The following is a 55,948-nucleotide window of genomic DNA, read 5'->3' as shown; positions in this document are numbered from 1 at the left end:
CTCGGCTTCGAAACGCAGCGCGTCGTACAAGCCGCTGATTTCAGGCAGCAGCGCCAGCCGATGGTTTTCGAACAGCAATTGCAGCAGGCCGTCGAAGTTCTGCGGCGCCGACTCCGGCACGAGCAGGCTGACGGCGGCCTCCGCGGTCAGCCGAGGGTCACCCAGCAGCACGCCAACCTGCGGGTCGGCGGCGACGCGGGCGGCGAACGCCAGGGCCTGGGACCACGCCGGCAGCGCGGACTGCTCGCGTGCCACCGCAAAGGCGGCGCGGGCGTAGGGGCGGGCGAGGGTTGCCTGGGTCATCGACCGGCCCTCAGAGCTGGGTCGCCAGCTCGTCGATCAGTTCCTTGTGATCGGCGGCATTGATTTCGCGACGCAGCAATTTCTCCGCGCCCGACACGGCCAGCGCCGACACCTGCCGGCGCAGTTCCTCGCGGGCCCGGTTGGCGGTGGCTTCGATCTCGGCGTCGGCCTGGGCCTTCTGGCGGTTGCCTTCGGCGATCGCCTCGAGCTTGGCGGCTTCGATCAGCTGGCTGGCACGGGCACTGGCCTGGTCGATGATCTCGTTGGCCTTCACGCGGGCGGCCTTGAGCTCTTCGCCGGCCTTGTCCTGCGCCTGCGCGAGGTCCTTGCGGGCGTTGTCGGCCGCCGCCAGACCTTCGGCAATCTTCTGCTGGCGCTCTTCGATCGCGCGGATGATGTGCGGCCAGCCGAACTTCATCACCAGCCAAGCCACCGCGAAGAACGCGATGCCCTGAACGATGAGGGTGAGGTTGGGTAGCATGGGTTGCTCCTGCATCCGGCGACCGCTGCCGCCGGGATTTGCCTAAACCGATTCGTTTCGCGTGACCGCAGATCAGCCGGGCAGCGAACCCAGCAGCGGGTTGGCGAACAGCAGCAGCAGCGCGATCGCCACGCCGATCATCGGCACGGCGTCGAGCAAGCCGGCGACGATGAACATCTTCACCTGCAGCATCGGGGTCAGCTCCGGCTGGCGCGCCGCGCCTTCCAGGAACTTGCCGCCGAGGATGGCAAAACCAATGGCGGTGCCGAGGGCGCCGAGGCCGATCAGCAGGCCGGCCGCGATGACGGTGAACTTGAGAACTTCGGCGACGAGGGTTGCGTGGTCCATGGTGTACTCCGGTTGACTCTTTTCGTGGTGGTCAGGGGTGGAAGGAAACTCTGCAGGCGCGTCCGCCGGCTCAGTGGCTTTCGGCGGCCATGCTGAGGTAGACGATGGTCAGCACCATGAAGATGAAGGCCTGCAGGGTGATGATCAGGATATGGAAGGTCGTCCAGGCGAAGCCGGCAATGAACTGGGCAGCACCCAGCGCATAGGTGCTCACGTGCGCCAGCGAGGCGTTGAGGGTCATCAGCGCGATCAGGATGAAGATCAGCTCGCCGGCGTACATGTTGCCGAACAGTCGCAAGCTCAGGCTGAGCGGGCGCACGCCTTCTTCGATCACCCGGAGGATGAAGTTGGGAATCGCCAGCAGAACCTTGCCGACCGGCCCCTCGGCGTGGAACGGCGCGCTGAAGATTTCCTTGGTGAAACCGCCCATGCCCTTGTGGCTGATGCCGAAATACTGGATCAGCAGGAAGACCGCGATCGACAGGCCGAAGGTGGTATTGAGATCGGCGGTCGGCACCGCGCGCAGGTAGGCGTGCGCGGGGTCCTCGCCCACCATTTCGTGGCCGCTGGCCCAGGCCCAGGGCAGCAGGTCGATGGGCAGCATGTCCATGAAGTTCATCAGGAACACGAGCAGGAAAATGGTGATCGACAGCGGCGCGATCAGCTTGCTGTTGCCGTGGAAGGTTTCGCGTACCAGCCCGTCGACGAACTCGACGATCATCTCGACCACGGTCTGGAACTTGCCGGGCACGCCGGACGTGGCGCGCCGCGCGGTCAGCAGGAACACGCCGACGAACAGCACCGACAGAACCAGGGTGAAGAACAGGGTGTCGATGTTCAGGGTCATGAAAGACCCTTCACCGACCTTCATCTGCAGGAATTGCAGATGGTGGTTGATGTACTCGGTCGAACCGCCGCTCGCAGGGTCGCTCGCAGGTTCCATTGCGCTGAAGATTTCGGTCGCGTTCAACACAGCCGTCTCGTGCCCTTTAGTCCTGCAATCGTCCGTTCCACAAACCCAGCGCCAGCAGATAGACCACTTCCGCGGCCAGCAACCCCACCAGCATCGGCAACGCGGGCAGTTTCAGCACCGCCAGCGCAACCGCCACAACCGCTACCACCAACAGCCACTTGCCCGCGGTGCCCAGCACCAATCTTGCGAAGGCCGCGCGCGCCGGCATGATCCCGCCACGCAGGGCAACCATGACCGCGGCCAGATTCCCGACCAGCATCGCCACGGCACCCGCCGCCACCGCCCCCGCCGACTCCAGCCCCGCAAGCGCAAGCGCCGCCAGTGCCGCAACCGCCGCCACGAGGGCGGAAACGACGACCGCGCGCATCGCGCCGCGTCGCCCCGTGGCGATGGGATCGTGCATGCGCAGGTCGTTGTTCGTGGAGTTGGGCCAAGCAGCCGAAAATCGACCGCCTAGCCCGAGGATTCTAGCAGCGAACACGCCAATGCGGCAACTGCGCCGACGCGCCGGGACGGAAAAGTGAATGGGGACGCCCGCGCTTGCGGAACCTTTTCCGAAATCGTCGGTCAACCCGAGTTGGGGCCGCTTCATTCCTCGTCAGCTCCGCGGTGGCCCCAGCAAGCCCCGGCCTTGATCGGCCGGGGCTTTCTTGGCTGGGTCGAACCCGGCGGCCCGCACAGCCGATCCGCAGCCCTGCCGTCGGGCCCCGCCGCGAGCAAGCGCAGGGCATGGTGAGACGCGGACCGGGCCGTTCAGTCATTGTTGCAAACACGAATCATTCGCGTTTATAATCGCGCATGGCCAAGACTTTGAGCTTTGCGGCGCTGCACTTCTCGGTGGCGTTCTCGCTGGGCTGGCTGCTGACCGGCAGTTGGCTGGTGGGTGGCGCCTTGGCCGTGATCGAGCCGGCCTGCAATACCGTGGTTTTCCACTTCCATGAAAAGATGTGGAAGCGGATCGAGGCGCGTCGACAAACCCTGGCCCTGCCAGCGCGCCCGCAGAAGCGCACGGCCTGACCGCATCCGCCTCAACCGCGCCACGCGCGACCGCGAGCCGCCATTGCATTCGGCGCCCGCGGGGCATTCACGGGCTGAAACGCAGCGTGCTCAGCGCTTCTTGGGGATATACAGGTCGGTGATCGAGCCGTCGTAGACCTCGGCCGCCATCCCCACCGACTCGCCCAGGGTCGGGTGCGGGTGGATGGTATGGCCGATGTCATGGACTTCGCAGCCCATTTCGATGGCCAGCGCGACTTCCGAGATCAACTCGCCGGCGTGGACACCTACAATCCCGCCACCGATCACGCGATGACTGTCTTCATCGAAGATGAGTTTGGTGAAACCTTCGGTGCGCGCCAACCCAATCGCACGCCCTGACGCCGCCCACGGGAACTTGCCCACGCCGACCTTCAGTCCCTTGGCCTTGGCTTCGGTTTCCGTCACGCCGACCCAGGCGATTTCCGGGTCGGTATAGGCCACGGACGGGATGACCCGCGCCACCCATTCCTTCTTTTCGCCAGCCGCCACTTCCGCCGCCAGCTTGCCTTCGTGGGTGGCCTTGTGCGCCAGCATCGGCTGGCCGACCAAATCACCAATCGCGAAGATATGCGGCACATTGGTGCGCATCTGCGCATCCACCGGGATCAGGCCGCGCTCGCCCACCGCGACACCGGCCTTGTCGGCATCCAGCTTGCCGCCGTTGGCGCTGCGCCCCACCGAGACCAGCACCCGGTCGTAAATCTTGCCGTCTGGAATCGATTCGCCTTCAAACGAACAGGCAATGCCGTTTTTCTGCGCCTTGGCATCGACCACCTTGGTCTTCAGATGCACCGCCACGCCCTGCTTCTTCAAGCGGTCGGCCAGCGGCTTGACCAGATCAGCATCGGCACCCGGCATCAGCTGCGGCATGAACTCGACCACGGTGACATCGCTACCCAGCGCGCGGTACACCGTCGCCATTTCCAGCCCGATGATGCCGCCGCCGACCACCAGCAGTTTCTTCGGCACCTCGGCCAGATTCAGCGCATCGGTGGAATCCATGATGCGCGGGTCGTCCCACGGGAACGCCGGCAATTTCACCGGCTGGCTGCCCGCCGCGATGATGCAATGGGCAAAGCGCAGCAGCTGGGTCTTGCCGTCGCTGCCGGTGATTTCGAGCTCATTCGCTGAAATGAATTTCGCCACGCCCTGCACCGTGCGCACCTTGCGCTGCTTGGCCATGCCGGCCAGGCCCTTGGTCAGCTGGCCGACCACGCCGTCCTTGTAGCCGCGCAGTTTGTCGATGCTGATTTTTGGCTTGCCGAAATCGACGCCATAGTCGCCTGCATGCGCCGCCTGCTCGATCACGTCCGCCGCATGCAGCAGCGCCTTGGACGGGATGCAGCCGACGTTCAAGCAGACCCCGCCCAGGGTGGCGTAGCGCTCGATCAGCACGGTATCGAGGCCGAGGTCGGCACTGCGGAAGGCGGCGGTATAGCCGCCGGGGCCGGCGCCGATCACTACCATGCCGCATTCGATATCGGCCTTGCGTCCGCTGCCGGCAGCCGCCTGCGGCGCGGTGGTTTCACTCCCTCTCCCTCCGGGAGAGGGTTGGGGTGAGGGCTGGGTTGGGCGTGAAGACTCGGCCGCGCCCTCACCCCCGGCCACTCTCCCGGAGGGAGAGGGGAGAACAGCTTCGGTCGCCACTTGCCCGGAGGGAGAGGGGAGCACGGCATCGATCACCGCGATCACGCTGCCTTCCGACACGCTATCGCCCAGCTTGACCTTCAGCGCCTTGATCACGCCATCAGCCACCGCCGGCACTTCCATGGTGGCCTTGTCTGATTCCAGTGTCACCAAACCTTGATCTTTCTTGACCGTATCGCCCACCGCGACCAATAGCTCGATCACCGGCACATTGTCGTGTCCGCCGATGTCCGGGACCTTGCTTTCGATGTCTGCCATTTCTGGACCCTCATTCGTAGGCTTTCATGTGGCCGTCCATGGCGCAGCCATGCCGGCTTCGGATCGTCCTGCCCGGCCATCCGTGGCCGGGCGCTCACCGGAGCTGCGCGGCAGTGCCGCGCAACGCACGCTCCGGTTCGCCCTTACAGCATGGCCCGACGCAGGTCGGCCAGCAGTTGCCCCAGGTAGGTGGTGAAGCGCGCCGCCGCGGCGCCGTCGATCACGCGGTGGTCGTAGGACAGTGACAACGGCAGCAGCAGGCGGGGCTTGAATTTCTCGCCGTTCCAGACGGGTTTGATCTCGGATTTGGACACGCCGAGGATCGCCACTTCCGGCGCATTGATAATCGGGGTGAACTTGGTGCCGCCGATCCCGCCCAGCGAGCTGATGGTGAAGCAGCCGCCCTGCATTTGCTCGGGCTTGAGCTTGCCGTCGCGCGCCAGCGCCGCCAGCTCGCCCATTTCGCGTGCAATCTGCGCCACGCCCTTCCGGTCGGCATCGCGCAGCACCGGCACCACCAGCCCGTTCGGGGTGTCGGCAGCGAAGCCGATATGGAAGTACTGCTTGAGGACCAGGTTGTCGCCGTCGAGCGAGGCATTGAAGGTCGGGAATTTCTGCAACGCCGCGACGCTGGCCTTGATCAGGAACGCCAGCATCGTCAGCTTGCCGGCCTTGCCCGCGGCGATGGCTTTCGCGTTCTCCTCGTTCACCGCCACGCGCAAGTCTTCCAGCGCGGTGATGTCGGCTTCGTCGAACTGGGTGACGTGCGGGATCATCGCCCAGTTGCGCGCCAGGTTGGCCCCGGAAATTTTCTGGATCCGCGACAGCGGCTTGCTTTCGACCGCACCGAATTTGGCGAAATCCACCTTTGGCCAAGGCAGCAGGTTGAGCCCGCCCACGCCACCGCCCGTCGCCTGAACCGGAGCGCCGCCACCGGCCAGCGCCGTCTTGACGAAAATTTGGACGTCTTCCTTGCTGATGCGACCGCCGCGGGCACTGCCCTTGACCTGGGCCAGATCCACGCCCAGCTCGCGGGCGAACAGGCGCACCGCCGGGCTGGCGTAAGGCACCTTGGCCGGCAGCACGGCATCGGCTTCAAACCGCATCGGCGGGATGCCGGGCTGGCCGGGCTCGGCCACCGGTGCCAGCGCCGGTACCGGGGCACCACTTTCCACCATCACCACCGGTGGAACCGGAGCGGCAGGCGTCGGGGCCGGCGCTGCGACTGCCGCGGGCGCGAGAGCCGGAGCCGCCACCGGCGCTGCGGCAGCGGCTGCTTCGGTCACTTCGATGATCGCCACCAGGGTCCCTTCGGAAACGGTGTCGTCCACCTTGACCTTGAGTTCCTTGACCACGCCGTCGAACGGCGCCGGCACTTCCATCGTCGCCTTGTCGGACTCCATGGTGACCAGACCCTGATCCTTGGAGACCGCATCACCCGGTTTCACCAACAGTTCGATGATCGGCACATCGCCATGTCCGCCAATGTCGGGGACGCGCACTTCTTTCAGTTCAGCCATGAGGAGCTCCTCGAAGTCATCCGCGCCATTGTCTCGCCGACCGGGAGCAGGCACAAACTGCAACGCAACAATTCCAATAATTCATCCGGGTAAATCAATAAACAACTCAATCATTGTCGAAAAACAATGGATATCACGCTTGTGAAGGTGGTTTTATCCCCGGCAAAACAGGACATCGCAGAAAAACTCCATGATGCGATTTCGATTCGGCTTGCGCGACATCGCCGCGCCCAAGCGCAGCTGACGACTTCACCACCACATGAATTTTGCAAACTCTGTCACAATTACGGCGCAGACCGGACGATCGGGGAATGATTCGACCCGGGCCTGCCCTCCCCCGCGACGCCATGCCATTCCTTCCAATCAACCCATCCGTGAGGTTGCGTCATGCGTCTTGCCTGTTTTTCCTTGCTTGCCGTGCTCGGCCTGGTCACCGCCAGTCCCGCGCGTGCCGATGTGTTCATCAACGAATTCCATTACGACAACGCCGGCAGTGATGCCTCCGAGAAGATCGAGGTCATGGCGCCCGCGGGCACCAATCTTTCCGGCTGGAGCGTCGTGCTCTACAACGGCACGGATGGCAAACGCTACGCAACGCTGCCGCTGTCCGGCACCGTCGCCAACCAATGCAACGGTTACGGCACGGTGGCAGTGGCGGCGACCGGGATCCAGAACGGCGCGCCTGATGGCTTCGCCCTGGTCGATGCCAGCGGCGCCTTGGTCCAGCTGTTGAGCTATGAAGGCATCTTCACCGCCACCGATGGTCCGGCCAGCGGCCACGCCAGCACCGCGATCCCGCAGTCGGAAACTTCGTCCACCGCCTCGGGCACCTCGCTGCAGCTGGCCGGCAGCGGCAGCCGCTATGCGGACTTCACCTGGCAGGCGTCGCGCGCCAGTTCCTTCGGCGCCTGCAACAGCGGGCAAACGCCCACCGGCGGCGGCAGCGGTGGCGGCGGCGGCGGGGGTGGCAACGTGCTGCAGAACGGCGTGCCGGTCACCGGCCTGTCTGCGGCCACCGGCAAGAGCCTGACCTGGACCCTGGCCGTCCCCGCCGGCGCCAGCAACCTGAACTTCACCAGCAGCGGCGGCAGCGGTGATGCCGACCTGTACGTGCGTTTCGGCAGCGCCCCGACCACCAGCAGCTACGACTGCCGTCCCTACAAGACCGGCAACAACGAGAGTTGCAGCTTTGCCACGCCGCAGGCCGGCACCTGGTACGTCATGCTGCGCGCCTATGCCGCATTCTCCGGCACCAGCCTGACCGGCAGCTTCACCGCGCCCAGCGGCGGTGGCGGTGGCGGCGGAACGGGTGGTGGCAGCGGTGGCACGTATTACAACGGCATCGACAGCTCCAGCGCCGCATCGCTGCGTTCCGGCCTGCACGCCCTGATCGCCCACAGCACCAAGATCCCGTATTCGGCCAGCACCACCGACACCTGGAACGCCTTGGATTTTGCCGACGAGGACCCGCTCGATTCCAGCAGGATTCTCGACGTCTACAAGAACACGGCCTATCCGAAGGCCGGCGGCGGCAACAATTACTACAACCGCGAACACACCTGGCCGAACTCCTACGGCTTCTCGGTCGATGGCCCCAGCAACTTCGCCTACACCGACCTGCACATGCTGATGGCCTCCGACATCGGCTACAACAGCGCCCGCGGCAACAAGCCGTACGGCAACTGCAACGCCAGCTGCGTCGAGTATCCGACCGCCGCCCACAACGGCCGCGGTGGCGGCAGCGGCGTGTTCCCGGGCAATTCCAACTGGACCAACAATTCGATCTGGCAAACCTGGAAGGGGATGAAGGGCAACGTGGCGCGCGCCGTGCTGTACATGGACATCCGCTACGAAGGCGGCACCAATGCCGATACCGGCTACGCCGAACCCGACCTGCGGCTGACCGACAACGCCTCGCTGATCGTCAACACCAACGGCAACGCCTCGGTGGCCTACATGGGCCTGCTGTCGGTGCTGCTGCAGTGGAGCCAGGAAGACCCGGTGGATGACTACGAGCGGATGCGCAATGACGCCGTGCAGACCTATCAGGGCAACCGCAATCCGTTCGTCGATCATCCGGAATGGATCGCCTGCATCTACCAGAACGTCTGCCCGCAGGGGGTCGCCCCGGCCCTGCGCAGCGTTCGCGCAGCGGGCAGAGCCGCGCCGCGTCGGCCAGGCAGGTAATCGTTCCGCATGCTTCGGGCCCGGCCAAACACCGGACCCGAAGCCCATTTCGAACCCGGGATTCCGCGCCCGCCACTGCCTTCCGATCAGGAACCGCAGGGCCGGCGCGGGTATCCTGAGCACCGACCCAATTTTCCAGGTGCTGCGCCATGCCTTCCTTCGACATCGTTTCCGAAGTGGATATCCACGAGCTGACCAATGCCGTGGATCAGGCCAGCCGCGAGCTGACCACGCGCTTTGATTTCAAGGGCGTGGACGCGAAGTTCGTGCGCGAGGACAACCTCATCACCCAGTCCGCGCCCAGCGATTTCCAGCTGCAGCAGATGACCGAGATCCTGCGCGCGCGCCTGATCGCACGGAAAATCGACGTGCGCTGCCTGGAGTTCGGCGACATCGAGACCAACCTCGCCGGTGCGCGCCAGAAGATCACCGTCAAGCAGGGCATCGAACGCGAGCTGGCGAAGAAGATCCAGGCCGCGATCAAGGACGCAAAGCTGAAGGTGGATTCCCAGATCAACGGCGACAAGCTGCGCGTCACCGGCAAGAAACGCGATGACCTGCAAGCGGTGATGGCGCTGCTGCGCGGGCAAACCTTCGAACTGCCGTTGCAGTTCGACAACTTCAGGGATTGAGCACCGCGTCCGTCGCAAGCAGCCTTGCGCGTGCCGCGGCGTCCAGCGCGAGCCACTGCCCTTGCGGCAGATCATCCAGCGCCAGCCCGCCGATCCGCTCCCGATGCAGCTCCGCCACATGGTTGCCGAGCGCCGCGAACATCCGCCGCACCTGGTGGTAGCGGCCTTCGTGCAAGGTCAGACGCGCGCGGCATGGTGCCATCACCTCAAGCTCCGCCGGCAGCAGCGGCGTCTTTTCGCCATCCAGCAGCAGCGTGCCGCTGGCGAACACGGCCGCCTCATCGCCGCGCAGGTTCTGCGCCAGCGTGGCCAGGTAGACCTTCGGCAGCTTCGACTTCGGCGCGATGATCCTGTGCAGCAACTGGCCGTCATCGGTCAGCAGCAACAGGCCGGAGGTGTCGCGGTCCAGGCGTCCCACCGTCGACAGCTGCGGCTCCCGCAGGCGGTAGCGCGGCGGCAACAAGTCGAACACCACGCGCCCCTGGTCCTTGGTCGAACAGGTGTAGCCGGTGGGCTTGTGCAGCATCAGCAGCAGTCCGGGCGGCGGATCCAGCGGCTCGCCATCGATGCGGATGTCGGCGTGCTCGGCTTTGTCGTCGGCATACAGCACCTCGCCGGCGGCGTCGGTGATGCGGCCTTCGCGAAACAGCCATTGCACCTGCTTGCGGCTGCCGTAGCCGAGATTGGCGATGTGCTTGACCAGCCTCATGCCTTCAGCGCCTGCACGATCTTGAAGCCACCCTGCTGCTGCACGGCCCGCACGCTGGCAAACCCGTTCGCCAACGCCTCTTCGTAGGGCAGATGTCGATTGGCGACCAGCCACAGGCTGCCGCCGGGATTCAGTGCCGCGGCGGCGGCGGCGATGAAGGCGCGACCGATGTCCGGCCGTTCGCCGCGACCCAGAGCATGGAAGGGCGGATTGCAGACGATGGTATCGAAACGCGCATCGACGCCGGCGGCGACGTCCTGCCAATGCGCATGCACCGGCACCCTGGCGGTGGCGAGATTGCGCTGCGCCAGCGCCAATGCCCGCGCATCGGCTTCGTACATATCCAGCGACTGCACCTGCGGGCAACGCGCCAGCACCTGCAAGGACAGATAGCCCCAGCCCGCGCCGAAATCGGCGACACGGCCGCGCAGCGTGTCCGGCAAGGCGGCCGCGAGCAAGGCGGAGGCCGGATCGATGCGATCCCAGGCGAAGATGCCGGGGCGACTGAGGAAACCTCCGCCCGGCACGTCTTGCGTCAGGATCTTGCGCGGCGCATCCAGCAATCGCCATTGTTCCAACAGCGCCGCATTGAACGTACTGTCAGACGACGTCCAGAAGACTCGGCAATGGTGCTTGCCCAGCGTGGCGACGCTGCCGACCAGCTGTTCCAGATCGGCCTCGCGCGACTTCGCCCCTTCGTCATTGGCGACGGCAGCGACGACGCGACCACCCGGCGCGACCGCCGCGCAGGCCTTGGCCAGCAGCGCCCGCGCCTCCTCGCGCTGACGCGGCGGCAACACCAGCACCAACGGGAAGGTAGCCTCCGGCAAGGCATCCTCATCGAGCAGTTCGATTCCCGCCCGCTGCAAACTCTCCGCCTCGGGCCGGAACGGCTGGCTGGCGACGAAGCCGCGCCCATGCCCGGCCACCCCGGCGCGCGCGCGCAGGAGCAAGGCCTGCGACGACCACGGCAACAGGCCGTTGGCGAAGGGATGCAGCAGGGCGGCAAGGACGGGATCGTGCGTGGGCGTAGGCATCGGCACAGTCTAGTCGGCACAAGCGGGTATCCTGTCAACCTTGTTCCCACGTCAGCACGCTCCGATGACCGACAGCCACGCCACCCCGCCCGACCGCCTTTCCAACGATCCGCGCAGCAAGTTCCACGACGAAGCCCTGCTGGAGCGCGGCATCGGCATCCGCTTCAACGGCAGCGAACGCACCAATGTCGAGGAATACTGCATCAGCGAAGGCTGGATCCGGGTGCAAGCCGGGCGTTCGCTGGACCGCCACGGCATGCCGATGACGCTGAAGGTGAAGGGCAAGGTCGAGGCCTGGTTCAAGGACGAAGCCGGGGAAGACGAAACCGCAGCTGACTGAGCCGCGCGGCGTTCAGCATGCAGCGCGTGATGCTGCGGCAGACTGGCCGCAGTTCTGGACAGAGCACACCCATGTCCCCGCGCATCGCTTCCCTGTTCCTCGCTCTGACCCTCGCTTCCGGCGCGGCGTTCGCCGCCGGCGGCGACATGCTCGCCAAAGATGCTCCGCGCGCCTTGCCGGTCTCCGGCCCGGTCTCGGTCGCCTGGTCGGATCCGGCCAAATTCAGCGAGATTACTTCCAGCGGCAATCGCAACGCCGCCGCACGCGGCGATTGGCTGGTCCAGCTGGCAACCTACCTGCGCAAGCGTGCCGACCAGCGGATCGCGCCCGGCAACCGCCTCGAACTGACCATCCTCGACATCCAGCGCGCCGGCCGCTACGAACCTTGGCGCGGACTGTCCAGTCAGGACACGCGGGTGATCCGCAGCAACTATGCGCCATTCATGGTGGTGAAATTCCGCGAGCTGGATGCCAGCGGGAGCGTGGTGGCCGAAGGCGAACGCAGGATCACCGACCCGGCTTTCCTGGTCGGCTCCGGCACGCTCAACAACGGTGACCCGCTGCGCTACGAAAAGCGCATGATCGACAGCTGGCTGCGTCGGGAATTCCCGGAGACCGTCGCGGCACGTTGAACCCGCCGTTTGCCGTATGGATGAAGCCGCATGCGGGCGGCTTCGTTGTCTTGCTGGCCCGAACGCCAACCCGCAGCCGCCGCCTGTCGCGGAACTTGTTCGAGATGGTCCTCACGAGCGTGAACCGAACTCACGCTCCGCGCAGAAGTCGAACCTGATTGCGACCCTGCGCCTTGGCAACATACAAGGCGCGGTCGGCTTCGGCCAACAGCTGCTCCGGCGCCTGCATCGGATCCGGAATCCGGCTGGCAACGCCAACGCTGACGGTCAGGTGCGGCCCGACCGGAGATGCGGGGTGCGGACGCGCCAATTGTTCGACGGCAGCCCGCAAGCCTTCCGCAGAAGCAAGCGCCGCCTGCACACCTTTCCCCGGCAGCAGCAGCACCAATTCCTCACCGCCGAAACGGGCCGCCAAGCCGCGGGCTTCGGCATGCCGTTGGCAGAGGCTGGCCAACTCGCGCAGGCATTCATCGCCGTACAAATGGCCGCAGGCATCGTTCAGGGCCTTGAACGCATCGACGTCGATCATCAGCAAGGCCAGCGGCTGTCGTGCTTTCCCCAGCTGCTGCCATTGCCGCTGCAACTCCGCGTCGAAGTGGCGGCGATTGGCAATGCCAGTCAATCCATCGATCATCGACAACTGCTCCAGCTTGCCGTTGGCGACCTGCAAGGCATCGGCCAGGCGCGCGAAGTGGATCGCCCCGGCCACCAGATCGGCGACGGCATCGAACACCCGGCAGACCTCGGCGTCGAAGAAATCATGCTGGGTCGATTCGAGGTTGAGCACGCCGTGCATGCGCTGGCGATGGCGGATCGGCACCAGATATTCGCTGCGCACCTCGGCATTCCCCGCCACGTAATCAGGATCACGATCGACATCATCGATCAACTGAACAGCACCAGTGCGCGCGCAGCGGCCGGCACAGCCGCGCGACACCGGCCAGGCGCCCTCCGAAGGCAGCGGCGACAGGGTGAACTCGCCGGCATAGACCTCGTTGACGAAGTGGGTACCGGCGTCATCCAGCAGGATCACGCTGGCGATCGCCACCGGCAGCTCGGCCACCAGGCATTCGCAGATCCCGCGCATCAGCGCGTCGAGGTTGTCGCCCTGCAAGGCCTCGCGGGCGATACGCACGAGGATGCGATTGAGGACGGCGCTGCGCGTGATCGCGTCCCGTCCTTCCCACGGGACGGGAGCGCTCTCTCCGGCCTGCTTGTCTGCCGCACCCTGGCCCATGCGTCGTCCCCTCCGCCGCAGTCTACCCCCGGCCGGGCCGCCTTCGTCGCCGCCGGCGCCGGTTCCGTCGCAATCCCCTTTCACCCTGCGCCAGCATGACTATGCTCGCAACCATCTTCCCAGCGACACTGCCCGCATGTTCAAGCGCCTGTTCTTCCTCCTGCGCATCACCATCACCTGGGGCTTGGCGGTCTCGCTGGTCGTTGGCATGTATTCCAGCCTGCCGCTGATCGGCAATTTCGAACTGCCGGCGGTGCTGTTCGGCTTCGGCACCATGGGCCTGGTGATCGCCGGCGCGTTCTCGCATCTGCATCGCGTCAAGTTGGTAGCCGGCCGGATCGACAACGAGACGCTCGACAACCGCCAGAAGCGGCTGATCGAAATCCCGCTGGAAGCCGGTGAGGCCTTCGATCTGGTCGATGCCGCGATCCGCGAACTGCCGGGCGTGTCGGACGTGCGCAGCGCCCGCGACAGCCTGCAAGTGCGCGCCAAGGTGGCGCGCCCGCAGCTGTACGGCGAGCCGCCGCTGCGGCGCTGGAACCCGTTGCTGTGGTTCGCGCCGGAGCACAACCAGTTGCAGGCCACCGTGCTGCCCGCTGGCGACAGTGGCCGCGTGACCCTGATCTGCGAACCGGAAAGCCCGGCCTGGCGCGACTGGTTCCTGGTCGATGACGGCATCAATTACGAGAACGCCGAAGCCATCTCGCGCGCCATCACCCGCCGCATCGGCGAGCGCCGCCGCAGCGAACAGGCCAGCGCCACGCAGACCGCCACCGAGAAGGAACTCAGCGAGGCCAGGCTGCACCTGCTGCACGCGCAGGTCGAGCCGCACTTCCTCTACAACACCCTCGCCAGCGCGCAACTGCTGACCCGCAGCGATCCGGCCCGCGCCGAGGCCATGCTCGGCCATCTGATCCAGTACCTGCGCCGCTCGCTGCCCAATGCCGAGGACGAGATGTCCACCCTCGGCACCGAGTTGGAGCGCGCGCTGGCCTACCTCGAAATCCTGAAGATCCGCATGGGCGAGCGCCTCAATGTGCAGACCGACATCCCCGACGAGCTGCGCGCGACGCCGCTGCCGGCGATGATGCTGCAAACCCTGGTGGAGAATGCGATCAAGCACGGCCTGGAACCGCGCACCGGCGGCGGTACGGTGTGGCTGCGCGCCCGCCGCGACGATGCCGGGGTGGCGGTGACGGTGGCCGACGATGGCGATGGTTTCAACAGCAAGACCAGTGGCACCGGGATCGGCCTGAAGAACGTGCGCGAACGCCTGCGCCTGCGCTACAACGGCGCGGCCAATCTGTCGGTCGCCGCCAATTTCCCGCGCGGCGTTGCCGCCACCCTCACGGTTCCCGCTTCCGGAGCAGCCTCCCATGCATGACGCCCCCAGCTGCATCGTGGCCGAAGACGAAGCCTTGCTGCGCCAAGCGCTGGTGAGCGAACTGGCGCGCGCCTGGCCGGCCCTGCGCATCCTCGCCGAATGCGAAGACGGTGCCAGCGCGATCGACGCACTGGCCGAACACCAGCCCGACGTCGCCTTCCTCGACATCCGCATGCCCGGCCTGACCGGCCTGGAAGTTGCCGCCGCCGCCGCCGAAGCCAGCCCGCGCACGCGCATCGTCTTCGTCACCGCCTACGACCAGTACGCCATCGATGCCTTCGACCGCGGCGCGATTGATTACCTGCTCAAGCCGGTCAAACCGGAACGGCTGGACGCCACCGTCGCCCGCCTGCAAGCGCAGGACAGCTTGCCCGACGCGGCGGCATTGGCTGCGCTGCTGGACAAGCTGGGCGCGCTGTCGAAGCCGGCCGAGGCGACGGAACCGCTGACCTGGTTGACCGCCAGCGCCGGCCGCGAAACCCGCCTGATCCTGATCGACGACGTCGCCTATTTCCGCGCTGACCAGAAATACACCACCGTGGTCACCGCCGAAGGCGAGTCCCTGCTGCGCACCTCCCTGCGCGAATTGCTGCCCCGACTGGACGGCAACATCTTCAAACAGATCCATCGCTCCACGATCGTCAATCTCAAGGCCATTGCCGGCATCACCCGCGACGACACCGGCCGCGGCACGGTGCGGCTCAAGCAACGGCCCGAGACCCTAACCGTCAGCCAACCCTTCATGACCCTGTTCAAGCACATGTGAGGCAGCCCGTGATCGACCTCGGCATGACCAAGCTCATCGCTCTCCTGCAGTTCCTGCTCGCACTCGGCGGCTGTTCGCTGGGCGCCACCCAGTACAGCAGCCACATCTCCAACGGCCTGCGTGACGTGCTGATCAGCAAGGCCCAGGTGCAGGACGGCGTGGCCCGCTTTGACTGCAAGGCCAGCGACAGCGGCTGGTGCCACTACACCGTCTACCCCGAGGCCTGCGGCGGCGGCAGGGACTGCGCACTGGCACCGCTGCAACGTTTTGCCGTCGCGCGCGGCGAGAGCCGTCAGATCGCCGGCCTGCGCGACTTCAAGCTCTGCGTGAGCCTCGACGACACCGCGCTGGGGCCGGACTGCCAGCCGATGGTTGCACGGGAGCCGGCGCGCTGAGCAGATCAAGTGAGCGCGATAAGCGCATCACCGGCACTACAAACAGCAAGGCCCGCAGCGATGCGGGCCTTGGGCGTTATGGGCGGTCAGGATGCGAATCAATTCGGTAAGCCGAACGGGAAAGGAATGGACACAGGATCAATGACTCTGACCCCATCGATTACAGTGACCCCATGAACTACCTCGCCCACGCATGGCTGGCGCGGCATTCGGATGACGCCATCCTCGGGCAGCTGCTCGGGGATTTCGTGCACGGGCAGCAAGCGTTGCTGGATTGGCCGCTGCCGGTGCGCAGCGAGATCGTGCGCCATCGCTGGATTGATCGATTTACCGATGCCCATCCGGCCGTGGTCGAAGCGCGCTCGCGTTTCGGGCCACTGCGCCGGTATGCCGGGATTGCGCTCGACGTGTATTTCGACCACTGCCTCGCGCGCGATTGGGAACGCTGGAACGCGTCGCCGCTGGACGCCTTCACTGCGCGGGTCTATCGCGTGCTGGCGGCACGGCAAGCCGAGCTGCCACCACGCCTGGCGGCGATGGCGCCGCGCATGGCCGCGCAGGATTGGCTGGGCTCCTATCGCCAGCGCCACAGCGTCGATCGCGCGGTGCGGGGCATCGCCACCCGGCTGTCGCGCAATGGCGATCGGCTGGTGGCCTGCCTGGAGGTCCTGCATCGCGAGCGACCGGCGCTGGAAACTGCCTTCCTGACACTCTTCCCGGACCTGGTGACCGCATCCGGGACCACACAGCTCAACGAAACCGGAACAGCGGGCGGACGTTCGGGACGTAGCTGCTGGTGACGCCGTAGCTGCTGCTGCGGCCGTAGCCGAGACCGAAGCCGCGATCGCTGTCGAGGTCGGGGATGAAGGAGGCGATCAGGGCGCTGACCTGGGTACGGACCTGGCGCTGGGTCAGGACGTTGCGGGCGCGGTTGCGGGGTTTGGCTTGGGCGTTCATGGTGTTCTCCGTTAGTGGTGTGGTAGTAATGTAGCACACCAAATCAAGAACGAACCTGCCGAAAGTCATGCCCCCCGAATTTGGGGTGATTCAGTCAGCCATCGTTCAGGAATCCCGATCGGGCATCTGGGGAGCCGGATCAGGACACCCAGGCGAAGATCAGCTGGAGGAAATCAGGGCACGCAAGCCAGGCGGCGCCGGACACCCTGGCCATCATCGCCGCGGGCACGGCTGCCCGAACCGCCTGCCCTGCATCGCGATCACCTCGCAGCAGGCGTACAGCCCGCACGCATCCACGCCCTCGTGGTCTAGGCGTGCCCGCCCGCCTGCGGCGTCTGCGCTTCCAGTGTCTCCAGTTCGTGCGCCAGCGCCTCCGGCGAATGCGTGTACTTGGCCAGCAAGGCGTAGAAGGCCGGTACCACGAACAGCGACAGCAGGGTCGAGAACGACACGCCGAACACGATCACGATCCCGATCGTGGCGCGGCTGGCCGCACCCGGGCCACCGAAGATCACCAGCGGCAGGGCGCCCATCACGGTGGCGATCGAGGTCATCAGGATCGGCCGCAGGCGAATGGTGGAAGCCTCGATGATGGCCTCATGGATGCTGCGGCCGGCATCGCGCAACTGGTTGGCGAATTCCACGATCAGGATGCCGTTCTTGGCGGCCAGGCCCACCAGCATCACGATGCCGATCTGCGAGAACAGGTTGAGCGTGCCTTGGGTCAGCCACAGCCCGAGCAAGGCACCCAGCACGCCCAGCGGCACGGTGAGCATGATCACCAGCGGATGCAGGAAGCTCTCGAACTGCGCCGCCAGCGCCAGATACACGATCAGCAGCGCCAGCGCAAAGGTCACCAGCACCTCGCCACCCGACTGCTGCATCTCGCGGGATTCGCCCTTCCAGCTGATCTGCGCATAGTCGGGCAGGCTGGCGCGCGCGGTCTGCTGCGCCCACGCCACCGCGTCGCCGAGGGGATACCCTTCCGCCAGCCGCGCGCTCAGGGTGATCGAACGCAGCCGGTTGAAGCGGTTGAGCGTGCCCGGCTCGGCGATTTCATGCAGGCTGACCAGGTTGGCCAGCGGCACCAGGCCATCGCGACCATGCACCTGCAAGGCATCCAGCGCGGCCACCGAATCGCGCCCGGCGCGGTCGGATTGCAGCATGACGTCGTATTCCTCGCCGTTGTCGACGAAGGTGGTGGCGCGAATCCCGCCCATCATCGTTTGCAGCGCGAGCCCGATATCGGATGCGGACACGCCAAGATCGGCGGCGCGCTGGCGATCGATCACCACGCGCATCTGCGGACGGGTTTCCTTGTAATCGGAATCCGGGCCGACGAAGCCGGGATTCCCGGCCATCTTCGCCAGCATGATGTCGCGCCACTGCGCCAATTCCTTGTAGTCGGGCCCACCCAGCACCAGCTGGAACGGTTGGCCGCGGGTGCGTACCAGCCCACCACCGACCATGGTGCGCACGCGCACGCCGGTCAGGCCCGAAAACTTGCGCTCCAGCTCGCTGGCCAGTTCGGCGGTGCTCTTGTCGCGTTTGTCCCAAGGCTGCAGGAAAATCATGCCGCGCCCGGTGTGCATCTCCTCACTGGCACCGAAGCTGCCTGGCACGCGCGGGTTGGCGCGCAGGATCGGTTTGCCCGGTCCGGTCTGGGTGGCGAGGATCGCCTCGACCTGCTTCATCTGCGCCACGGTGTAATCAAACCCGGCACCTTCGGGCCCTTCCATGCTGAGCATGAAGGAACCACGGTCCTCGGCCGGCGCCAGTTCGCTGGGCAGGGTCTTGAACAGGGCCAGCAGGCCGACCAGCGCCATCAGCATCAAGGCGCCGAAAAGCCAGACCCGATGGACGTGGCGATCCAGCACCCGCCGATAGCCGTCGGCCAGGCGCTGGAAGCGGACGTTGAGCCAGACGCTGGCGCGATTCTCATGGACCGCATGCGGGCCGGCGTGCGGGCGCAGCAGCTTGGAGGCCAGCATGGGGGTCAGGGTCAGCGCGACGAAGGCGGAAATCGCCACCGCCGCGGCCAGCGCCACCGACAGCTCGCGGAACAGCCGCCCGGTATTGCCCTGCAGGAACCCGACCGGCAGGAACACCGCGATCAGCACCGCGGTCGTGACCAGCACCGCGAACCCGACCTGGTGGGTGCCGCGCCGCGCGGCGACCAGCGCCGGCTCGCCCAGATCGACGCGGCGCTGGATGTTTTCGACCACCACGATGGCGTCATCCACCACCAGCCCGATGCACAGCACCAGCGCCAGCAAGGTCAGCAGGTTGATCGAGAAGCCGAACGCATACAGGGCGATGAAGGACGCGATCACGCACACCGGCACCGTGACCGCCGGAATCAGCGCGGCGCGCACGCTGCCGAGGAACAGCCAGATCACCAGCAGCACCAGCGCGATGGCTTCCAGCAGGGTTTCGTAGACGCGCTCGACGGAGGCGGAGATGAAGGTGGTGCTGTCGTAGGCGACGTAGATGTCGGTGCCGGCCGGCAGGGTCGGGCGGATCCGATCGGCCGCGGCCTTGGCTTCTTCGGCTACTTCGAGGCTGTTGGCGGTCGAGGTCTTGACGATGCCGATGCCCATCGCCGGTTCGCCGTTGCTGCGGTAATAGGCGCGGCGCTCGGCCGATTCCAGCGCCACCCGCGCCACGTCGCCCAGCCGCACCACGTAGCCGTCGCTGCCCTTGCCCAGCGGCATCTGCGCGAACGCCTCCGGCGTGGTGTAGTCACGCGCCACCCGCAGGATGAAATCGCGGTCGGTGGACTCGATCCGGCCCGCGCCCAGTTCGACGTTTTCCGCCCGCAGCGCGCGTTCGACGTCCGCCGGCGTCAGCCCGCGGGCGGCGAGTCGATTGCCGTCCAGCCAGATCCGCATGGCATAGCGCTGGCTGCCGCCGAGGAAGACCCGGGCCACGCCCTGCAGGCTGGAGAAACGATCGACGAGGTAGCGCTGCGCATAGTCCGACATCTGCATCTGGTCCATGCTGCTCGAACGCAGGTTGAACCAGATGATCGCGTCGGAATCGGCTTCGACCTTGGTGATCTCGGGCGCGCGCGCCTCGTCTGGCATGCGGTCGGCGACCCGGCTGACGGCATTGCGCACGTCATTGGCCGCCGCTTCGATGTCGCGGCTGGCGTAAAACTCGATGCTGATGCGGGAACTGCCGTTGCGACTGTTGGAATCGATGGTGTTGATGCCCTCGATTCCCGCCAACACATCCTCCAGCGGTTTGGTGACGCGGGTTTCGACCACGCCGGCGGAGGCGCCCGGATAATCCACCTGCACCGAGACGATCGGCGGATCGATCGCCGGCAGCTCGCGCAGGGTCAGCCGCAGGAACGACATCAATCCCAGCACGACCAGCAGCAGGCTCATCACCACGGCCAGCACCGGCCGTTTGATCGAAAGATCGGACAGCCGCATGGCCTAACGCGCCGCCTCGGCGGCCGGCTTGGCGTCGGTTGCCACCGCCATCCCCGGCTGCAGCTTGCCGGTGCCTTCCACCACGATCCGCTCGCCCGGCTTGACGCCTGATTGCAGCATGACCTTGCCGGGAACCCGACCGCCCACCACCACGTCGGCCTTCTCGACCGTCCCGTCACTCTTGAGCCGCCAGACGAAGGTTTCACCGCCGACCTGCTGGACCGCGATTTCCGGAACGACAATCGCCCGGCGGGTGGCGCGAACCAGGCTGACGTTGACCAGCATGCCGGGCTTGAGCAGACGCTCGGGGTTGGGGAAGTCCGCGCGGACGGTGGCGGCGCGGGTGGCACTGTCCAGCCGCGCCGAGACGGTTTCGACGCTGCCGGCGAAGCTTCGGTCCGGCCAGGCGCCGACCCTCCCGGTGACGGCCTGCCCGGGTGCAACTTCGGCCAATTCGGTTTCCGGCACCGGGAAATCGACGTAGACGCGCGCGATGGCGTCAAGGGTCGCAATCACCGTGCCGGGCGTCACCAGCGCGCCCGGGCTGACCTGGCGGATTCCCAATACGCCGGCAAACGGCGCCCGGATCACCCGATCCGACAGGTTGGCGCGGATCTGCGCGACCTGGGCACTGGCGGCATCGCGACTGGCGCGCGCACTGTCCAGCGCCGAACGTGCCACCAGCTGCTGCCCGGCCAACTGGCTCATGCGCTGGTACTGCTGCTGCGCATCGGCCTGCTGCGCCTGCGCCGACGCCAGCAGCGCCTGCTGCTGCTGGCCACTCAGGGTCACCAGCGGCGCCCCGCGCGCGACCTCCTGGCCGCTGGTGAAATGCACCCGATCCACGGTTTCGCTGACCTTGGCGGTCACCGTCACCGCCTCATGCGCGCGCACCGTGCCCAATGCCTGCAGGGTGTCGGTCCAGTCCTCTTCCTGCACCACTTGGGCAGCGACGGCCGTCGGCGTATTGCCGCGTCCACCGGGGCCACCCCCGGTGTCCTTTCCACAGGCGACCAGTCCGAGACTGCCGAACAGCAGCGCGGCATAAACAAGATGTACGGAACGCAACGCCATGATCCAACCCGTCCGGGAAGCCGCCGATTCTACGGGTCCGAGGTGAATCCTTCCCGTGCCATCGGTTTGGATCGGCACCAGGATTCGGAACGCCCCATCTCGGGCACTAACCCAGCATGAGCCAGACCGCCAGGGCCAGCAGGCCCAGGACAATCATCACCCAGCGCATGCTGCCGGGCGAATCTCCCATCACCACGGTCGGTTTGCGGTTGTTGGCCTGCCGCGCGGCCTGCATGGTCTGGGCGTGAGATTGTTGATGGTGCTGCCCTGCAACCTCCCTGGCCGCACCGACCGCTTTCTGGACCCGCAGCTGGATGCCCTTGGCATCGTTGCCGGACATTGATTCCAGCAACTCGACAGCTTCTTTCAAGCTACCGCCGCGGGCCTGCCGTGCCAGCTTGATCGCGGTGATCTTGTCGCCGCGCGCCAGTGCTTCCACGATCTGCTGTACCAGCGCCGAAGTTGCGGCCATCGCTCCACCTTCCGGATCCACGCCCGTTCTGCTGTCACGGTAGCCCAAAACAGGAACGCCGGCACGTGGCCGGCGTTCTGCTGCTGCGAAAACGAAGACGGCTCAGCCTTCCCACTGCCCCAGCGCCGCCAGCCCATTGGCCTTGGCACGCTCGAACACGGTGGCCTGCGCCTTGGCGTAGTTGCCGGTCATGTCGGCCGCCCACAGCTTCAGCGCCGCCTGCTGCATCGCGCGGCCATAGCTGAAGGACAGCGGCCACGGGTTCGGGCCCATCCGGTTCATCGCGTCCAGATGCGCAGTAGCCGCCTCGTCGCTTTGGCCACCGGAGAGGAACACGATGCCCGGCAGGATCGCCGGCACCGACGACTTCAGGCACATCAGGGTGGCTTCGGCCACTTCCTCGACGCTGGCCTGCTCTGCGCAGTTCTTTCCTGGCAGGACCATCGACGCCTTCAGAATGGTGCCTTCCAGCATCACGTTGTTGTTGTAGAGCGCGTCGAACAGCGAGCGCAGCACCACTTCCGTCACCTCGTAGCAGGTCTCGATGTCGTGGTCGCCGTCCATCAGCACTTCGGGCTCCACCATCGGCACCAGCCCCTGTTCCTGGCACAACGCGGCATAGCGCGCCAGCGCGTGGCTGTTGGCTTCGATGCAGGTGCCGGAAGGCGTCTCGTCACCAATCGTGATCACCGCGCGCCACTTGGCGAAACGCGCGCCGAGCTGGTAATACTCCTTGAGGCGATCGCGCAGGCCGTCCAGGCCCTCGGTGACGACCTCACCGGGAAAACCCGCCAGCGGGTGGGTGCCCTTGTCGACCTTGATGCCGGGGATCATCCCGTTGTCGGCCATGTACTTGGCAAACGGCACACCGTCCCGCGTGGACTGGCGGATCGTCTCATCGAACAGGATCGCGCCGGACAGGTACTGGTTGGCGTTGGGCGCAGTCAGCAGCAGCTCGCGGTAGGCGCGCCGATTCTCTTCGGTGCTTTCGATGCCGACGCCGTCGAAACGCTTCTTGCAGGTGCCGGCGGACTCGTCAATCGCGATGATGCCCTTGCCCGGCGCCACCATGGCGCGGGCGGTTTCGGCGAGTTGTTCGATGCTCATGGTGGGGCCTCGATTGCTGAATCCGGCATTATAGCTGGCTTTCCGCTCCGCGGCCCCGCCGTGCGCCGACGTCAATCAGCGTGACGATCGCGCCGCGGGAGCCGGGTTCTCCAGCCTTCTGGATGCCTCCCCCTGTTGCCGCTGCTGGAGCTCATAGCGCTGCTGCAGCAGTGGATCGACCTGAAGACGCGAGAAAAGGTCATCGTTGACCATCCTGCGCGCGACTTTCTTGTTGTTGCGCAACTCGACGAGATGGTAAGGAAGATCCGGAATGCTGCACTGGTTGCGCAACTGTGCAACATCCTTGGCACCAAACAGGAAAGTGGCCACCGTATAAACCGGCTTGGCCTCAACCACCTCCGGGCGCGGGGCAAACTTCCAGCGTGCAAGCGCATTTGAGGCATCCTGGGCAAACAGCGCCCAATAGCCATCTTGCGACTGCGCTGATTCATCCGAGCTCCAGGACTTGAGCAGGGAAAAATCGGAAGTGGTGCCATCGGCGTTGAGCAAATAGCCAATCGCAACGCAGACCTCTGCGCCACTGGACTTGTAGATTTCCGGGTAGGCCGGCACCGGCAGGCTGGCGCCCGGCGCCAAGGTCCACTGCCGGGCAATCCCGCCTTCATTGACCACCGGAATCTTGTCGGCCGCCCATGCGCTGGTACTCAGTGCAAGTGCCAGGGAGCAAAAGAACAGACGCTTGGACATCGTGAATCTCCTCGACGAAATTTTGAAGCCCGTCAGCACAGCCCGATCGTACGCACACCCCGCATGCAACCAGCACGAAGAACCTTGGAAGCCAAACACGGCCTGTTCGGACTCGCCACCGGGACTCTGCTGCAACTTGTCCTGCTAGGGTATGACAACCTTCGCCATCAGAAAAGCACACCCATTCAGAGTTCGCCCAGCCCGGTCGCTTCGCCGTCCGGGCCGACTTCCAGCAGCCGCAGGGTATTGGTCGCCCCGCGGGTTTGCATGTGCTCGCCGCTGGTGAACACCACGCGGTCGCCCGGCACCAGCCAGCCGGCCGCGACCAGCAGCTGGATGCCGCCGCGTGCCGCTTCGCGCGGGCTCTGCCCGCGGCTGTCGTAGTCCATCGGGAACACGTCGCGCATCAGGGCCATCCGCCGTCGGGCACCCGCATGATGCGAGAACGCGTAGATCGGCACCGAGGAGCGGAACCGCGACAGGTAGCGCGCGGTGCCGCCGGATTCGGTCATCGCCACCACCGCGCGGATGCCGATGTGTTCGCACAGGAACATGGTCGCCATCGCGATGGCCTGGTCGGCGCGCTCGAGTTCACGTTCGGCTTTCTCGAAATCGGTATCGGCGATGAACTGGCGCTCGGCAGTGGTGCAGATCCGCGCCATCGTCTCCACCGCCCGCACCGGCCAATGGCCGGCCGCCGATTCCTGCGACAGCATCACCGCGTCGGTGCCATCGATCACCGCGTTGGCCACATCCAGCACCTCGGCGCGGGTCGGCATCGGGCTGTCGACCATCGATTGCAGCATCTGGGTGGCGGTGATCACCACCTTGTTGCGCGCCACCGCCTCGCGGATGATCTTCTTCTGCAGGCCCGGCAGTTCGGCATCGCCGACTTCCACGCCCAGATCGCCGCGCGCGACCATCACCACGTCGCTGGCGTCGATGATCTCGGCCAGGTTGTCGATCGCCTCGGCCCGCTCGATCTTCGCCACCAGCGCGGCCTTGCTGCCGTGGCCGCGCGCGATCCGGCGCGCTTCGTGCATGTCTTCGGCGGTGCGGCAAAAGGAGATGGCGATGAAGTCGACGTCCATTCCCGCGGCCACCGCGATCAGTTCGCGGTCGCGCTCGGTGATCGCCCCCAGTGACAGCCCGCCACCCTGCTTGTTCAGGCCCTTGCGGTTGGACAACATGCCGTCATTGAGCACGCGGGTGATGATGCGCTCGCCTTCGACCGCATCGACCTGCAATTGCACCAGACCGTCATCCAGCAGCAGCACATCGTCGGCAGCAACATCGCCGGTCAAACCGAGATAGCTGACCGCCACCTGCGAGGCATCACCGGGCGGCGCATCGACACTTGCGACCAGGTCGAAACGCTGGCCGGCGTGCAATTGCACCTTGCCCTCGGCGAAGGTCTCGATGCGGATCTTCGGCCCCGGCAGGTCGGCAAGGATGCCGACCTCGCGTCCGACCTTCTCCGCCATCGCCCGCACCGCCTCACCGCGCGCCACCTGCGCAGACGGATCGCCGTGCGAGAAATTCAGCCGCACCACATCGACGCCGGCGCGCAGGATCGCCTCCAGCACCTCCGGCGGATCGGTGGCCGGCCCGAGGGTGGCGACGATGCGGGTATGGCGCTGCGCGGTGGTGGGCGTCATTGCAGGTCAACTATCCAGGTCATGCTGGCTGGAAGCTAGCATGAATCTGATGCCCGACCGCGCCAATTCAGGGGGCGTCCGGCGTCGCATCCTCCTTGAGGTAGGGCTTGCCTGCCTGATACAGCGCCAGCCGCGCCTGCATTTCGGCGAGACTGTCCCGATCGGATTCGGGGCGCTTGCCAATGAATTCGACGACCCTGCGCTGCAGTTCGATCGCACGTTCGAAGTGTCCTGCCGCCGCTTCGCACGCAGCGACGGTATCGATGACTGAAGGATCAAGGTTCGGATGCTTTTCCAGCTTCCTGGAATAGGCCAACCCTTCTTCCGGGTTGTGAACCTGAGGGTTGCGGGACACGCACAGCTCCCAGGCCAGATTGTTCAGTCCCGTCTCATCATCCTCATCCGCCGCCCGCCGCATGAGTTTCAGCCCATACGCACTGTCACCGGCGCCGTTCGCTTCGTTCAGCAGCCAATAGCCGTAGGCGGTAAACGCAGACGTCAGGTTGGCGGCCACGGCGCGTTCCATCCACTTGCGCCCCTTGGCCTCATCCGCCCGACCGAATCGCCCGCTCAGATAGCCCATTCCGAGGTCGGCTTGCGATTCGGCGTCCCCAGCGTCCGCGTCCTGCTCCAACCAGCGTCGCGCGCGCTCCAGATCCTTTGCCATCCCCCTGCCTTGCACCGCATTGTTGGCGAGCATCCTCCGCGCACGCGCTCCGTACTTCTTGTTTTCAGCCAGATTTTCCAGGATGGCGTTGGCCCGCTCCGGCGTGCCGCTCATGCCTTCGTGACCACCGGCCCACAGGCCTGCCAGAAGGAACATGGCGTTCACGTCATTGTCCACGGCCGCAAGCAGGATCCAGTCTTCCGCTCGCTCCCATTTGCCGGCAACCATGGCCAGATAGGCCAGATAGCGCATGGCGTAGGGATCCCCACCGTTGGCCGAGCGCTCGAACAGCGCCTCGGCGGCCGGCGGCAGCGGCTCCGTCCCCTGATTGCCGCGCTGTCGAAACGCCAGGGTGCTCAGCGAATCGGCATCCCCTGCATCGGCCGCCCGCTGCAGATAATCTTCGTACTTGCCTTGATCACGTTCGCGATACCAGAGCGCAAGAACCGCCAAGCCTTTCCCGAGCCCATTGTTGGCGGGGTCGGCAAGTCGTCGCTCATCATCGGCGCTCAGCACATAGGCATCGTCTTTTGCCTGCATGTCATTGGCGATCAGCTGGATTCCTGCGACCTCATTTCCCGCGTCGCGAGCAACCAAAAGCCGGCGCCGCAGAAAGTCGGGGAACGGAGAGTCGGCGCCCAAGGTCGAATAGGTATCGGCAAACACGCTTGCCGCACGGTGTCCTTCCATGACCCGATCCGCAGCATCCAGCATGGCTTCGGCGGCCGTCTGATCGGCCTTTACCCCGATCCCCTGCGCGTAGGCCGTTGCCAGCAGCACCATCGGATATCCCTGCCGCGCTTCGGCAAGCGGCAACAGGGCGTCGATCAGTCCATCGGTGCAGTTTGGAGTGTCGCCGCTCTTGCAAACCAGCATCCAGAGATAGATCGACTGCAACCCGCCTTGTGCCGCTGCAGTACGCAGGGCCCGGACTTTCTCCGCCGCGGTAGCGCTTTGCGAAGCCGCAACAATCGCGAGGTTGTCGATGGCGCCCGTCACGCCCAGATCGGCCAATCCCTTGACCGTGCTTTCGGCATAGACCATGCGCAGCCGCGGGGTTCCGTAGGCCCGACTCCGACGGTCCAGAATCTGCATGGTGTCGACATAGTCGAAGGTGAGGATTTTTTCCTGGCCGCCATCTGCCGGCACCGCCGCAATCCGCCAGGGGAAATAGGGCCTAGGGCGGATTTGCTCGAAAAGTTCATAGCGCACCGTCATGCCGGCAGACGCAAGCAGGGCCAATGCATCGCCGGGAAGCACGACGCGTACCGGCTTTGCCCAGGCGCCGCGCGACGCCTGCGCGAAGGCATCCTTTGCCAGCGCCGCAAGCGCTGCCGAAGCGCGGTCGGCCGCCGCCTGGTCACCTGTGGCTTGCGCGCACAGCATTGCAACACGCTGAACCATCATCGACACCGGAAGCTGTCTGATCGCCTCCTTGAGCGCACCCTCATGGGAGCGGCACTTGTCCCCATCCACGCCATCACCGGAATAATCGACCGCATCGATCGCAGCGGACGCGATGTTGACGCTCTCGGCCGTTCCGTGGGCCAACAGTTCCCGCCACTGCGTGGCAACGTCTGGTGCAGCCGCCTCCTGCGCGGAGACGGGAACTGCCATGCTCAAGCCAAGGAACAGCGCCAGCGCGCGCAACATCGTGGCCATCTCAGCGCTCCTCCATCACGTTTCGCAGCAGATTCTGCAACCGCGCCTCACGCCCGGCAGCCTCGGCGCTGACCGGCGCCCGATAGACAAATCGGGTGCGAATGAGGTCACGCACCTTGCGCAGCGCGGCCACATGCGCTGGGACTGCATCAAGCGCAACCTCGCGCGAGGTCACGACCATCTCCGTCACCAGCCGAGCCTTGCCGTCCTTGAATTCCTGGGTGCGCAGGAAGCGGAAGGCACCGGAATCGATGCGATCGGCGTCGCCTTCAAAACGCGCCACCCAGCCTTCGGGAGCCTGCACGGTCACCGTGTTGCGATAGCGGCCGGAAGGCTTGAAATCCAGTGGCCCGCGACGTTCCACGCGCGACGGCAGATTTGCCGCCCAATTGGCCATGCCTGCCTCCACCGCAAGCACGCTGAGGCCGTTTTCGACCTTCCACGGCGCGGCCAGCCGGTAGACTTCCCGGATCGTGATGCGGTTGGCCTGTCGGTCATCGTTGACCGCCAGCGGCTCCAGCGATTCGATGGCACCGTACTGCTTGCCGTAGTACTCGCGGTAACTCCGCGCGCGGTCTTCCAGCCGCGACTGATCCAGCTGGACCCGTTCGGCGTCGGCATTGCGCCCGCGATATTCGGTCACGACGACAAAACGCAGCCCCTCGCCGTCAGGCGAGAAATCCGCCGATTCATCAATTCCATTCTCCACGCCACCGGACGGCAGGACTTCCTCCATCACCGCCTGCCCCGCCGCCACCGGCAACACATAGCCGTACTGCGACAGATCGGTCTGCTGCGGGGTTCCGCCCTGCAGGCGCATGGTGGGATCGACGAACACCGTGGCACCGTTGATCCGGGCACGCACGATCACATGGTCGAACAGGCTCGCGGAAGGCGCGTAGTCGTGCACGCTGCGGCCACGCCCGGTATCCACCAGCGCCGGCACCGCCGGAATCCCCAACCGGTCCAGAATCGTGACCAGCAGCCAAGCCTTGTCCTTGCAGTCACCGTAGCGACGCCGCCAGACCAGCTCCGGCTCGCGCGGGCGATGCGAGCTGGTTCCGGTTTCCACCCCGAAATAGCGCACCTCGTCCTGCACCGCCCGCAGCGCAGCCTGCAGCTTCTCGGTCGGCGTTGCCAGCGCCTTCCACTGCGCGATCCGTCGCTCCAAGTCCTCCGGCAGTCGCGTCGCTCTACGATCCGGATACAGTGGCAGCGCCCAGGCCACGACCTCCGCCCAATTGCGCTTGGGGCTGATCTGGACCAGCGGATACGGCTCGAACCAGACCGGATAGTCGCCGTCATTGAGCAGTCGATCGACCCGCGAGGCGCCCACATCCACGCGCGTGGCCTCCGCCGTCTGCGTTACGGTCGGCGCCGGCGCACCATTCTCGCGATGGAAGGTCACCTCGGTGCCGGGGGGATAGAGCACCTGCAGGTGCAGGTCGAGGATGGGGTGGCCATACGCCAGCCGCGTCGACTCCGACTGCTGCCCGGCCAGGATCGGGTTGCTGCCGATGATGCTGTAGCTGATCCGCACTACGTCGCCGATGCGCACATCCTCGATCAGGATCAGTGCAGTCGCCATTCCGTCCGAGATTTCCTGCTCGAACTGCTGTTCGCGCCGTGCAATGGTGATTTCGCCGGGCTTCAGGCGCGACTGCCAGCTGCCGTTCCGGTACAGCTCGACCCGATGCAATACCAGCTTCTGGTATTCGGGATTGAACTGGATATCGAATCGACCGGCATCGCCCAGGTTGCCCTGGGAACGCGGCTCGTAGATGTAATCGACGTAGGAAATATCCTGGCCAGGCCGCCGGTCCACTTGCCGGTCAAAGCGCCAGAACCGCCACTGGTCATCGTTGGCGCCGGGCGCATCCGCAGGCCAGGCCGTTTCCACCGGGCGCTCGCGAACGAAGGCGGGCGCCGGCCCGGTGCTGAAGCTGAAACCGCCGTTGCTGAAATCCTCGGCGCCGGCAGGCCCAACCAGCACGAGGAAAAGCAGCAGGCCCAAAAGTCCTTTCAGGATATTTGCGTTCATGCCTGCGCCCCGCGCGCTTCCAGCGCCGCCACCGCCGGCAGGGTCTTGCCTTCGAGGAATTCGAGGAAGGCACCACCGCCGGTGGAGATGTAGGAGACCTCGTCGGCGATGCCGAATTTGTCCACGGCGGCGAGGGTGTCGCCGCCGCCGGCGATGGAGAACGCGCTTGACGTTGCAATCGCGTGGGCCACCGCGGCGGTGCCGGCGGCGAAAGCGTCGAATTCGAACACGCCGACCGGGCCGTTCCAGACCACGGTGCCGGCCTTGGCGATCATTCCGGCATAGCGCGCGGCGGTGGCCGGGCCGATGTCGAGGATCATGTCGTCAGCAGTGACTCCATCCACCGGCATGGTGGTGGCCGGCGCATCGGCAGCGAAGGCCGGGGCCACCACCACGTCCACCGGCAGCGGGATATCCGCGCCGCGCGCCTGCGCATCGGCCATGATCTGCGTCGCCGTATCGACCAGGTCCATTTCCACCAGCGACTTGCCGACGGCATGGCCCTGCGCCGCGAGGAAGGTATTGGCGATGCCACCGCCGACGATCAGTTGGTCGACCTTGTCCACCAGACTGCCCAGCAGCTCGAGCTTGGTCGAGACCTTGCTGCCGGCGACGATGGCCAGCAGCGGCCGCGCAGGATTCGCCAGCGCCTTGTCCAGCGCGTCAAGTTCGGCCATCAGCAGCGGTCCGCCGCAGGCCACCGGCGCGAAGCGGATGACACCGTGGGTCGAGGCCTGGGCGCGGTGGGCGGTGCCGAACGCATCCATCACGAACACATCGCACAGCGCCGCGTATTTCTTCGCCAGCGCTTCGTCATCGGCCTTCTCGCCGATGTTCATCCGGCAGTTTTCCAGCAGCACCAGTTGGCCGGGCGCCACGGCCACGCCATCCACCCAATCCTTCAACAGCGGCACTTCACGGCCCAGCAGCTCGGACAGTCGCGCGGCCACCGGCGCCAGCGAATCGGCCGCGCTCCACGTGCCTTCCTTGGGCCGTCCGAGGTGCGAGGTCACCAGCACCGCGGCGCCTTGGTCCAGCGCCCGCTGCAAGGTCGGCAGCGAGGCCAGGATGCGCTGTTCGGAGGTGATGTGGCCGTGCGCATCGATCGGCACGTTGAGGTCTTGCCGGATCAGGACCCGCTTGCCGGCGAGGTCGAGGTCGGTCATGCGCAAGATCGCCATGGGGCAGGTTCCAATCGATGGGAAGCGCGCATTGTCGCGTCCACGGCCGGCCGGTTCAAACGCCCGCGCCGGCGCGGGTCTGTCCAACACTCGGGCCTACGCGCTGGCGCGATCGCGCCCGCCGCTCTTGGCCCGGTACAGCGCGGCGTCCGCGCGCTTGAGCAGGGCATCGATATCGGCATCATCCGACTCGCGCGCAGCCACGCCGATGCTGACCGTCAGCCGGCCACTCGGGGTGGCGTCGTGGGAAATGTCCGCCTCGCGCACGCGTGCGCACACGCGCTCGGCCGCCTGCATGGCCTGCCGGAAGGTGCAGTCAGGCATCAATACCGAGAATTCCTCGCCACCGGGGCGCGCCAGCACGTCGCCGGAACGGAACAGCGCGCTGCGCACCGCGCCGGCAAACCGACGCAGCGCCACGTCACCCTCGGCATGCCCATAGAGGTCGTTGTAGCGCTTGAAATGGTCGATATCGAGCGCCAGCACCGCCAGCGGCTGGCTGTCCGGATCCGCCCACACCTGATCGCAGGCCTCGCGGAAGCCGCGATAGTTCAGAACACCGGTCAGAGCATCGGTCCGGCTTTGCAGGCTGAGTTCGGACACCGCCAGGTTGAGGGATTCGGTGCGCTCGGCAATCACCTGCTCGCGCTCGCCCAGCACTTGCTGGACCTTGGCATAGGCCGCGTTCATGCGTTCGCCCAGCGCCTCGATGCCTTCCGCCAAGGGTTCCAGTTCACCCGGCAACCGACGCATCCTCCGGGCATCCATGCGCCCGCCCAGCACATAGCCGCGCAGACCCTGGGCCAAGGCCTCGATGCTTTGTCCCAGCGTGCGCCACTGCAGGCCGAGCACGCCGAAGACGCAGAGCAAGGTGACGGTCAGCAAGGCTGCCAGCAGCGCGATGCGCGGCAACAGGGGCGCCAACAGCTGCTGGCGCGGCGCCACCAGCGCCAGCACCCAACCATTGCGCATGCGCACCGCCTGGGCGTAGGCCAGCGCATCCCCCTTGAGCAAGCCTCCCAGCCGCAACTCGCGGACGGGCTGGCCGCTGGTGGCAGCGCTGCGCGCGAGCGCGCCGCCGGCCGCGCCGGCATCGCCGAGGGTGCGAAATCGCAGCCCATGGCTGGCGAAGATGACCCGGTTGTCGCGATCGATCAGCAGCAGCTCCCACTGGCTGCGGGCCGCACTCTCGGCGCTTTGCCGCATCAGGCTTTCGACCGGGATCGCCGCCAGCACTGCGCCCTTGAATTCCATGCCTCGCAGGATCGGTGCGGACACGCCAACCACTGCTTCCGACCCGTAGGCCGGGCGGTGATAGACGTTGGTGACATACGGCCGGAATCGATCACGGGCCGCCAGGAACCAGTCTTCGTTCCGGCCCAGCCCGGACAGTTGTGCAAGTTCACGGCCGCGGGCATCGCGGATGGCGACGACATCGCCCCCGGTGTCGACCACCAGGATGCGGATCATCGCCGGGTAGGCGTGCAGCACATTCGCCAGCCGGATCCCGTCATCCTCCGGGTGCTCGGGCAGGGTCTCGGCCAACAATCGCATGGCGGCCTGCTGGGATTCTAGGAAATCGTCGATCAGGCCGGCATTGAGTCGCACGCTGGCATCCAGCGCGGCACTCAGATTCTGGTGGTCGCGCCGCCATTGGGTCGCCAGCAGCGCCGCGCTGAACAGGATCGCCGGCAACAGCGCCGCAGCCACCAGCCCGAGGGCAAGGCGACGGCGCAAACTCCACGGCTTGCGGACACCACTTCCGGCCACGCTGGTCTTCCATCACGCAGGCCAAACCGCCTGCCGTTTCAGTTGATCCAAGTCAATTCTGCCCCAGACAGGCCGGGAACGGCGGCGTATCGTGTCCGCATGGCCTCGTGGTATCCCCTGATCCTGCTGCTGCACCTGTCCTGCGCCATCATTTTCGTCGGCGCCGTGTGTTTCGAGGTGCTGGTGCTGGAATCGTTCCACGCGCGCTTCGACCACGCGATCATGGAGCAAATCGAAGCGGCGGTGATGGCGCGAGTGCGGCGCTTCATGCCGGTGGTGGTGGCGCTGCTGTTTCTCAGCGGGTTCGCACTGTTCGACATCCGCTGCAGCGGGTTCACCTGCCTTGGAACGCCATTCGGCTGGCTGCTTTCGCTCAAGGTCCTGCTCGCTTTCGGCGTGCTCGGGGTGTTCGTCACCGCGATCCGCGCCGGCCTGAAAGGCACCATGGACCCCTGCCGCTTCCGCTATACCCACCGGATCGTGCTGTCGCTGATGGTGGGAATCGTGGTCCTCGCCAAGCTCATGTTCTACGCCGATTCGGTCGTCTGACCCAGCACGAGGCGATCACCGCATCGCTTATAATCGAAAGCCCGCAAAACCTGCTGCCATGACCCACGTCGTCACCGAAAACTGCATCAACTGCAAGCACACCGACTGCGTCGAGGTGTGCCCGGTCGATTGCTTCCACGAAGGCCCCAATTTCCTCGTCATCGATCCGGAAAGCTGCATCGATTGCACGTTGTGCGTGGCCGAATGCCCGGTCGGGGCGATCTTCGCCGAGGACGACGTTCCCGCCGGACAGGAGAATTTCCTCGCGATCAACGCCGAGTTGTCGCCGCTGTGGCCGGTCTTGACCCACAAGAAACCCTCGCTGCCCGATGCGGCCGAATGGGACGGCAAGCCGGACAAGCTGCCGCTGCTGCGCCGCGAATGACCCACGGGCCGTGAATGAAAAAGCCCCGCATTGCGGGGCTTTTTCGTGGCCGGATACCGCCGCCTCAGCGCGCGGCGATGACCTTGACCATTTCAAGGCACTTGTTCGAGTAGCCCCACTCGTTGTCGTACCAGCTCACCAGCTTGACGAAGGTATCGTCCATCGCGATACCGGCGTCGGCGTCGAAGATGCTGGTGCGGGCATCACCGCGGAAATCGGTGGCCACCACCTTTTCTTCGGTATAGCCGAGGATGCCCTTGAACGCGCCTTCGCTCTGCGCCTTCATCTCGGCCTTGATCTCGGCGTAGCTCGCCGGCTTTTCCAGCTCCACGGTCAGGTCGACCACCGACACGTCCGAGGTCGGCACGCGGAAGCTCATGCCGGTGAGCTTGCCGTTGAGCTCGGGGATCACCTTGCCCACGGCCTTGGCCGCGCCGGTGCTGGACGGGATGATGTTTTCGAGGATGCCGCGACCGCCGCGCCAATCCTTGTGCGAGGGGCCATCGACGGTCTTCTGGGTGGCGGTGGCGGCGTGCACGGTGGTCATCAGGCCGCGCTTGATGCCCCACTTGTCGTTCAGGATCTTGGCCACCGGCGCCAGGCAGTTGGTGGTGCACGAGGCGTTGGAGATGATCGCTTCGCCGGCGTATTTGCCGTCGTTGACGCCGTACACGAACATCGGGGTGGAATCCTTCGACGGTGCCGACATCATGACCTTCTTCGCGCCGGCGTCGATGTGCTTGTGCGCCTGCTCGGCGGTCAGGAACAGCCCGGTGGACTCGATCACCACCTCGGCGCCGACCTCGCCCCAGTTCAGGTTGGCCGGGTCGCGCTCGGCGGTCAGGCGGATGCGCTTGCCGTTGACCACCAGCGCGCCGTTTTCCACCGCCACCTCGCCCTGGAAGCGCCCGTGCACCGAGTCGTGCTTGAGCATGTAGGCCAGGTAGTCCGGCTCCAGCAAATCATTGATGCCGACGACTTCGATGTCGCCTGCGAAGTTCTCGATCGCGGCGCGGAACACGCAGCGCCCGATGCGGCCGAAGCCGTTGATGCCGACCTTGATTGCCATCTGCTGACTCCTGGAGGATTTCTCGTCGGACAACGCGTCCGATCCGCGCTATTTTAGCGGTTTAGCCCGCCACGGCCACCTTCAATGTCAAGACGGATCGTCATTTCGCTGTTCCTTGTCCTGATCACCCTGATCCCGGTCGCCGGGCTGGCCTGGTCCGCGCTCGGCCACCAGCTGGTTGGCGAGCTGGCGCAGCGGCGGCTGAACCCGGCTGCCGCTGCCGAAGTCGCGGTGTTGCTCAAGGGCGAGCCGGATCCGAGCCTGGCCGGCGTCGCTACCTGGGCCGACGCCCTGCGCAGCACCGATCCCGAGTTGTTCCGGGCGACCTCGCGCTGGCATTACATCAACGCCAGCGGCGGCGGCTGCGGCTTCGACCTCGCCCGCGACTGCCCCGACGGCAACTGCGCGGTCGCTGCGCTGGAGCGGGAAACGGCAATCCTCGGCGACCGCAGCCAGCCGCTGGAGGCGCGGCGCGACGCGCTCAAGTGGGTCGTGCATCTGGTCGGCGACCTGCACCAGCCGCTGCACGCCAACAGCCGCACCGATGCCGGCGGCAACCGCTTCCAGATCAGCCTGCGCACCTCGATCCAGCCGGAGGACTACGCGCGCAGGCAATATGTGGATGGCGTCCAGGGCACCAACCTGCATTCGGTGTGGGATTTCTACATTCTCGCCAACCGCAAGCTGGACCTTGCGGCGTACGCCAATGCGCTGGCAGGCGAGCCGCAGGCGCCGTTCGAACGGCTGGCGCAGACCGCCACCACGCCGCTGCAGTGGGCCGAGGAATCCTGTCGCCTGACCGAGCAGCCCGGCCTGTATCCGCCCGACAACAAGCACAAGATGACCAGCCACTACCTGGAACAGATGCGTCCCCTGGCCGAACAGCGGGTGGAGATCGCCGCGATCCGGCTGGCCGACCTGCTCAATCGGACCTTGGGCAAGTAGGCATCGACAAGTCGGCTCATTCGGTCTCGACAACCGCGTGGCCGTCGACTTGACGAAAGGTAAATCGGTAGCTCTCGGTGAACGGCAAGGCTTCCAGTCTGGTGCCGGTGACCCGCTGCAAGGGAATGAACCTCCAACCACGCACCGCCACCAACACGGCCTCGGCAAACGGCGGTTCACCCCCCTGATCGGCCGCGATGCGGGCATCGACCACCCCACCCGTCGCATCCACGATCAACCGCACCGCCACCTGCACCGGCGGCAGACGCTGCGTCAGCAGTCCCGCCGGGTAAACCGGGCTGGCATTCCCGGGATTCGCCACCGGGCTCAGGTAATCGCTGCCCGGCACAGGCTGATAACGCGCAGCCGCATCGGCTTCCAGAATATCTGCACTGACACTGCCGTTTGCAGCATAGCCAACGGTCGGTGTCGCCAACGGTGGTGGATGCGAGGCGCACCCGGTGGCGGTAATCGCCACCGGGAGCATCACGCAGGCAAGCACGTTCTTGCGAATGGAGCGCAAGGCCTCAGCCTCCGTTCGCTGCTGGCCGTGGTGGCACCGGCGGAGCGGCGTCAGGATCATGCGCTGCGAACTGGATCGGCACCCGCACCCGGCTCGCCACCGGCTTGCCGGCACGCATTTCCGGATGGAATGTCCAGCCGCGCACTGCCGAGAGCGCCGAAGCATCGAGACGGCTGTCACCGCTGGACCGATCCACCACGGCGTTCGTCACCCGACCATCCGCACCCACGTCCACCACCATCACGACCATGCCCTCAATGCCTTCCTGCTGGGCATCGACAGGGTAAGCGGGGGGCGCGAGTGGCCGGATCGCGGTTGCCGGTGAGGCACCTGCCGAACCATCACGCGGCGGCGGCGGCGGGGGAGGTGGCGGCGGTGCAACCAGCGCACTTGGCGCAGGCGGCGGTGCGGGCGGCACCGGCGGCGCAGCGCCATCCGGTGCGGGCGGCGGCGGCACGGTCGGCGGCAGCGGCCGCGCGGGTGGAGGCGTTGGCGGTGACGACAGCGGCCGCGCGGCGGCTTGCGCCGCCTTGATGTCGCGCGCCTCGACTGCGATGGCCACCTCCACGCTGCCAAACCCGCCACCATTTGCGGTTTCCACGCGGGCACTGGTGACCCTGCCATCACGCATCAACAGCCGCGGCCCCGGCTCGGGACCCGAGGCGCGCAGCAACTCGGTCTGGACCTCGTAGGCCATCCCGACATGCATCACCGGGGTGACGGTCACGGCCAGCGGTGGCAGCTCGGGGTGGCCGGCGTCGGTCAAGACGAAACGCGTGCCGAAGTTCTGGCTGATGACGATGCGTCCGGATTCCTCGCCATCGGCCATGTATTTCACACGGGCATCGAAATCGGCAGCCGGACGTTCGGGCGCCGTTCCCAACGGCGCAAGCTCCGGCGGCTGCGCGGCCCACGCCGCATAGGCGCCCGCAGACAACGCGAGTCCGATCACCACGGCACCGAGGCGCGTGCGGCGACGCGTGGAAGGGGCTTGGCTGAGCATTTCGATTCTCTCCTTGAGTGGATGCCCCTGGCCCCAATGGCAGCCCAGTGGCGGGGTTTGGTTCGCCAGCTGGGTCAGCAGCATGGCTGCTCCATAGGTTCGGCGTGCTGCCGGGACACGCGCCAGCACGCAGGCGTCGCAGGCCATTTCCATGTCCTGCTGAAACCGGCGCGCAGCCCAGTGCAGCAGCGGGTTGAACCAGAACAGGCTGCGCAGCACCAGCGCCAGCGCGTTGGCCTGCAGATCGCGGCGGGCGATGTGGGCGTGCTCGTGGGCCAGCATCAAGGCGCGCTGGCTGGCGTCGTAGCGGGTCTGGAAATCGGCAGGCAGCACCACCTGCGGCCGCCATAGCCCCAGGCTCGCGGGCAAGCCGGCGATCGCCGCGTGTGCGCGCAGCGCGTCGCCCTGCGGCAGCAGCGGTTCCAAGCCGCGCCGGAACGCGATCTGCCTGTGCCACTGGCGCAGCGCGAACAGCAATCCGCCGGCCAGCCACAGCGCCAGCAGCCACGGCCGCCATGCCAGCGTCTGCGCCATCGGCAGCCCCGCATCGACCAACGCAGTCGGGAGGATCATCGCCTGCAGCATCGGCGCCGCCGCCGCATCCGTCGCCGGCGGCTTCGGCACCAGCGTGGCCAGCATCGCCAGCGGCACCATGGCCCACAAGAGGTAGGCCAGCTGCGGACCGAACGCCCGCCGCAGCCGCCGCCGCAGCGCCAGCACCAGCAGCACCGCCGCGCTGCTGGCCAAGGTCGCTTCGATCAACCACGCCCACAGTTCATGACTGTCCATCGTCGATCTCCTCGATCAATTTGCGCAGTTCGGCAATGTCCTTGCGGCTGAGCTTGCGATGCTTCGAAAAATGCGCGACCAGTGGCGCGACGCGACCATCGAACAGGCGATCGAGCAAGCCACGGCTCTCTTCCTGCACCCAGTCCTCGCGTTCGAGCAAGGGCGAGTACAGGTAGCGTCGGCCGTCCTTGGCAGCGCTGATCGCGCCTTTGTTCAGCAGGCGATTGAGCAGGGTCTTGATGGTTGCTTCCTGCCAATCCTGCCGGCTGGCGAGCGCGCCGACCACCTCATCCGCGCCCAGCGGATGACGCTGCCAGAGCACGTCCATCACCACCGATTCGGCTTCGCTGATCTGCATCGTTTACACCCGTAATTTTTTTCCAGATTACAGATGTAATTTGTCTTGTCAAGCATGCTGGGGCGTTCCGGTCCGGATCCTGCTTCCGGAATGACTGACCGCCGCTGGACCAGCGATCTGCCGGCGTCGGACGCCCGGCGTGGCCCGCAGGCCTTCGGAGCAAATGTCCCCCGGCATTCGCTGGCGGCGAATGCCTCCTCCTTTATTTTGCTCCGAAGGCCTGCGAGCCACACCGGGCTCTGGCTTTCAGTTGATCCCCGCTCTACCTGAGTACTTCCAAAGGCCGAGCCGGATGCCCTTGGTCGCGAAATAAAGGGGGAGACATCGGCCACAAGCCGATGTCGGAGGACATTCGCGACCAGGGGCATCCGCCTCGGCCTGCGACAAGACAGCCCACACCGCTCAATGCATGTGCATAGGTGCATTGCCATCCATGCCGCGCACCTCGAAACGCACCTTGCGCGGGCCCGCACGTTCGAACACCAGCGTCGCTTCGAAGGTTTCACCGGCGACCAGCGGGCGCACCGGGCCGATCAACATCAGGTGATTGCCACCCGGCGCGAACTCCAGCCGCCCGCGCGCGGGGATGACGGCACCGCCTTCGATCGGCCGCATCCGCATCACCCCGTTCTCATTCGCGGTGCGGTGCATCTCGATGCGCCGGGCAATGCCACTGTCGATGCGCAACAGGCGATCGGGCGTGTCGCCATCGTTGATCACCACGAGATAAGCCGCCGCCACCGGCGCCACCGGCGGGGTGGCGCGCGCCCAGGCCGATTCGACGCGGATGCCGCCTTCGGCCGCAATGGCGGCAAAGGCGGAAAGCAGCAGGGCCAGACCCCAGATCAACGTGTGTTTCATGCGAATTTTCATGCGTGTTCTCCCGCAGGCCGCGGCCGCTTCGTGCCGCGCCCCGCATTGTGCCGCGTGTCAGGGGGTGAGGATCAGCTTCAGCCAGAGACTGCGGCCCGGTTCGAGGATCCGCACCGGCAGCGCGGGGTAGCCGAAATCGGCGCTGCCGGCCAGATTGAGGTGCTCCGCATAGGCGCGATCGAACAGATTGTCGATCCCGACCGTCAGCTGCAGGCGATCGTTGAAACGGTAGCCGCCGTTGATCGCCAGCGTGGCAAAGCCCGGACTCGGGCCCAGGTCCTGGCCAACCACGTTGCCCTGCTCCGGCGCCGCGCGGCGCTGCGCCGCAACCAGACGCAGCAGCGCACCCGCGCTCCACCGATCCTTTTCCCAAGCCGCGCTCAAGCGCACTTCCAGCGGCGTCATCTGCGGCAACGCAGTGCCCGCATCCCGATTGGAGCCCCAAGCCCAAGCCAAATTGCCACCCACGGTCCAATCGTTGCCCGGTCGGAACTCACCGCCGGCCTCCAGCCCGTGGATCCGCGCATCGACATTCGTCGCCTTGCTCTTGGGCCCCATCATGCCGCCGGGCATGTAGCGGAACAGGATGAAATCGTCGATCCGCCCAAGGTATCCGGACGCCCACGCGCTGCCGCGCGCACCGCGCCATTGCAGGCCCGCGTCTATCTGCGTGGTCTTCTCCGGGCGCACGCCGGCAAACGCATTGGCGGCCCCGACCGGCCCGAGGTCGGGGGAAAAAAGTTCCCAATAATCCGGCATGCGTCGGGTGTGACCCAGCCCCGCGTACCAACCCCAACCGCTGGCCGCGATTCCACGCTCGTAGCGGACGAAGCCGGCCGGCAGCGTGTGCGCGCGCGTTTGTCCAAAGGTCGGATTTGGCTTGGCGGGTTTGCCGACCATCGCCCGCCGATCCGTGGCCTCGGCCCAATCCACGCGCAGGCCGGCAAGCAGGCGATGTCCCTCGCCCAGCGTCCAGGTGGCTTCGCCAAACACCCCCAGATCGCTGAAGCGCGCATCTTGCGTCCACGGCTGAGCACGGTAGGCACCGCGCCCCATGGCGCTGCGCCGGCGGTGGACGCTGTGCAGGGTATCCAACCCTGCCGTGAGCTCGAATTTCTCCCAAGCCCAGTCCACCGCTACTCGTCCGCCCTGCGTGGTGCGTGCAACGTTCGACGCCATCGGCATCGGCATGCTGCCCAGCGGATTGGGGCTACGCAGGCTGTAGTTGTCCATCAGGTGATCGGCAACATTGCGGTAGGCGCTGGCCTGCACCTGCCGCAACCGGCCCGTGAACGCCTTCTCGAAACGCAGCCCTAGGCTGTCGCGTCGGAACTGCGCACCGTCCATGCTGCGCGCCGCGTAGCGCGCCTGCGCGTCGCCCGCACCCAACGCCACTTCCAGCACGGTCTCGGCATCGGGCGTCCAGCCCAGCGCCAGATCGGCGTTCCACTTGTTCCACGCCGACGGCACGCGCAGGCCGTTGCCGTCACGATAATCGCCGGATTCCGAACGGTTGGCACCCAGCCGCACGTAGCCTTTCGGCGCGCCGGCCACCAGTTCCAGCACTTGATCGTTGCGGCCGAAGCTGCCACCCAGCAGGCTGCCCTGCGCGCGCAACCCCATGCTGTCGAAACGCGGCACCTCGCGGGTGAAGCGCACCGTGCCGGCCGAGCCAACCGGCCCCCAGCGCACGGTTTGCGGGCCTTTCACCACCACCAGCGTGTCAAAGGTTTCCGGCGCGATGTAGGACATCGCATTGTCCATCCGCGACGGGCAGGCACCAGGCATGCTGGCGTCGCTGGTCAACAGGCTCAGGCGCGAGCCAAACATCCCGCGCAGCACCGGATCACCGTTGGTGCCGCCGTTGCGCAACGCGGAGAACCCGGGGATGGTTTTCAGGTAATCCGCGCCGTCGCTGGCCGGAACCGGTTGGCGCGGCAGCTTTGGATCGGTTTCGAAGGTGAGCGGCTGAACCGGTGTGCCGATCACGACCACGCTTTCGAGGCGGGTGACGGGCTTGTCTCCATCAGTCTCTTCAATGGCAAGGGCAAGATTCGGCAGCAACGCGGCGGCCAGCGCGCAGGCAAGCGCGCGACGCGACGGCACACCCGTCGCACAGGCAAATACGGACATGAGATTCTCCAAAGCACGATGGGCGGGGCAAGGCCCCGCGGGCAGGTGCGTGGTTCAGAGCAGGATCGGTGGTCCGCGTGCTCCCAATCCCGACAAACACGGCTGCGCGGCCTGCGCAGGCGTGGCCCAGGACGGCAGGCGAATGCGCCGCAATGGCGGCAGAACCAGCGCCAGCACCAGCAGCACCGGCAGCAGCGAGGTCAGCAACGGGCAATAGGCGCAGACATCGCCATCGTGCATGCCGCCCATCGGCATCGGACTCGGCTCCGGATGCGACATGGATGCTGCGTCAGGTGCAGGCGCATGGCCGCGGTGTCCCGAAAGCATCGTCATGCCGGCACCGGTGCACATCGCCATCGCGACTTCCGCCGGAGCCACATGGCGGCTGTCCAGCCAGCGGCTGAGGGTCGGCATCACCGCCAGCAGCAGAACCGCCACCAGCGCCAGGCGGGTCATCCAGTGCAGAAAGCGCGGTGCGCGCATGGCCGTCATGAGCGCAAGGGTATCGCTCCGCTACAGGCCGTGAATGACTTCGATCAATTTTTCCAGCGTGATGCCGAAATGCGCGAACAGCGCTTCCGCCGGCGCGCTGGCGCCGAAGCTGTCGATCCCGATCACTGCACCATCCAGCCCGACGTACTTGCCCCAGAATCCCGTGACGCCGGCCTCGACCGCCACCCGATTGCGGCAGGCCTTCGGCAGCACGGCTTCACGATAGCTGGCGTCCTGGCGCTCGAACACCTCCACGCAAGGCATCGACACCACCCGAACGCCATCGCCCAACTGCGCCGCCGCCTGCATTGCCAATCCGACTTCGCTGCCGGTCGCAATCAGGATGACTTCGGGCGCGCCGACACTGTCCTTCAGCACATAGCCGCCGCGCGCAATCGCTGCCACTTGCGCGTCGCTGCGCGGCTGGTGCGGCAGGTTCTGGCGGCTGAACACGAGGCAGGACGGGCCGTCCTTGCGTTCGATCGCGGCCTTCCACGCCAGCGCCGATTCCACCGCATCGCAGGGACGCCAGAGGTCGTTGTTCGGGATATAGCGCAACGACGCCATGTGCTCGACCGGCTGGTGGGTCGGGCCGTCTTCGCCAAGGCCGATCGAATCGTGGGTATAGACGTGGATGGCGTGCGCGCCCATCAGCGCGCTCATGCGCACCGCGTTGCGAGCGTAGTCGGAGAACACCAGGAAGGTGGCATCGAACGGCAGGAAGCCGCCGTGCAGCGCCAGCCCGTTGCTCATCGCAGTCATGCCGAATTCGCGCACGCCGGAGTGGATGTAGTTGGCGCCCGGATCATCCGACGTCACCGGCTTGCTGGCCTTCCACAAGGTCAGGTTGGAATGCGCAAGATCAGCCGAGGCGCCGATCAATTCCGGCAACAGCGGCGCGAACGCTTCGATGGTGTTCTGCGAGGCCTTGCGGCTGGCGATGTTCGGGCCGTCCTGCTGCAACTTGGCGATGAAGGCATCGGCCGCGGCGGCAAAACCGGCCGGCAAGTCACCGGACATGCGTCGCACGAACTCGGCGGCCAGTTCAGGGAACGCGACCGCATAGGCGGCAAAGCGCTCGTCCCAGTCGGTCTCCAGCGCAGCGCGGTCGCGCGCGCGCCAGCCGTCATAGATCGTGCGCGGAATCTCGAATTCGGCGTAGGGCCAATGCAGCGCGGCGCGGGTAGCCGCAACCTCGTCCTTGCCCAGCGGCGCGCCGTGGCTGGATTCCTTGCCGGCCTTGGCCGGCGAGCCGAAGCCAATGGTGGTGCGGCAGCAGATCAGGGTCGGCCGGTCCGCGCAGGCCAGCGCCGATTCGGTCGCCGCCTTGATCGCGTCGGCGTCGTGCCCGTCGACGCCGCGGATCACGTTCCAGCCGTAGGCCTCGAAGCGCTTGGGGGTGTCATCGGTGAACCAGCCTGCGGTGTCGCCGTCGATGCTGATGTGGTTGTCGTCCCAGAATGCGATCAACTTGTGCAGGCCGAGGGTGCCCGCCAGCGAGGCGGCCTCGTGGCTGATGCCTTCCATCAGGCAGCCGTCGCCAAGGAACACCCAGGTGCGGTGGTCGACGATGGCGTGACCGTCGCGATTGAAGCGCTGCGCCAGCAGCTTTTCCGCCAGCGCGAAACCGACCGCATTGGCCAACCCCTGCCCCAGCGGGCCGGTGGTCGTTTCAACGCCCGGACAGACATGATTTTCCGGATGGCCGGCGGTCTTGCTGCCGAGCTGGCGGAAGGACTTGAGATCCTCGATCGAGACCGCGTAGCCGCTCAGGTGCAGCAGCGCATATTGCAACATCGAGCCGTGGCCGTTGGACAGCACGAAGCGGTCGCGGTCGACCCAGTGCGGATTCCCCGGATGGCACTTCAGGTAATCGTTCCACAGCACCTCGGCAATGTCGGCCATGCCCATCGGCATGCCCGGATGCCCGGAGTTGGCGGCCTGCACCGCGTCGATGGCAAGGAAACGGATGGCGTTGGCAAGGTCACGGCGGGTCGGCGCGGGCATGGCGAGAGGCGAAACGAGGGAGAACGCGCATTGTCCCACGCCATGCCGGCCGAGGGGGCCAGCAAGCCAACATTCAGGCAGCCGCCCACGCTCCAGCGGGAAAAATCCGGTCAACCAGCAAGGCAAACGCCGACTGTGCCGCAAACCGGCAGCTGGCAGTCTGTGTGCATGCAGACCATCATCCACCCTGCCTCGCGGCCTTCCATTCACAATACAACCAAAACGGTTGTAGTATGGTTCCATCCGAATGGAGCCGCCCCCATGCCCACAACCCTCACCTTGAAGAACATCCCCGATGCGGTCTACGAGCAGCTCAAGGCCACTGCCGCGCTGAACCGGCGCAGCCTGAACAGCGAGGCCATCGTCTGCCTGGAAACGGTGCTGACTCCCGGCAAGCTCGCCCCCAGAGAGCGGCTGGCGCGGGCGCGGGCGCTGCGAGCCGGCGTGCAGGCGGGCGGATTCGGCGCAGACGCCATCGATACCATGAAGCGCCAAGGCCGCGCATGATCGTGGTGGATTCCAACGTGCTGGCCTACCTGTACCTGCCGGGGGAGTTCACCACCGCTGCAGAACGGCTGCTGGAAAGCGATCCGGATTGGCACGCGCCGATCCTGTGGCGCAGCGAATTCCGCGACATCCTGGCCGGCTTCCTGCCCCGCGGGACGCTGACATTCGAACACGCCCTTGCCATCCAACGCGAGGCGGAATCCCTTCTCGATGGCGCCGAGCACGAGCTGGATTCACGTCGCGTGCTGGAACTGGTTCGGGGCAGCGGCTGTTCGGCTTATGACTGTGAATTCATCGCGCTGGCGGAAATGCTGGGGACGCGCCTCATCACGATGGACGGCAAGTTGCTGAAGGCGTTTCCGGACACCGCCAAGCCGCTGGCGGCGGCTTGACGACTATCGCCAGCTTCGGCGATCTCCCTGCCGTTTTCTGGATCGCTCTCAAGCCGCTGCCGGCACCGCCTCATCGCCATCAGGCGCCTCGCCCCTGGAGACCACCGCCGCCAGCATCAAATCGCCGGTGACGTTCAAGGTGGTGCGGCACATGTCGAGGAAGCGGTCCACGCCGAGGATCAAACCGATGCCCTCCGGCGGCACCCCGACCATGCCGCAGATCAGCGCGATCACCGGCAGCGAACCAGCCGGCACGCCGGCGGTGCCGATACCGCCGAGGATGCACACGAACATCACCGTCAACTGCTGCTGCAAGTCGAGGCTGACGCCAAAGAACTGCGCCAGAAACAGCACCGTCACGCCCTCGAACAGCGCGGTGCCGTTCTGGTTGGCGGTGGCGCCCACGGTCAGCACGAAGCGCGAGATCCGGCGTGGCAATTTCAGCTGCTCTTCGGCCACCTGCAGCGACACCGGCAGGGTGGCGTTGCTGGAGGCGGTGGAAAACGCCATCACCATGGCTTCCTGCACGCCGCGGAAGAACTTGCGCGGCGACCAGCCGCCGAGGAAACGCAGCATCAGCGAATACACCACGACCAGGTGGATCGTCAGCGCCAGCACCACCACCCCGACGTAGGCCCCCAGCGAGCGCAGCAGGTCCCAGCCGAACAATGCGGCGAGGTTGAACATGAAGCAGAACACCGCGTAAGGCGCCAGCGAGATGACCAGCTCGATCAACTTCATCGAGACTTCGAACAGGCCCTGGATGCCGCGCAGCAGCGCCGCGGTGGCCTCGGTGCGCACCAGCACCAGCCCGATGCCGAGCATCAGCGCGAAGAACATCACTGCCAGAATGGTGTTGTTGGCCGCCGCCGCCACCACGTTGTCGGGCACGATGCCCAGCAGCAGGTCCAGCCCCTTGGGCTGGGTGCCGGCACCGCTGACGATCGCCTGCGCGCGCTCGGCGCTTTGCGCCAGCATCGAGCGCGCCACCTCGGGGTCGACGCCGCCACCGGGATGCAGCCAGTTGACCAGCGCCAAACCAAGCACCACCGCGATCCCGGAGGCGAGGATGGTGTAGCCCAGAGTCTTCCAGCCGATCCGCCCGAGCGAGCGCACGTCGCCCATTTCCGCCACGCCGATGATCAGCGCCGAGAACAGCAGCGGGATCACCAGCATGAAGATCAGCCGCAGGAACAGTGTGCCGATCGGCTGGGTGACGTACTCGGTCAGGTTCTCCACCCAGGCCGCGTCCGCACCCGACACGTAGTGCGCAAGCAACCCGAGGCCGAGGCCGGCGAGGAAGCCGATCAGCATCTTCCAGTGCAGCGCCAGCTTGCCGCGTTTGCCTTCAGCCATCGAACTGCCTCGCTCCGGTCAAGGTGGCGAGCTTAACAAACGCACGGGATCACATTGGGTACAGCGGTGGCAACAATTCGGCGGCCTTGGGCGCCGAATCCTTCCAGCGCGCGCCGCCGGCAAACGCCGCCCGCAGCGCCTTGCGCGCCTCGATGGCACTGCCGCCGCCCCATTGCGCAGACTGCAACAGCACGACCGCATCGCGCTGCGCCTGCTCATCCAGCCGCGCAACGACTGCTTCCAGATCGTCCGCCGCCAGCCCGGCCTGCCGGGTCAGGGCGAGGGAAATTTTCGCGAAATCGCCGTTGGCCAAGGCTCTGGACAGCGACGTCGGCGCCGGTGGCTCCGATGCATCCCTATCCACAACCGCGTGGTGCGCGGCGCGGCGACGCCAGAGCAAGCCACCCAACACCGCCAGCAGCAGGGCTCCAGCCACGCCCGCCGCCACCGTCCGCGGGTTCGGCGGCCAGAAGCGATCCGAAGAGGGCGGCGTTTCGTCAGCCGTCGCCAGCACGGGGGAGGCCGTCGCGTTCGGGCCACTCGCTGCGGGCGCCATCGCCACGTTGCCGGGCGCCACCTCCAGCAGCAGCGGCGGCAACTGCGTCGTCCGCGCCTTGCCGACGGTCGCATCCCACCAGACCACGCTTGGCCCGGGAACCGTGAGCCGTCCGCCCCGGTTTGGGACCAGCGAAAACACCCGGCGTACGCTCGCCTGCAGCTTGCCGTCGACGATCCGGGTGTCGGTTTGCGCCGGATCCGCGAAGATCTGCGCGCCCGCCACATTCCCCAATTCCAGCGCCGGCAGCTGGACGTCGGTGGCGCCATCGGCCGTCATCCCGATTTCGACCTGCACCGCCTCACCCGCACGCACCTGTACCGGCTTGCGCAGATAGCGCAGGCTCAGGCCACGCAGCGGCAGCCAGGGTTGGATAGCCGTTGCCGGGATCGGGCGCACTTCGAGCCGCCGCGCAGGTGCGGCCACCGACACGTCCTGCCGACCGCCGCCCCCGAACAGGGAGCTGAACATGTCGCTGTCGCGCAGGCCGCTGAAGCGCGCGCCCGGGATGACCAGGGTGCCGCTGCGCTCGGGGATCAGCAGGTAGTGGCGTTCGACGACGCGATAGCGGCGGCCATCGAGCTCGCGCGTGTAGCGCCGATCCTCGCCGATCTGCTGGAGCGTGGCGTTGTCGGGCGGATCCTGGGTCAGTTCGCCCGATTGCAGGGGCACGGCGTAATTCAATCGAACCGTCACCCCCACCGATTGCTGTACGTAGGGACGGGCATCATCCACCTCGGTTTCGACGAACAGATCCGAACCCGCGTTCGCCGACAGCGCGGCCGGCGGGCGAACCACCAGCCGCAGCGGTTCGGTGGTCGCCGTGCCCACCCGCAGCGGCGGGATGGTGAGGACGCCGGGTGCTCGCGGTCGCAGGCCCACGGCAAGCAAGGTCCGGGAACGGCTGCGCCCGTTGTTCCATTCCAGGCTGCGGCGCAGGGTCTGGCCGGCCACGTCGAACTGCTTTTGCAGCGGCGCGTAATCGACGGCATCGACCGACTGGTCGGTTTCGATGTTGAGCGCTACGGTTTCCCCGAAGGCAATTTCGCTGCGATCCAGCCAGGCCCGCGTTTGCGCCTGAGCCTGCACCGGCAGTGCCAGCCAAGCCAGCAGCAGCCACAGGCCGGCCTGCCATGCCCGCCTCATTGCGCCTCTCCGCTGCGCCGCTGCGCCTCGCGCAGGAAGCGCGCGCGCAGCAGCGCGCCCGGATCGTCCGGCACCCGCTGCAACCAGGCCTGATTGCCCAACCGTCGCTCGCGCTGCTCGGGCGTTTCTCGGGCGGCAGTCGCATCCGCCGGGCGCTGGCCTGACGCGCCTTGACGCCCACGCAAGGCTTCCTGCATGCGCTGACGCTGCGCTGCATCGGCGCGATGCTGCGCCTGCGCGTCTTCCGGTTTGAGCTGCCCTTGTTCGCCGGCATCCGGGGCCCCGCGACGCTGTTGCTGTTGCTGTTGCTGTTGCTGTTGCTGTTGCTGTTGCTGTTGCTGTTGCTGTTGCTGTTGCTGTTGCTGTTGCTGTTGCTGTTGCTGTTGCTGTTGCTGTTGCTGTTGCTGTTGCTGTTGCTGTTGCTGTTGCTGTTGCTGTTGCTGTTGCTGTTGCTGTTGCTGTTGCTGTTGCTGTTGCTGTTGCTGTTGCTGTTGCTGTTGTTGCTGTTGCTGTTGCTGTTGCTGTTGTTGTTGTTGCTGCTGTTGTTTCTGCTGCTTTGCCTGTTGGACAAGCGCACGATTGTGGATGGCATCCGCCATGCCCGGCTGCTGTTGCAGCGCACGGTCATAGGCGGCGATCGCCTCGTCATAGCGTCCCTGCCGGGCCAGCGCATTGCCGAGGTTGTATCGGGCTTGCGCGCCAGGAAGCCCGGAGAATCGGGAAACCGCGGTGGGATAATCCCCGCGCCGGTACGCGGCGATGCCCTCCTGCATTTGCCTCCAATCTTCCTGATCGGCACGCCGCCAGAGGGTACCGTGATTGGTTTGCGCTGCAGCAGGTGCCGGCGCCGCTTGCGCCTGTGCCTGCGGCAACGGCAGCCACAGCGCGCACAGCAGCACCGCCGCAACCGCACCACCGCGCCGGAACAGGGGCAACACAAGCAGCAGCACCAACGGCAGCAGCCAATAGCCGTCATCCTGCCAGTTGGACAGGGTTTGCCCGTGCGCCGCCACGCGGCCCACTTCGCGAGGATCCAGCACGCCCAGCGCCCGCAGGTCGGACCCATCGGCAGTGATCTGCGCATAGCCTCCGCCGCCGGCAGCGGCAAGACGCTCCAGCGAGGCCGGGTCCAGCCGGGCCGTCTCCAGCCTGCCCTCGTCGCGCCATACGCCGCCGCGGGTGGAGCCAAGCCCCAGCACCTCGATCCGGTCGCCCTGCGCGCTGGCGCGCTGCGCCTGCGCAATGGCCGCCGCATCGGCACGATCGGTCAGCAGCAGGATCACGCCGTGCGCCTCGCCGGCCTGGCGCAACAGTGCCTGTGAACGGGCGATGGCGCGATCGACGCGATGGCCATCCGCCGGCATCACGTCCGGCGCCAGCGCGTCCAGAAACAGCGCCACATTGCCGGCATCATCGGTCAGCGGCACCACGGTAAAGGCATCGTCGGCGAACGCGACCAGCGCGACCTGTCCGCCTGCACGCAGCCGCAGCAGTTCCGCCAATTTCGCCCGCGCCTGCGCCAGCCGGCTCGGCGGCAGGTCGTTGGCCAGCGTCGCGCGCGACAGATCCAGCGCGACCACCAGCGGCGCCTGCGCTTGCAGCAGCGGCTGCGGCAGCTTCCGCACACTCGGCCCCGCCAGTGCCAGCGTTGCCAGCATCCAGGAAAACAGCAGAGCCCAGCGCCACCCAGCCGAGCGCGCCGCCGTGCGCGCATCCGCATCCAGCAGATGCGGCAGCAGGTGCGGGTCCACCACGGCGTCCCAGACGCTGCGCCGCTGCCGCCGGGCGCGCGCTGCCAGCGCCATCCAGAGCGGCACCAGCAGCAGCGCCAGCAGCCACCACGGGCGCAGGAAATGCAGTTGGTCGAGGCTGGCAGCAAACTGGTTCACGGGCCTCGCCCCCGCAGCGCCAGCGCCAGCAGGCCCAGCCCCAGCGCGAAGCCCAGCGGCCAGGGATAAAGTTCGATCTTCGGGCGCTGCGGCAGGCCCGCACGCTTGATCGGCTCGAGTCGATTGATTTCCGAGTAGATGCCGGCCAGCTCATCGGTGGCGCGGGCACGATAGAAGCGGCCGCCGGTGAGATCGGCGATCTTGCGCAGCCCGCTTTCGTCGACCTCCTCGCCACCGCCCAGCGCGAAACGGAACCCGAACAGACTGACGGCACTGCCGCTGCCACCGAAGGCGATCGTGTAGATGCGCACGCCGGCATCGCTGGCGATGCGCGCCGCGCGCTGCGGATCCAGGACCCCGGTATTGCTGACGCCGTCGGTCAGCAGGATCAGGACCCGCTGCCCGACCGGCTGTGCCTGCAGCCGCTTGGTCGCAAGGCCAATCGCATCACCCAGCGCGGTGGCGCGCCCGGCCAGGCCCAGCCAGGTGTCGTCGAGCTGCTGGCGCACGCTGTCGCGATCCAGAGTCAGCGGGGTCAGCGCGTAGGCGCGATCACCGAACACGATCAACCCGATCCGGTCGCCTTCGCGGCGGTCCAGAAAATCCGCCAGCACCGCCTTGGCCGCCGTCAAACGATCGACGCTGCGCCCACCCAGTTCCATGTCCTCCTCGCTCATGCTGGCGGACAGGTCCAGGCCCAGCATCAGGTCGCGCCCGACCTGCGGTGGCGCCACCGGCGGCCCGAGCCGCTGCGGCCTCGCGGCGGCCACGCACAGCAGCAGCCAGGCACACAGCAGCAGCCACGGGAATCGCCGCATCGCGCTGCGTCCACGGGCGCCAACCGCCACCTCCGGCAGCCGCTGCGACCACGGTGCCCGCAGCGCCGGATCGCGGCTCGCCCCAGCCGGCAGCAGCCACCACGCCAGCAAAGGCAGGAGCGCCGCCGCCAGCAGCCAGGGCCAGGCAAAACCATCGAATGCCAGTGCTTGTGGCAGCAGGTTCATGCCCGGCGCATCCAGTCCAGATAGCGCGTCCGCGCCCACTCACACAGCGCCTGCGCCGCCGCCGGATCGACGTCGGGCCGGAATGCGCCGTCCGCGAGCAATGTGCCGGGGCCACGGGTGAACGCAGGCTCGGACATGCCGGCATCGAGAAAGCGCAGCCAGTCTTCGCCCTGCAAGCGGTCGGCGCGTGGATCGATGCGGCGGGCAGCACGTCTCAGCAGTTCGGAAACAGCGGCAACGCGCGCACTCGGCGTGTTCGCGGCCGCGACTGCGGCATCGAAAATCCGCGCCAATGCTGCACGCCGTCGCGCCCGCCGCCAGCGCCACCCCGCCAGCAACGCCATGACCACGAGCACGCCGCCTGCCAGCATCCACCAGCCCGGCGCCGGCGGCCACCACGAGGGCGCCGCGCCGGTGACGACATCGCGCAGCGGCAGCGGGGCGTTCACGCCGTGCACCGCGAGGGTGGGCAATGCAACACGTCGCGCACGGCCTCTGCCGGGAGATCGCAAGACAACGGCGCCGCCGCCAACCCGAACCGCGCCAGCCCGGCCAGCGCCGCCTCCAGCGGTCCGTCGAACGCCTGTTTCCAGCGCTGGCGCACCCCGGCCTGGTCCAGCCCGAGCTCCAGCCGTCCGCCTGCCAGCGCAAACGGCAGCCGCGCCACCGGCGGGCGGCGCTCCAGCGGATCGGTGAGCAGCAGCACGTGAACATCGTTGTGCCGGGCCAAGCCGGGCCACAAGGTCTCGGGAACCGCGGCCACGCTGGCGGCATCGGCCAGCACCAGCAGCCGCGAACCCGGGCGCAGCAGCCGCCGGGCATGGTCCAGCGCCAACGCCAGCCCCGCATCCTCCGCCGGCGGCGCCTGGTACCAGCGCACCAACGCATCCAGCACCCGCAGCGCCCCGCGCGGCCCGGAGGCGGGCGGCACCGGGGCTTCGTGCAGACTGCCGCGCAGCGCGGCGACGCGGTCGCCATCGCGCACCGCTTGCCAGGCCGCCAGTGCCGCCGCCCGCGCCGCCTGCACCGACTTGAATCGCACCCGGGTGCCGAAATACAGCGCCGCCGCGGTGTCGGCAACGAGCAGCGTCAGCCGCTCGCGCTCGGCCTGGAACAGTTTGGTATGCGGGCGTCCGGTGCGCGCTGTCACGCGCCAATCGATCAGCCGGGCATCATCGCCCGGAACGTAGCGTCTGGATTCGGCGTACTCCATCCCGCGCCCCAGCAGCAGCGACGGAGCCAGCGCCTGCACCCCGTGACTGCCGCGCCGGGCGCCGCCACGGCTGCGGCTCAAAGTGCGCAGGCCGATCAGATCCGACAGCACCGGGACCGTGCCTGCACCCGGATTCCGCTTGTCCAGCCCTTCGATTCCACCCGCGGCGCGCTTCATTCCGGCTGTCACCCGCGGCTCAAGGCAACGGCACCAGCCGCAGCAATTCCGCCACCAATCGCGGCCCGTCCCAGCCTTCGGCGCTGGCTTCGAAGCTGGGCAGGACGCGGTGCCCGAGCACGTCCGGGGCGATCGCGCGCACATCCTCCGGGATCACGTAATCGCGTCCGGCCAGCCAGGCGCGGGCGCGGGCGCAGCGCTCCAGCGCGATCGAGCCACGCGGGCTGGCACCCCAGGCAATCCGCCGTGCCAATGCCGCCTCGTAGCGCGCCGGCTCGCGCGAAGCCAGCACCAGTTCCACCAGATAGCGTTCCAGCGGCGGTGCCAGGTGCAGCCCCAGCACTTCGCTGCGGGCGGCAAACACCTCGTCCTGGCCCACCCGCTCGGCAACCGGGACCGGCGTCATCCCGCCGGTGCGGGCGCGCTCGCGCGCCAGGCGCAGGATCTCGGTTTCGACCCCCGCCTCCGGATAGCCGATCCGCACGTACATCAGGAATCGGTCCAGCTGCGCCTCCGGCAGCGGGAAGGTGCCTTCCTGCTCGATCGGGTTCTGGGTGGCCATCACCAGAAACAGTTCAGGCAGTGGCCAGGTGCGCCTGCCCACCGTCACCTGGCGTTCGCCCATCGCCTCCAGCAAGGCCGACTGCACCTTGGCCGGGGCGCGGTTGATCTCGTCGGCCAGCAGGATCGAATGGAACACCGGCCCGGGCTGGAACTCGAAGCGGCCGTCCTGCGGCAGCCAGACATCGCTGCCGGTCAAATCGGCCGGCAACAGGTCGGGGGTGAACTGGATGCGCGCGAAGTCGCTTTCCAGCCGCGCCGCCAGCGCGCGGATGGCCGTGGTCTTGGCCAGGCCGGGCGCCCCTTCGACCAACAGGTGACCGTCGGCGAGCAGGGCAATCAGCAGCCGCTCGATCAGGGCGTCCTGGCCGACGATCTCCTGCGCCAGCTCGGCGCGCAGCGCGCCAAAGCGTTCCCTCAGGCGGCTATTCGCCACGGCAGTGTCCATGGTCACCTCATATGCAACTGCGTCTTGGACTCATTCGCCCGGCAAAGGTTCGTCCGTTGCGTGCCGCCTGCACGCAGGCGATCCGCCGTTGTTCAGGTGATTGTGCCCCAAGACGGCGCACTGCCCTTGCAAACGCCGCCCCCGGATTGCACGCGCCCGATGCCGCTCGTTGAATGGGTGCAGGCAGGAAGTCTCGACGAACTGCTGTCCGTTGGTTGGTTTTCCAATGGGTGGGACTTCTGAAGATTGGCCCCGAAAGACTCGCTTCACCCGGAGGCTTGCCCGACAAACGAAACGGGGGCCTTGCGGCCCCCGATCGTAATGCCTGTCGGGCTTGCGCTCAGCGCTGGCTGACGCGCATGACCCTGGGTGTCACGAAGATCAGTAGTTCGGCCTTGCTCTTGCCACGGCTCTTGTTGCGGAAGAGGTTGCCGAGGATCGGGATATCGCCGAGGAACGGCACCTTGGTGATGTCGGAGCGATCCGAGAACTCGTAGACGCCGCCGATGACCACGGTCTGGCCGTCCTCGACCAGCACCGCCGTGTTGACCTCGCGCCGCGCGATCTGCGGCACCTGGCCGAAGGCACCGAGGCTGATCCAGCTGTCCAGCTCGTCCTTCTTCACGCCCATGTCGAGGAACACCCGGCCATCGTTGGTGATGGTCGGCGTCACCTTGAGCTCGAGCAGCGCTTCCTTGAACTGCACGGTCGGGACGTTGCCGCCCTGGCCGCCGGACACGGTGAGGTAGCCGATTTCCTTGCCCTGCCGGATCACCGCTTCCTTCTGGTTGCTGGTGACGATGCGCGGGTTGGAGATCACCTCGCCACGGCCCTGCTGCTGGATTGCCGACAGTTCCACGTCCAGCGCGTAGCCGGCGTTGAGGATCGACAGCGCCAGCGCGCCCGGAGTGGCACCGGACAGAATCGCCGGCAGGCTGCTCATCAACCCGCGGGTGATGGTGTTGACGCCGTAATTGGGCGTGGTCGGGCTCCAGCCCATGCCCGGCGCGCGCGGTGCGCCCGGATCATTGGCGGTACAGGCGGGGCAGTTGTTCAGGTAGTCCGACAGTGCCGTCTGATAAAGGGCGTTGTTGGCATTGGTGGTATTCGCCATCGAGTTCTGATTGGCGATGTTGTTTTCGATGCTGTTGCCATACTGGGTGCGGCCATCGCGCGCCGAGCCGGTAATACCGAAGCGGGCGCCCAGATCACGCGCGACGCTTTCGTTGGCGATCACGATCCGGGCTTCGATCACGACCTGATCGACCGGCTTGTCCAGTTGCCTGACCAGCTCACGGATCGCTTCCACTCGCTGCGGGATGTCAATCACCAGCAGGGTGTTGGTGCGGGCATCGAAGCTGAGGCTGCCGCGCGAGGACAGGAAGCCACGATCCTGGCCGCTCTGGCCACCGCCGCCGCCGCCACCGCCAGCCTGATTGCCCTTGCTCTCTTCGGTCAGCATCTTGGCGATGTTGGCCGCGCTGGCGTAGTTGACCGGAATGTATTCGGTCACCTTCTCGGCGCGCTCTTCGAGGCTGATGCGGGCGTCTTCCTTGGCCTGCTCGAACGCCGCGATCTCTTTTTGCGGCGCCACCCAGACGACATTGCCGTTGCGGCGCTTGTCCAGCTGCTTGGCCTGCAGGATCAGATCCAGCGCCTGATCCCACGGCACGTTGATCAGACGCAGCGTGACGTTGCCGGTGACGGTGTCGGCCGCGACGATGTTGAGCTTGGATTCGTCGGCGATCAGCTGCAGCACCGTGCGCACCGGCACGTCCTGGAAGTTGAACGTGACGGGGCGGCCGGAGTAGCGCACGCCGGCGCTGCTGGTGGCCGCACCCGAGGCCACCGCGCCCACGGCCGGAGCCGTACTGGCGGTCGCTGCGGTCTGCGCGCGCGGCACGATTTCAACAATGTATTCGTTGCCGGTCTGGTAGGCCATCGATTCGAACGTGCCGTTCATCCCCAGCACCAACTGGGTGCCGGTGCTGGTGGCACGGGCCTGGACGTTCTGCACCGGGGTCGCGAAATCGCGCACGTCGATCGGCCGCTGCAGTGCTGCCGGCAGGGTGGCGTTGCCGATGTCCACGACCACGTTGGATCCGTTGGTCCGCAGATCGGGGGCCGCGCCGTCGCCGGAGAAGCGCAGGATCAGCTTGCCCGAGCCGCCGTCCCCGCGCTTGAAGTCGATCGCGGACACGGTGACGGCATCGGGGGTGCGCTTGGCCGGATCGGCGAGGGCGCCGGTGGCGGACTGGCCCATGCCGACGGCGAAGGTCGACGCAGGGAATGCGCCGGCGCCGGCGGCGTACAGGCCCACGGCAATGCCTGCCGCCAGAGCCCCGAGGGGCAGGCGGTGCCGTGCGGGCAGCGTTTGCTTGGCGTTGGTGACGGTCATCGGTCTATTCCCCAATCAATTTGAATCGAGTGACAGCTTGGCTGGACGCTCCAGCCAGCCACCTGCACCATCCGGAACCAGTTCGACGAGGTCGATCCGGTCTTCATGCACGCCGGTCACGCGACCGTCGCTTTGCCCCAAGTAGTTGCCGGGAACCACCTTGTAGGTGACGCGATCGGGCGCCATGACCAGCCCGGTCAGGTTGTTCCCACTCCCCAGCGTTCCCACCATCTTCAGGGTATCGAGGGTGAAGCCTTCCAGAGTCTGCCGGCGCCGGTTCGGGTCCGGACGCGGACCCGTGGCCCCATCCCCGCTGAAGGTCTGGTCGAACGGGTCACGCAGGTTCTGGGCGGCATATTCGAAGGTCTCGAACTGCTTCATCACCGGCAGCGGCTCCAGCGGTGGCGCCGGTTTGGCCTTGACCTCGGCCACCCATTTTTCCAGATCGCTGCGGCCGATGCCGCAGGCGCTCAGGGTGGTGGCGCATACCAGGGACAGGAGCACGATGCCGGAGGCATGGCGTAGCGATGGCATCCGCATGTCAGTGCCCT

54 protein-coding genes (2 of these 54 only partly in view) are annotated in these 55,948 nt (G+C 66.6%); 15 read left to right on the top strand and 39 right to left on the bottom strand.

What is annotated here, in order from left to right; genetic code table 11:
• The 5 genes from M9902_RS06615 to M9902_RS06595 form a co-directional block, all read right to left on the bottom strand.
• Positions 1–303: the 5' portion of a F0F1 ATP synthase subunit delta gene (locus M9902_RS06615; RefSeq protein ID WP_297221670.1), read on the bottom strand. The gene continues 222 nt to the left of window position 1, outside the view; the window shows 303 of its 525 coding nt (coding positions 1–303); its start codon is at positions 301–303; the stop codon falls past the left edge of the window.
• A gap of 10 nt (positions 304–313) precedes the next feature.
• Positions 314–784, bottom strand: a complete 471-nt coding sequence (locus tag M9902_RS06610) for a F0F1 ATP synthase subunit B (protein WP_297221668.1) — start codon at positions 782–784, stop codon at positions 314–316.
• Between the two features lie 72 nt (positions 785–856).
• Positions 857–1,132, bottom strand: coding sequence for a F0F1 ATP synthase subunit C (gene atpE / locus M9902_RS06605; protein WP_297170231.1), 276 nt, complete (start codon positions 1,130–1,132; stop codon positions 857–859).
• Positions 1,133–1,202: 70 nt separating this feature from the next.
• Positions 1,203–2,102: a F0F1 ATP synthase subunit A gene (gene atpB / locus M9902_RS06600; RefSeq protein WP_343231873.1), complete on the bottom strand. Its 900-nt coding sequence runs from the start codon at positions 2,100–2,102 to the stop codon at positions 1,203–1,205.
• A gap of 19 nt (positions 2,103–2,121) precedes the next feature.
• Positions 2,122–2,508: a hypothetical protein gene (locus M9902_RS06595; protein WP_297221666.1), complete on the bottom strand. Its 387-nt coding sequence runs from the start codon at positions 2,506–2,508 to the stop codon at positions 2,122–2,124.
• A gap of 395 nt (positions 2,509–2,903) precedes the next feature.
• Between M9902_RS06595 and M9902_RS06590 the strand changes: the two genes are divergently transcribed.
• Entirely contained in the window at positions 2,904–3,122 is a 219-nt protein-coding gene (locus M9902_RS06590; RefSeq protein ID WP_297221664.1) for a DUF2061 domain-containing protein, read from the top strand.
• A 90-nt stretch (positions 3,123–3,212) separates the two neighbouring features.
• Here the strand turns inward: M9902_RS06590 and lpdA are convergent, their stop codons facing one another.
• Complete coding sequence (gene lpdA / locus M9902_RS06585) at positions 3,213–5,048, bottom strand: dihydrolipoyl dehydrogenase (protein WP_297221662.1); 1,836 nt, start codon at positions 5,046–5,048, stop codon at positions 3,213–3,215.
• Positions 5,049–5,191: 143 nt separating this feature from the next.
• Entirely contained in the window at positions 5,192–6,568 is a 1,377-nt protein-coding gene (aceF, locus tag M9902_RS06580) for a dihydrolipoyllysine-residue acetyltransferase (RefSeq protein WP_297221660.1), read from the bottom strand.
• Positions 6,569–6,694: 126 nt separating this feature from the next.
• On the opposite strand from aceF, the gene M9902_RS06575 reads away from it, so the two are divergent.
• The 3 genes from M9902_RS06575 to M9902_RS06565 all read left to right on the top strand — a co-directional run bounded on the left by M9902_RS06575 (position 6,695) and on the right by M9902_RS06565 (position 9,387).
• Positions 6,695–6,883 carry a hypothetical protein gene (locus tag M9902_RS06575; protein WP_297221658.1) on the top strand — a complete coding sequence of 63 codons (189 nt, stop codon included), beginning with the start codon at positions 6,695–6,697 and terminating at the stop codon, positions 6,881–6,883.
• A 72-nt stretch (positions 6,884–6,955) separates the two neighbouring features.
• Complete coding sequence (locus M9902_RS06570) at positions 6,956–8,755, top strand: endonuclease (protein ID WP_297221655.1); 1,800 nt, start codon at positions 6,956–6,958, stop codon at positions 8,753–8,755.
• Positions 8,756–8,904: 149 nt separating this feature from the next.
• Positions 8,905–9,387 (top strand): YajQ family cyclic di-GMP-binding protein, encoded by a 483-nt coding sequence (locus M9902_RS06565; protein ID WP_297171394.1) that lies wholly within the window; start codon positions 8,905–8,907, stop codon positions 9,385–9,387.
• On the opposite strand, the gene M9902_RS06560 is transcribed toward M9902_RS06565, so the two are convergent.
• A complete protein-coding gene (locus M9902_RS06560; protein ID WP_297221653.1) occupies positions 9,377–10,096 on the bottom strand; it encodes a 16S rRNA pseudouridine(516) synthase in 720 nt (239 codons plus the stop codon). The genes M9902_RS06565 and M9902_RS06560 overlap by 11 nt on opposite strands.
• Positions 10,093–11,133, bottom strand: a complete 1,041-nt coding sequence (locus M9902_RS06555; RefSeq protein ID WP_297221651.1) for a class I SAM-dependent methyltransferase — start codon at positions 11,131–11,133, stop codon at positions 10,093–10,095. The genes M9902_RS06560 and M9902_RS06555 overlap by 4 nt, the downstream gene beginning before the upstream one ends.
• A gap of 64 nt (positions 11,134–11,197) precedes the next feature.
• Between M9902_RS06555 and M9902_RS06550 the strand changes: the two genes are divergently transcribed.
• Positions 11,198–11,473 (top strand): DUF3297 family protein, encoded by a 276-nt coding sequence (locus tag M9902_RS06550; protein ID WP_297221649.1) that lies wholly within the window; start codon positions 11,198–11,200, stop codon positions 11,471–11,473.
• A 71-nt stretch (positions 11,474–11,544) separates the two neighbouring features.
• Entirely contained in the window at positions 11,545–12,105 is a 561-nt protein-coding gene (locus M9902_RS06545; protein ID WP_297171401.1) for a DUF3016 domain-containing protein, read from the top strand.
• Between the two features lie 130 nt (positions 12,106–12,235).
• Here M9902_RS06545 and M9902_RS06540 read toward each other — a convergent pair whose 3' ends face one another.
• Positions 12,236–13,342: a diguanylate cyclase gene (locus M9902_RS06540; RefSeq protein WP_297221647.1), complete on the bottom strand. Its 1,107-nt coding sequence runs from the start codon at positions 13,340–13,342 to the stop codon at positions 12,236–12,238.
• Positions 13,343–13,478: 136 nt separating this feature from the next.
• Here M9902_RS06540 and M9902_RS06535 point away from each other — a divergent pair, with 136 nt between their 5' ends.
• The 4 genes from M9902_RS06535 (at position 13,479) to M9902_RS06520 (ending at position 16,687) form a co-directional block, all read left to right on the top strand.
• Positions 13,479–14,726, top strand: a complete 1,248-nt coding sequence (locus tag M9902_RS06535; RefSeq protein ID WP_297221645.1) for a histidine kinase — start codon at positions 13,479–13,481, stop codon at positions 14,724–14,726.
• The gene (locus M9902_RS06530; RefSeq protein WP_297221643.1) at positions 14,719–15,492 is read left to right on the top strand and encodes a LytTR family DNA-binding domain-containing protein; all 774 of its coding nucleotides are present in this window, start codon (positions 14,719–14,721) and stop codon (positions 15,490–15,492) included. The genes M9902_RS06535 and M9902_RS06530 overlap by 8 nt, the downstream gene beginning before the upstream one ends.
• Positions 15,493–15,515: 23 nt before the next feature.
• A complete protein-coding gene (locus tag M9902_RS06525; RefSeq protein ID WP_297171407.1) occupies positions 15,516–15,887 on the top strand; it encodes a hypothetical protein in 372 nt (123 codons plus the stop codon).
• Between the two features lie 173 nt (positions 15,888–16,060).
• Positions 16,061–16,687 (top strand): ACP phosphodiesterase, encoded by a 627-nt coding sequence (locus M9902_RS06520; protein ID WP_297171409.1) that lies wholly within the window; start codon positions 16,061–16,063, stop codon positions 16,685–16,687.
• Here the strand turns inward: M9902_RS06520 and M9902_RS06515 are convergent.
• The 11 genes from M9902_RS06515 to M9902_RS06465 all read right to left on the bottom strand — a co-directional run bounded on the left by M9902_RS06515 (position 16,638) and on the right by M9902_RS06465 (position 32,624).
• Positions 16,638–16,844, bottom strand: a complete 207-nt coding sequence (locus tag M9902_RS06515; RefSeq protein ID WP_297171411.1) for a hypothetical protein — start codon at positions 16,842–16,844, stop codon at positions 16,638–16,640. The two genes, M9902_RS06520 and M9902_RS06515, sit on opposite strands and share 50 nt — an antisense overlap.
• Before the next feature lie 308 nt (positions 16,845–17,152).
• Entirely contained in the window at positions 17,153–20,284 is a 3,132-nt protein-coding gene (locus M9902_RS06510; protein WP_297221640.1) for an efflux RND transporter permease subunit, read from the bottom strand.
• A 3-nt stretch (positions 20,285–20,287) separates the two neighbouring features.
• Entirely contained in the window at positions 20,288–21,358 is a 1,071-nt protein-coding gene (locus tag M9902_RS06505; RefSeq protein ID WP_297171414.1) for an efflux RND transporter periplasmic adaptor subunit, read from the bottom strand.
• A 106-nt stretch (positions 21,359–21,464) separates the two neighbouring features.
• The gene (locus M9902_RS06500; protein ID WP_297171416.1) at positions 21,465–21,830 is read right to left on the bottom strand and encodes a hypothetical protein; all 366 of its coding nucleotides are present in this window, start codon (positions 21,828–21,830) and stop codon (positions 21,465–21,467) included.
• 102 nt (positions 21,831–21,932) lie between these two features.
• Positions 21,933–22,937 (bottom strand): class I fructose-bisphosphate aldolase, encoded by a 1,005-nt coding sequence (locus M9902_RS06495; RefSeq protein ID WP_297221638.1) that lies wholly within the window; start codon positions 22,935–22,937, stop codon positions 21,933–21,935.
• Between the two features lie 75 nt (positions 22,938–23,012).
• The gene (locus tag M9902_RS06490; RefSeq protein ID WP_297171419.1) at positions 23,013–23,645 is read right to left on the bottom strand and encodes a hypothetical protein; all 633 of its coding nucleotides are present in this window, start codon (positions 23,643–23,645) and stop codon (positions 23,013–23,015) included.
• 185 nt (positions 23,646–23,830) lie between these two features.
• A complete protein-coding gene (pyk, locus tag M9902_RS06485; RefSeq protein WP_297221635.1) occupies positions 23,831–25,303 on the bottom strand; it encodes a pyruvate kinase in 1,473 nt (490 codons plus the stop codon).
• A gap of 67 nt (positions 25,304–25,370) precedes the next feature.
• Positions 25,371–27,632: a tetratricopeptide repeat protein gene (locus tag M9902_RS06480; protein WP_297171423.1), complete on the bottom strand. Its 2,262-nt coding sequence runs from the start codon at positions 27,630–27,632 to the stop codon at positions 25,371–25,373.
• Position 27,633: 1 nt separating this feature from the next.
• Positions 27,634–29,673, bottom strand: a complete 2,040-nt coding sequence (locus M9902_RS06475; protein ID WP_297171425.1) for a DUF3857 domain-containing transglutaminase family protein — start codon at positions 29,671–29,673, stop codon at positions 27,634–27,636.
• Positions 29,670–30,854 carry a phosphoglycerate kinase gene (locus M9902_RS06470; protein ID WP_297221633.1) on the bottom strand — a complete coding sequence of 395 codons (1,185 nt, stop codon included), beginning with the start codon at positions 30,852–30,854 and terminating at the stop codon, positions 29,670–29,672. Before M9902_RS06470 ends, M9902_RS06475 begins: the two co-directional genes overlap by 4 nt.
• A 96-nt stretch (positions 30,855–30,950) precedes the next feature.
• A complete protein-coding gene (locus tag M9902_RS06465; protein ID WP_297221631.1) occupies positions 30,951–32,624 on the bottom strand; it encodes a sensor domain-containing diguanylate cyclase in 1,674 nt (557 codons plus the stop codon).
• A 99-nt stretch (positions 32,625–32,723) separates the two neighbouring features.
• Between M9902_RS06465 and M9902_RS06460 the strand changes: the two genes are divergently transcribed.
• Positions 32,724–33,173, top strand: coding sequence for a hypothetical protein (locus M9902_RS06460; RefSeq protein WP_297221629.1), 450 nt, complete (start codon positions 32,724–32,726; stop codon positions 33,171–33,173).
• Between the two features lie 58 nt (positions 33,174–33,231).
• Positions 33,232–33,558 (top strand): ferredoxin FdxA, encoded by a 327-nt coding sequence (gene fdxA / locus M9902_RS06455; protein ID WP_297171432.1) that lies wholly within the window; start codon positions 33,232–33,234, stop codon positions 33,556–33,558.
• A gap of 64 nt (positions 33,559–33,622) precedes the next feature.
• Here the strand turns inward: fdxA and gap are convergent, their stop codons facing one another.
• Entirely contained in the window at positions 33,623–34,627 is a 1,005-nt protein-coding gene (gene gap / locus M9902_RS06450; protein WP_297221627.1) for a type I glyceraldehyde-3-phosphate dehydrogenase, read from the bottom strand.
• A gap of 84 nt (positions 34,628–34,711) precedes the next feature.
• On the opposite strand from gap, the gene M9902_RS06445 reads away from it, so the two are divergent.
• Positions 34,712–35,572, top strand: coding sequence for a S1/P1 nuclease (locus M9902_RS06445; RefSeq protein ID WP_297221626.1), 861 nt, complete (start codon positions 34,712–34,714; stop codon positions 35,570–35,572).
• 16 nt (positions 35,573–35,588) lie between these two features.
• Here M9902_RS06445 and M9902_RS06440 read toward each other — a convergent pair whose 3' ends face one another.
• The 7 genes from M9902_RS06440 to tkt all read right to left on the bottom strand — a co-directional run bounded on the left by M9902_RS06440 (position 35,589) and on the right by tkt (position 43,750).
• Complete coding sequence (locus tag M9902_RS06440) at positions 35,589–36,155, bottom strand: TonB family protein (RefSeq protein WP_297221624.1); 567 nt, start codon at positions 36,153–36,155, stop codon at positions 35,589–35,591.
• Positions 36,100–37,887, bottom strand: a complete 1,788-nt coding sequence (locus tag M9902_RS06435; protein ID WP_297221622.1) for a TonB family protein — start codon at positions 37,885–37,887, stop codon at positions 36,100–36,102. Before M9902_RS06435 ends, M9902_RS06440 begins: the two co-directional genes overlap by 56 nt.
• On the bottom strand, positions 37,874–38,245 hold the full coding sequence (locus M9902_RS06430; protein WP_297171755.1) for a BlaI/MecI/CopY family transcriptional regulator: 372 nt from the start codon (positions 38,243–38,245) through the stop codon (positions 37,874–37,876). Before M9902_RS06430 ends, M9902_RS06435 begins: the two co-directional genes overlap by 14 nt.
• Positions 38,246–38,647: 402 nt before the next feature.
• Complete coding sequence (locus M9902_RS06425; protein WP_297171754.1) at positions 38,648–39,106, bottom strand: copper chaperone PCu(A)C; 459 nt, start codon at positions 39,104–39,106, stop codon at positions 38,648–38,650.
• Positions 39,107–39,175: 69 nt separating this feature from the next.
• Positions 39,176–41,251: a TonB-dependent copper receptor gene (locus tag M9902_RS06420; RefSeq protein ID WP_297221620.1), complete on the bottom strand. Its 2,076-nt coding sequence runs from the start codon at positions 41,249–41,251 to the stop codon at positions 39,176–39,178.
• A 54-nt stretch (positions 41,252–41,305) separates the two neighbouring features.
• The gene (locus tag M9902_RS06415) at positions 41,306–41,743 is read right to left on the bottom strand and encodes a DUF2946 family protein (RefSeq protein WP_297221618.1); all 438 of its coding nucleotides are present in this window, start codon (positions 41,741–41,743) and stop codon (positions 41,306–41,308) included.
• 21 nt (positions 41,744–41,764) lie between these two features.
• A complete protein-coding gene (tkt, locus tag M9902_RS06410; protein WP_297221617.1) occupies positions 41,765–43,750 on the bottom strand; it encodes a transketolase in 1,986 nt (661 codons plus the stop codon).
• Positions 43,751–44,011: 261 nt separating this feature from the next.
• Between tkt and M9902_RS06405 the strand changes: the two genes are divergently transcribed.
• Positions 44,012–44,257, top strand: a complete 246-nt coding sequence (locus M9902_RS06405) for an Arc family DNA-binding protein (RefSeq protein ID WP_297221615.1) — start codon at positions 44,012–44,014, stop codon at positions 44,255–44,257.
• Positions 44,258–44,262: 5 nt separating this feature from the next.
• Positions 44,263–44,649 (top strand): type II toxin-antitoxin system VapC family toxin, encoded by a 387-nt coding sequence (locus tag M9902_RS06400; RefSeq protein WP_297221613.1) that lies wholly within the window; start codon positions 44,263–44,265, stop codon positions 44,647–44,649.
• Between the two features lie 48 nt (positions 44,650–44,697).
• On the opposite strand, the gene M9902_RS06395 is transcribed toward M9902_RS06400, so the two are convergent.
• From M9902_RS06395 to pilO, 10 genes are all read right to left on the bottom strand, one after another.
• Positions 44,698–46,005: a dicarboxylate/amino acid:cation symporter gene (locus tag M9902_RS06395; RefSeq protein ID WP_297221611.1), complete on the bottom strand. Its 1,308-nt coding sequence runs from the start codon at positions 46,003–46,005 to the stop codon at positions 44,698–44,700.
• Positions 46,006–46,054: 49 nt separating this feature from the next.
• A complete protein-coding gene (locus M9902_RS06390) occupies positions 46,055–47,707 on the bottom strand; it encodes a BatD family protein (protein WP_297221609.1) in 1,653 nt (550 codons plus the stop codon).
• Positions 47,704–49,596 carry a VWA domain-containing protein gene (locus M9902_RS06385; RefSeq protein WP_297221608.1) on the bottom strand — a complete coding sequence of 631 codons (1,893 nt, stop codon included), beginning with the start codon at positions 49,594–49,596 and terminating at the stop codon, positions 47,704–47,706. Before M9902_RS06385 ends, M9902_RS06390 begins: the two co-directional genes overlap by 4 nt.
• A complete protein-coding gene (locus tag M9902_RS06380; RefSeq protein WP_297221607.1) occupies positions 49,593–50,600 on the bottom strand; it encodes a VWA domain-containing protein in 1,008 nt (335 codons plus the stop codon). Before M9902_RS06380 ends, M9902_RS06385 begins: the two co-directional genes overlap by 4 nt.
• Positions 50,597–51,049, bottom strand: coding sequence for a DUF4381 domain-containing protein (locus tag M9902_RS06375; protein WP_297221606.1), 453 nt, complete (start codon positions 51,047–51,049; stop codon positions 50,597–50,599). The genes M9902_RS06380 and M9902_RS06375 overlap by 4 nt, the downstream gene beginning before the upstream one ends.
• The gene (locus M9902_RS06370; protein WP_297221605.1) at positions 51,046–51,990 is read right to left on the bottom strand and encodes a DUF58 domain-containing protein; all 945 of its coding nucleotides are present in this window, start codon (positions 51,988–51,990) and stop codon (positions 51,046–51,048) included. The genes M9902_RS06375 and M9902_RS06370 overlap by 4 nt, the downstream gene beginning before the upstream one ends.
• A 19-nt stretch (positions 51,991–52,009) precedes the next feature.
• A complete protein-coding gene (locus M9902_RS06365; protein WP_297221604.1) occupies positions 52,010–52,999 on the bottom strand; it encodes a MoxR family ATPase in 990 nt (329 codons plus the stop codon).
• Between the two features lie 340 nt (positions 53,000–53,339).
• The gene (locus M9902_RS06360) at positions 53,340–55,262 is read right to left on the bottom strand and encodes a type IV pilus secretin PilQ family protein (RefSeq protein ID WP_297221741.1); all 1,923 of its coding nucleotides are present in this window, start codon (positions 55,260–55,262) and stop codon (positions 53,340–53,342) included.
• 150 nt (positions 55,263–55,412) lie between these two features.
• Positions 55,413–55,937, bottom strand: a complete 525-nt coding sequence (locus M9902_RS06355; RefSeq protein WP_297221603.1) for a pilus assembly protein PilP — start codon at positions 55,935–55,937, stop codon at positions 55,413–55,415.
• A gap of 1 nt (position 55,938) precedes the next feature.
• A protein-coding gene (gene pilO / locus M9902_RS06350) for a type 4a pilus biogenesis protein PilO (protein ID WP_297221602.1) crosses the window boundary here: on the bottom strand, positions 55,939–55,948 show its 3' portion. The gene runs 683 nt beyond the window's last position; 10 of the gene's 693 nt are visible here — the last part of the coding sequence; the start codon falls outside the window, past its right edge — the gene reads right to left on this strand; the stop codon is at positions 55,939–55,941.

This window comes from Thermomonas sp., assembly GCF_023953935.1.
GTDB lineage: Bacteria > Pseudomonadota > Gammaproteobacteria > Xanthomonadales > Xanthomonadaceae > Thermomonas.
The sequence above is the reverse complement of the archived record's forward strand: the minus strand, read 5'-3'. Positions and strand labels throughout refer to the sequence as shown.

Bases quoted from the DNA above. Each gene is read 5' to 3' on its own strand.
- M9902_RS06610 (WP_297221668.1), bottom strand. From the start codon at position 784: ATGCTACCCAACCTCACCCTCATCGTTCAGGGCATCGCGTTCTTCGCG.
- atpE (WP_297170231.1), bottom strand. From the start codon at position 1,132: ATGGACCACGCAACCCTCGTCGCCGAAGTTCTCAAGTTCACCGTCATC.
- M9902_RS06595 (WP_297221666.1), bottom strand. From the start codon at position 2,508: ATGCACGATCCCATCGCCACGGGGCGACGCGGCGCGATGCGCGCGGTC.
- M9902_RS06590 (WP_297221664.1), top strand. From the start codon at position 2,904: ATGGCCAAGACTTTGAGCTTTGCGGCGCTGCACTTCTCGGTGGCGTTC.
- lpdA (WP_297221662.1), bottom strand. From the start codon at position 5,048: ATGGCAGACATCGAAAGCAAGGTCCCGGACATCGGCGGACACGACAAT.
- aceF (WP_297221660.1), bottom strand. From the start codon at position 6,568: ATGGCTGAACTGAAAGAAGTGCGCGTCCCCGACATTGGCGGACATGGC.
- M9902_RS06575 (WP_297221658.1), top strand. From the start codon at position 6,695: ATGGATATCACGCTTGTGAAGGTGGTTTTATCCCCGGCAAAACAGGAC.
- M9902_RS06570 (WP_297221655.1), top strand. From the start codon at position 6,956: ATGCGTCTTGCCTGTTTTTCCTTGCTTGCCGTGCTCGGCCTGGTCACC.
- M9902_RS06565 (WP_297171394.1), top strand. From the start codon at position 8,905: ATGCCTTCCTTCGACATCGTTTCCGAAGTGGATATCCACGAGCTGACC.
- M9902_RS06560 (WP_297221653.1), bottom strand. From the start codon at position 10,096: ATGAGGCTGGTCAAGCACATCGCCAATCTCGGCTACGGCAGCCGCAAG.
- M9902_RS06555 (WP_297221651.1), bottom strand. From the start codon at position 11,133: ATGCCTACGCCCACGCACGATCCCGTCCTTGCCGCCCTGCTGCATCCC.
- M9902_RS06550 (WP_297221649.1), top strand. From the start codon at position 11,198: ATGACCGACAGCCACGCCACCCCGCCCGACCGCCTTTCCAACGATCCG.
- M9902_RS06545 (WP_297171401.1), top strand. From the start codon at position 11,545: ATGTCCCCGCGCATCGCTTCCCTGTTCCTCGCTCTGACCCTCGCTTCC.
- M9902_RS06540 (WP_297221647.1), bottom strand. From the start codon at position 13,342: ATGGGCCAGGGTGCGGCAGACAAGCAGGCCGGAGAGAGCGCTCCCGTC.
- M9902_RS06535 (WP_297221645.1), top strand. From the start codon at position 13,479: ATGTTCAAGCGCCTGTTCTTCCTCCTGCGCATCACCATCACCTGGGGC.
- M9902_RS06530 (WP_297221643.1), top strand. From the start codon at position 14,719: ATGCATGACGCCCCCAGCTGCATCGTGGCCGAAGACGAAGCCTTGCTG.
- M9902_RS06525 (WP_297171407.1), top strand. From the start codon at position 15,516: ATGACCAAGCTCATCGCTCTCCTGCAGTTCCTGCTCGCACTCGGCGGC.
- M9902_RS06520 (WP_297171409.1), top strand. From the start codon at position 16,061: ATGAACTACCTCGCCCACGCATGGCTGGCGCGGCATTCGGATGACGCC.
- M9902_RS06515 (WP_297171411.1), bottom strand. From the start codon at position 16,844: ATGAACGCCCAAGCCAAACCCCGCAACCGCGCCCGCAACGTCCTGACC.
- M9902_RS06510 (WP_297221640.1), bottom strand. From the start codon at position 20,284: ATGCGGCTGTCCGATCTTTCGATCAAACGGCCGGTGCTGGCCGTGGTG.
- M9902_RS06505 (WP_297171414.1), bottom strand. From the start codon at position 21,358: ATGGCGTTGCGTTCCGTACATCTTGTTTATGCCGCGCTGCTGTTCGGC.
- M9902_RS06500 (WP_297171416.1), bottom strand. From the start codon at position 21,830: ATGGCCGCAACTTCGGCGCTGGTACAGCAGATCGTGGAAGCACTGGCG.
- M9902_RS06495 (WP_297221638.1), bottom strand. From the start codon at position 22,937: ATGAGCATCGAACAACTCGCCGAAACCGCCCGCGCCATGGTGGCGCCG.
- M9902_RS06490 (WP_297171419.1), bottom strand. From the start codon at position 23,645: ATGTCCAAGCGTCTGTTCTTTTGCTCCCTGGCACTTGCACTGAGTACC.
- pyk (WP_297221635.1), bottom strand. From the start codon at position 25,303: ATGACGCCCACCACCGCGCAGCGCCATACCCGCATCGTCGCCACCCTC.
- M9902_RS06480 (WP_297171423.1), bottom strand. From the start codon at position 27,632: ATGGCCACGATGTTGCGCGCGCTGGCGCTGTTCCTTGGCTTGAGCATG.
- M9902_RS06475 (WP_297171425.1), bottom strand. From the start codon at position 29,673: ATGAACGCAAATATCCTGAAAGGACTTTTGGGCCTGCTGCTTTTCCTC.
- M9902_RS06470 (WP_297221633.1), bottom strand. From the start codon at position 30,854: ATGGCGATCTTGCGCATGACCGACCTCGACCTCGCCGGCAAGCGGGTC.
- M9902_RS06460 (WP_297221629.1), top strand. From the start codon at position 32,724: ATGGCCTCGTGGTATCCCCTGATCCTGCTGCTGCACCTGTCCTGCGCC.
- fdxA (WP_297171432.1), top strand. From the start codon at position 33,232: ATGACCCACGTCGTCACCGAAAACTGCATCAACTGCAAGCACACCGAC.
- gap (WP_297221627.1), bottom strand. From the start codon at position 34,627: ATGGCAATCAAGGTCGGCATCAACGGCTTCGGCCGCATCGGGCGCTGC.
- M9902_RS06445 (WP_297221626.1), top strand. From the start codon at position 34,712: ATGTCAAGACGGATCGTCATTTCGCTGTTCCTTGTCCTGATCACCCTG.
- M9902_RS06440 (WP_297221624.1), bottom strand. From the start codon at position 36,155: ATGATCCTGACGCCGCTCCGCCGGTGCCACCACGGCCAGCAGCGAACG.
- M9902_RS06435 (WP_297221622.1), bottom strand. From the start codon at position 37,887: ATGGACAGTCATGAACTGTGGGCGTGGTTGATCGAAGCGACCTTGGCC.
- M9902_RS06430 (WP_297171755.1), bottom strand. From the start codon at position 38,245: ATGCAGATCAGCGAAGCCGAATCGGTGGTGATGGACGTGCTCTGGCAG.
- M9902_RS06425 (WP_297171754.1), bottom strand. From the start codon at position 39,106: ATGAAACACACGTTGATCTGGGGTCTGGCCCTGCTGCTTTCCGCCTTT.
- M9902_RS06420 (WP_297221620.1), bottom strand. From the start codon at position 41,251: ATGTCCGTATTTGCCTGTGCGACGGGTGTGCCGTCGCGTCGCGCGCTT.
- M9902_RS06415 (WP_297221618.1), bottom strand. From the start codon at position 41,743: ATGACGGCCATGCGCGCACCGCGCTTTCTGCACTGGATGACCCGCCTG.
- tkt (WP_297221617.1), bottom strand. From the start codon at position 43,750: ATGCCCGCGCCGACCCGCCGTGACCTTGCCAACGCCATCCGTTTCCTT.
- M9902_RS06405 (WP_297221615.1), top strand. From the start codon at position 44,012: ATGCCCACAACCCTCACCTTGAAGAACATCCCCGATGCGGTCTACGAG.
- M9902_RS06395 (WP_297221611.1), bottom strand. From the start codon at position 46,005: ATGGCTGAAGGCAAACGCGGCAAGCTGGCGCTGCACTGGAAGATGCTG.
- M9902_RS06390 (WP_297221609.1), bottom strand. From the start codon at position 47,707: ATGAGGCGGGCATGGCAGGCCGGCCTGTGGCTGCTGCTGGCTTGGCTG.
- M9902_RS06380 (WP_297221607.1), bottom strand. From the start codon at position 50,600: ATGAACCTGCTGCCACAAGCACTGGCATTCGATGGTTTTGCCTGGCCC.
- M9902_RS06370 (WP_297221605.1), bottom strand. From the start codon at position 51,990: ATGAAGCGCGCCGCGGGTGGAATCGAAGGGCTGGACAAGCGGAATCCG.
- M9902_RS06365 (WP_297221604.1), bottom strand. From the start codon at position 52,999: ATGGACACTGCCGTGGCGAATAGCCGCCTGAGGGAACGCTTTGGCGCG.
- M9902_RS06360 (WP_297221741.1), bottom strand. From the start codon at position 55,262: ATGGGCCAGTCCGCCACCGGCGCCCTCGCCGATCCGGCCAAGCGCACC.
- M9902_RS06355 (WP_297221603.1), bottom strand. From the start codon at position 55,937: ATGCGGATGCCATCGCTACGCCATGCCTCCGGCATCGTGCTCCTGTCC.